The sequence below is a fragment of the Methylobacterium sp. 174MFSha1.1 genome (assembly GCF_900116815.1).
GTDB lineage: Bacteria > Pseudomonadota > Alphaproteobacteria > Rhizobiales > Beijerinckiaceae > Methylobacterium.
Genome location: NZ_FPCB01000045.1, coordinates 1 through 47,748 on the forward strand (window position 1 = coordinate 1; position 47,748 = coordinate 47,748).

The following is a 47,748-nucleotide window of genomic DNA, read 5'->3' on the forward strand; positions in this document are numbered from 1 at the left end:
GTCGCGTCCCGCCGCCGCTTGAGGAGCGGCGGGACGCGACCTTCGGTGAGCAAGGAGCTGTAAGCACGGCCAAGGCCAGAGCAGGATGAGGGACCTGGGACCAGGACACTCCGCCACGTCATCGCGCGTCACAGCGCGTCGGGATGTTGGGAGCCTGGTTCTTCGCAAGGAACGCTTGTGCGCACCCCTTGGTGGCCCGCCGTCGTCCTCGTCGCATCAACCGCGGCGGCACGACGGCATCAGAGGCCGGATACATGACTGCTCCTGAACCGACTGGCTCAAACCGATGCTCACAAACCCTTGCGAAACGGGGGCCGTCCATACATGACGTGGAGGGTATCAACGGCATCGAATCCGGTCGAAGGATCGCGGCCGGGCGATCGGCACGAACCCTTCCCCGATCACCCGCCTCAGAACGGCAGGATCCCGAACTCGGCGACGCGGCGGTTATGCTCGGCCCAGAGACGCATCATCTTGGCGAACAGGCCCGGCTTCGCGGAAGCCCGGGCGGAAGCGACGGAACGGGTCGCGGCGATCGACGGCGAGGAGGCCATGGGTTCGGCTCCGAGTTGGGAGGTCAAGGTGGAACTCTGTGGTTCCTGTCCCCGACCATGCCGCCGATGTTGCGTCGCAACAATCATCGATCTCGCAGCTGCGATATGCATTGATCGCATGCAACAGGCGTCATCATGCCGATTTGCCCGTCAATCATGCATAATATGCCTGGCTGACGGGCGTTAAGCTTCTCCGAGAGGCTCTATCTCAGCCATCGATGGCGGTCAGGTCGACCTCCGTGGTGATCGTGCCGAGGATCCGGGCGCGGGCGTGTTCCAGGGCCTCGCAGGCCTCGGTCAGGGTCCGCAAGGGAGTCCGGCCCCACTCGGTCATCAGGACCACGCCGTCGAGGAGCGGCGCCAGCGCCACGGTGGCGGCCGAGCGGCCGACCGGCGGCAGGTCGACGATCACCACGTCGTAAGCGTCGGACAGGCTGGTGAGCAGCGCCTCCATGGCGGGCGAGCCGAGCCAGTGCGGCGAGGGCAGCAGCTCATGCGCGAGGGGCAGCACGTCGCACCCGTCGGTGAGCGCCGTGACATGCGCGCGCCAGCTCTCCGTCGCCCGGATGCCGAAGCCGCGGAGATCCGCGACGACCCCCTCGCCCGTCCCGGATTCGCGCAGCACCGGGTCGGCGGCGTCGGCGTCGATCACCAGGGCGCGCGCGCCCGCGGCGGTGTAGAGCCGCGCGAGCTCGATCGCCGCGAGCGCCTTGGTGCGCCCGCAGGTGCGTCCCGCCGCGGTGAGGCCGATGGTGCGCAACGGCACGGCGTGGCTGGCCGAGGCGAGGGAGAGCCGGGTCCATTGCAGGCCCTCCGCCAGCCCGGCGCAGAGCCGCGCCTCGTCGGTCAGGCCGCGGCGGCGAAGCCCCGCGCGCCCCGACGGCCGGGCCGGAATCCAGCCGAGGCAGTCCCGCCCGGTCGCGGCCCGGACCTGGCGCCGGGAGCGGGCGCGCCCGTCGAGGAGGAGCCCTGCGACCCCGACCATCACGAATAGCCCGGCCCCCGCCGCCGCGCCCGCCGGCATCGTCATCCGCAGGCCGGGATTGGAGCGGAACAGCGGCCGGGTCGCCGCGGTGATGACGCGGGAATCGGCCACCGGGGCGCTCTGACGCTGCACCGCCTCGGCCAGCACCACCAGCAGGCTCTCATAGACCTTGCGCGAGGTCTCGGCGGCGGATTCGAGCTCCTCCAGCGTGCCGGGCTCGTCGTCCGCCGGCGCCCGGGGCACGATCTGGCTGCCGGCGCTCGCCACCGGCCCGTCGGCCTCGTCGCGCCGGCCGCGCCGGATGCGGTAATTGTGGGTGGCGCGGAATTCCTGCACGGCGCGGATCGCCGTGTTCATCTGGTTGCGGAACCGGTCGACCCGCTCGTTGAGCCAGTCGGTGGCGAAGCGCGAGGCCTCGATGCGGGCCTCCATCTTCTCGCGCAGGAACTGCTCGACCACGGCGTTGACGATGTCGGCCGCCTTCTGCGGGTCGCGGGCCGAGAAGGTGATGTCGAGGGCGTAGGCGAGGCCGGCGCGGCGCACGTCGAGCCGGGCCGCGAAGGTGTCGAGGAGGCGCCGCTCGGCCTCGAGGCCGCTATCGACCTCCGCCTCGGCGCGCCCGGTCGCGCCCTTGAAGGACGCGCGGGCATTCTCGAACAGGGCGACGGCGCGCTCCTGCACGTCTGCGGCCCAGGCCGGGAGCCGGAGGCTCGCGCCGGCGAATTCCGGATCGCCCCGCAGGCCGAGCTTGTCGATCACCATCTTGGCGACCTTCTCGGAGCGCAGGATCGCCACCTGGTTGGCGATCTGGCCGGTATCGATGGCGAAGCGCGCCTCGCCGCCGGGCTCGGCGAAGAGCGGCGGCATCTTCGAATCGATCACCAGCTGCGCCCGGGCGGTGTAGACCGGGGTCGAGGCCATCGCGAAAAGGGCGCCGAGCGCCGCCCCCGCGAGGGCACAGGCGAGGATGCGGGTGCGGCGGCGGCGGAGGAACGCGAGGATGTCGCGGACCTCGAGGCTGCGCGTCTCCGGCGGGTCGTCCCGAAGGCGGGGGGCGAGGGACGGGTCGGTCCAGATCGGGTTGTTCAGCAAGATCGCGCTCTCTTCGGCTCGACCGCGGCGGGGGATCCGGGATCGGCGGCTCCCCCGCGGGCGCTGGTGGCCGCCGCGGACGGCACCCCGTGATCTCTCGATCCCGAGGCGTCGCCCGTGACCCTCCGAGGTGTACGTCCGGCACGGGCGGCGCCGGAACGCCGCGGAACGGCGTAGGCGCGGCCCGGAGGCGCCCGGGCGGCGGAGGCGGGGCTCCGCCGATCGCCCGTCCCCTACCCCTTCGGTCGGGCCGCGCCGCCCCCGCCTCCTCCCGAAGGCGGCGGCGCCTCCCCGGAGGGTGGAGGACCGGCCCAGCCCACCCGATCCGGCCGGTCGAGGCGGCCCGGCCCCGCCGCCCCCAAAGCCTGTGCTGCCGGGCGGCGCGGCCGCGGCCTAGGCTCCGATCCTCGTCGAGGCCGAGCCCGCGCGCTCGGCGAAACCCGCGACCCGACGGACAGGAGCCCGCCCGCATGCCGATCACCGACGTGTCCCTCGAGGAGGGCGCCAGCATCACGCATCCGGAGCTCGTCGACCTCGCCGGCTGCCGCATCGGCGCCGGCGCCCGAATCGGGCCGTTCGTGCAGATCCGGCCGGGGAGCCGCGTCGGCGCGCGCTGCAAGGTCTCCTCGCACAGCGTGCTCGGCCCTGCGGTCGAGCTCGGCGAGGGCGTGTTCGTCGGACACGGGGTGGTGATCGGCGACGGCGGCGGCGCCCGGCCGACCCAGATCGGCCCCGGCGCGTCGCTGGGATCGCGCGCCACGGTGCTGCCCGGACTGGTGATCGGCCGGGGCGCGATGATCGGCGCCGGCGCCGTCGTCGTCGGCGACGTCCCGGATTTCGCCCTGGTGGTCGGCGTGCCCGGCCGGGTCGTGGGCGACGCCCGCGACCGGCGCGGCCTCGAACCGCACGATCCGGCCGGGCGCCTCGACGAGGTCGCGGCCGGGTGAAGCGCGATCACGCGATCGGAAGCCCGGCGGAGTTGCACCGGGCAACCCCGCCGGGCCGGTCATGACCCGTCAGTGCGTCGCCGCGGCGGTCGGGATTCCGGTGACCTGCGCCGCGGGCTCCTCGCTCAGCCAGCGGTACAGGACCCCGCCGAGCGCCCCGCCGATGATCGGCGCGACCCAGAACAGCCAGAGCTGCGCCACCGCCCAGCCGCCGACGACGAGGGCCGGACCGGTGCTGCGGGCCGGGTTGACCGACAGGTTGGTGATCGGGATGCCGACGAGGTGGACGAGGGTGAGGCAGAGCCCGATCGCCAGCGGCGCGAAGCCGACCGGCGCCTTGCCGTGGGTCGCCCCCATGATGACGAACAGGAACATCATAGTCAGCACCACCTCGGCAAGGAAGCACGCGACGAGGGAGTACTGACCGGGCGAGTGCTCGCCGTAGCCGTTGGCCGCGAAGCCCTTGGCGAGGTCGAAGCCCGGCGCGCCGGAGGCGATCACGTAGAGCAGCCCCGCCGCCGCGACGCCGCCCACGAGCTGCGACACGATGTAGGGGACGATGTCCCGGGCCGGGAAGCGCCTCCCCGCGGCGAGCCCGATCGTCACCGCCGGGTTGAGATGGCAGCCGGAGACGTGGCCGATGGCGTAGGCCATGGTGACGACGGTGAGGCCGAAGGCGGCCGAGACCCCGAGCAGGCCGATGCCGACCTGCGGGAAGGCCGCCGCGACGACCGCGCTGCCGCAGCCGGCGAAGGTGAGCCAGAAGGTGCCGATCCCCTCGGCGGCACATTTGCGGATGTCCATGGGACGTCTCCTCGTGCGGGATTGGGCTTCGCGTTGAACGGCTTGCGTGAAGACTTGTTTTTGTACCGACGACTTTGCGGACTTGGCGGCCCCGGGCCGGGCTTCGTGCCGGCTTGATCGAGCACCAGGACATCGTCCGCGAGCAACCGCCGCGGATTCGACGCCGCGCGTCTCCCGGATCAGTCGTGGACGCAACTTGCCCACCAGAACTCCGAGGCATGTTCCGAGCTTTGGTGCCGACCGGATGCTTATAGCGCAGGTTTCGACGGCAAAAAAAGCCCAAACGATCCGGTTTCGTACTTAAAGGTATTGCGACTGGCCGCTTCGTCCGGCGTCAGAGTGGCTTTCGACCGCAACCGAGGGGGCGCTTCGCAACAAGCCGCTGCAACCCGAAGCAGATTGCGAAGCCTCGAACCCCGGCAAATCAACGTCTGCGGGTGGATCATGTCGTCTGATTCAAGGCAGCGTCGAGCCTGTAATGCAGCCTCTTCGGCAGGATCATCCTCCACTGCTCTGTCCCCGCGCAAGCCGCCATCCCGACGAGGACCGCAACCGCCGCCGCGCATTCCTCGGCATCGAGTTTGGCGAGGAGAGCCTCGATGCCAGGGGATACGGCAAGGCCCTTCAGGCCGGCGATGCGCGCGACCTGCGCCGGCGCAAAGACGGCGCTCGGCGGGCGGGGTTCGCTCTCCACGGCAAGCGTCGGGACGACGGCATAGATCTCGTCGAGCCGCAGAGCGACCGCGATCGCGTCGAGGCGCAGGACGGCGTCCGGCGCCTGGAGGAGCTCGTAGCGCCAGCCGGCGCCCTCCCGGTGATACGCCTCGATCCGGCGCTGGTCCTGGGCGACGAGCACGAAGTGGCGGAGATCGGGCAGGCCCTGATAGGCGAGCCATTTCCGGCCGCGATCGTAGCGCTCGGTCGAGGGGGACAGGACTTCCAGGATCACCGTTGCGCCGGCCACGCCCTTCGTGTCCGGATCGGCCACGACGCCGTCGCCGCACGCGACGAAGACATCCGGATAGAACCGCGCCGTGCCGGCCTCGAGCCGCATCGTCTCCCGGAACGAGGCGCAGGGGCCATCAGGGGCAAGGCGCGCCGCGACGAGCCCGTCGAGGCGCCGGGTCAGGGCGTGATGCGCGGTCGAGCCGCCGACCATCATGCGAAAGACTTGGCCGTCGATATACTCGAGCCGTTCCCCGTCCTCGGCCGCCGCGCAGAGACGATCGTAGCCGTCGAGGTCGACGCGCACGTCGTGCCGCAGAGCGGGCATGCCGGTACTCCGAAGATGAAAACCGGCGCGATCGTAGGCGAGGGCCGCGCGGTTCGAAAACCCCTCACCGGGGAGGCGTGCACCTCACCGCCGCCCGAACAACCGCTCCACGTCCGACAGCTTCAGCTCGACATAGGTCGGCCGGCCGTGATTGCACTGGCCGGAGAACGGCGTCGCCTCCATCTCGCGCAGGAGCGCGTTCATCTCCTCGGGCCGCAGGCGGCGGCCGGCGCGGATCGAGCCGTGGCAGCTCATCCGCGACAGGACGGCGTCGAGGCGGCGGGCGAGCGGATCGGCCCCGCCCTCGACGAGCGCATCGACCACGTCGGTGAGGAGCGCGCGCAAGGATCCGCCGGCGAGCGCGGAGGGCACCTCGCGCACCAGCACCGCGCCGTGACCGAAGGCTTCGAGGACGAGGCCGAGATCCTGCAGGGAGTCGGCCGCGTCGGCGAGCCGGTCGGCCTCGACGGGATCGAGCTCGACCACCTCGGGGATCAGCAGGATCTGCCGGGCGATGCCGCCGCCCGCCCGCTCGCGCTTCAGCCGCTCGTAGACCAGCCGCTCGTGGGCGGCGTGCTGGTCGACGATGACGATGCCGTCCCGGGTCTGGGCGACGATGTAGGTCTCGTGCAGCTGCGCCCGCGCCGCGCCCAAGGGGTGCTGCTCGGCGGGATGGGGGGGCGCTTCAACGGCCGGTGCGCGCTGGTCGGCGCTCGGCAGGGCGAGGTCGCCGGAGAAATGCGCCTGGCGCCCCTCGCCGAAGCCCTCGGCGGGCGGTCCCTCGTAGGCGGCCTGGTCCGGCTCGCGGGCCTGCCACGGTGCAAGAGCCGCATCGCGGCCGAAATCGCGCGCGAAGTCCTCCGGCCGCCCCGAACCGGCCGGCCGGGACGGCGCCGTCTCGTCGCGGCGCGAGAACAGGCTCGCTGGCGGGCGCTGGGGCATGGAGGCGGGTGCCTGCGCCGGCACCGGCGTCACCGCCGGCCGCAGGCTCTCCAGGGTGCGGGCCGCGACCGTGGCGGAGCTGCGCCCGCCCTCGCGGCGCAGGGCCTCGTGGATGGCGCTGACGATGAGCCCGCGCACCAGGCCGGGATCGCGGAAGCGCACCTCGGTCTTGGCCGGATGGACGTTGACGTCGACGAGGGCCGGGTCGCAGGTCAGCGCCAGGGCCAGGACCGGATGGCGGTCGGAGGCCATCACGTCGGCATAGGCCCCGCGCACCGCCGAGAGCAGCAGCCGGTCGCGCACCGGCCGGCCGTTGACGACGAAGTGGACATGGGTGGCTGCCGCCCGGTGGAAGGTCGGCAGGCCGACATGGCCGTCGAGGGCGAAGGCCTCGCGCTCCAGGCTCAAGGGGGCGGAGTTCTGGCCGAAATCCGGGCCGAGCACCGCCACCAGCCGGCGCAGCCACGAGCCCGGCCCGGTCTCGGCCGGGAAGACGAGGCCCGCGGACGAGGAGCCCTCGCCCGTCAGCGTGAAGCGGATCTGCGGGTGGGCGACCGCGAGGCGGCGCAGGATCTCGCCCACCGCCGTCGCCTCCGCCCGATCGGACTTGAGGAATTTCAGCCGCGCCGGGGTGGCGGCGAAGAGGTCCGTCACCTCGATCCGGGTCCCGGTTTGGGCAGCGGCCGGGCGCACCGGGCCCTTCTCGCCGGCATCGACGACGATCACGTGGCCGTTGTCGGTGCCGGGCACCCGCGAGGTGATGGCGAGCCGCGCCACCGCGCCGATCGACGGCAGCGCCTCGCCGCGAAAGCCGAGGGTGTCGATGCGCTCCAGGTCGCCGTCGGGCAGCTTCGAGGTCGCGTGGCGCTCGACCGCGAGCGCGAGATCCTCCGCGCTCATGCCGCCGCCGTCGTCGACGACCCGGATCAGCTTGCGCCCGCCGGCCGCGATCGTCACCGCGATGCTGGAGGCCCCGGCATCGACCGCGTTCTCGACCAGCTCCTTGACCGCCGAGGCCGGCCGCTCGACCACCTCGCCGGCGGCGATGCGGTCGACGAGGACCGGGTCGAGGCGGCGGACCGAGGGGCGTCCGGGGGATGGGTTGGCCATGACGAGAATATAGGCTTTCGCGGGCGGCGCCAGAAGGTGCAGGATCCGGCGTTTCCACCGGATGGATCGACGCGGATGGCGCAAGGTGACGGGGCCCTCGATTCAGGGATTCGCCCAGTCGGGACTCTTGCGGCCGACGTGGTCCTGCGTCCCTGCACGGAGGGCGACCTTCCGGCGGTGACGGCGATCTACGCCCACGCGGTCGCCACCGGCCGGGCCTCGTTCGAGCTCGAGCCGCCGGACGAGGCCGAGATGCGACGGCGCCGGGCCGAGCTCGTCGCCGGCGGCCACCCCTATCTCGTCGCCGAGCGGGCGGGCCTCGTGGCCGGTTACGCCTATGCGGGCCCGTACCGAACCCGGCCGGCCTATCGCGGCACGGTCGAGACCTCCGTCTACGTCCGGCCGGACCAGGCCGGGCGCGGCCTCGGCCGGCGCCTGCTGGAGGCGCTGGTCGCGCAGGCGGAAGCGGCGGGGTTCCGCCAGATGGTGGCGGTGATCGGGGACTCGCACAACGCCGCCTCGATCGCCCTGCACGCCGCCCTCGGCTTCCGGCATGTCGGGGTGCTGCGATCCGTCGGCTGGAAGCACGGCACCTGGCTCGACACGGTGCTGATGCAGCGCCCCCTCGGGCCGGGCGACACGAGCCCAGCCGACGGGACCCCGCCGGACCGATGAGGGAAAGGTCTGTCGCGGCGTCAGTTACGGGGACTTAACCCTGCCGGTTGTAACGCTCTTAACCATGATGGCTCGCCGGAGGTGGCGGGGCGGAGCGGAGCGGCAGGCCCGTGGCGGACGAGCGGCGAACATCCGGACAGGCCGGCTCCGGTATCCCGGCCCTGATGCTGGCGGCCTCCCTGCTCGGCGCGGGACCGGTCGCGGCGCAAGGGCTTGGCCCGAATGCGGCGCCGGGCCAGGATCTCGGCCAGAACCTCGGCCAGACTCTCGGCCAGGGACTGAGCCTCGGTCAGGGGCCGGGCGATCCGTCCCTGGCCGGCCCGCTTCCGGGCGGGCAGGATCCCGGCACCTTCGCGCTCCGGGCCACCAACCCGGCGCTCCAGGGCGGCCTCGCCCGGGGCGTCGGCCGGCCGGGCGCGGGCACCCGCTCCGGCGCGAGGCCGCGCACCCCGCCGCCGCGGCGCACGCGCCCGCCCACCACCGCGATCACCCGCCAGGCGACCCAGCAGGGCACGGCAGAGGATGCGCGCCTGCGCCCGACCGTGCAGGTCCCGGTCTCGGGGCTCCCCGACATCGCCGGCGCAGTGCCGCTCCTGCGCCGGCGCACCCTCGATCCCCTCGACCCCTACGGGCCGCTGGGCATCCGGGTCGGCAGCCTCACCCTGTTCCCGGCCCTGCAGCAGAGCGTCGGCTACGATTCGAACCCCGACCGCTCGATCTACCGGCGCGGCTCGATGGCCCTGCGCAGCCAGGGCGAATTGCGCGTCGAGAGCGACTGGTCGTCCCACTCGCTCACCGGCGAGGCGCGCTTCGGCTACTTCAACTATCCGGACAACCGCAACGCCAACCGTCCGGACGGCGACGGGGCGATGCGGCTGCGCCTCGACGTCGCCCGCGACACCAAGGTCGACGTCGAGGGCCGCTACGCGATCTCGACCCAGCGCGCCGGCAGCCCGGACCTGAACGCCCAGGTCCGCGACCGGCCCCTCGTCGCCGCCTATGGCGGCACCGTCGGGGTGACGCAGAACTTCAACCGGCTGCAGGTGACGGTGGCGGGCCTGATCGACCGCCAGACCTTCGAGAACGCCCAGCTCGCCGACGGGACCTTCCTGCGCCAGGACGACCGCAACGCCAACCAGTACGGCCTGCGCCTGCGCACCGGCTACGAGATCCGCCCCGGCTTCACCCCCTTCGTCGACACCCTGGTCGACACCCGGGTCCACGACTTCGCGGTCGACCAGTCCGGCCTGCGGCGCGATTCCGACGGCGTGACGGTGCGCGCCGGATCGAGCTTCGAGTTCAGCCGGCTGCTCGCCGGCGAGGTCTCGGCCGGGTACCTGTCGCGCCACTACGCCGACAGCCGCCTGCGCGACGTCACCGGCCCGGTGATCGACGGCTCGGTGACCTGGGCGGCGACCGCCCTCACCTCGCTGCGGGTCGGCGCCTCCACCGGCGTCCTCGAGACCATCGTGCCGGGGGCGAGCGGCATCCTCACCCGCACCGCCGTCGCCGAGATCACCCACGACCTGCGCCGCAACCTGCGCCTGACGCTGACCGGCACCCTGATCAGCAACGACTACCAGGGCACCAGCATCCGCGAGCAGGGCTACAGCGCCGGTGTCCGGCTCGATTACCGCCTCAATCGCTGGCTCGGCATCCGGGCGAGCTACGCCCGCGAATTGCTGCGCAGCACGGCGATCGGGTCGAGCTATCATTCGGACACGTATCTGGTCGGGGTGCGGGTCAACCCGTAACCGACCTCTCCCTGCGACACCCGCACCGCGCAACCCGGACCACCCTCCCCCGGTTCTACCCGGAGACCTCGATCCGGAGGGAGGGCGTGTCCGCGCGATGACGAGAGCGTTCCGGCCCGAGCGCATCTTCCTGGTCACCAGCCTGGTGCTGACCATCGCGGCGGCGGTGGCGCTCTACGTGCTGCAGGCGACCACGCTCACCATCGCGGTGGCGCCGCGGGACGGGACCGAGCCGGCGCTGATCCGCGCCTACGCGGAGGCCCTGAAGAGCACCCAGAAGGGGGTGCGCCTGCGCATCCTGCCCTTCGACGACGTGCGCGAGAGCGCCAAGGCGCTCGAACAGGGCAAGGCCGACCTCGCGGTGGTGCGGCCGGACGTCGACCTGCCGGCGAACGGCCTGACGCTCGCGATCCTGCGCGACCAGGCGATGCTGATCGCCTCGCCGGCGCCGTCGGGCATCACCACCTTCCCGGAACTCGCCCGCAAGCGCCTCGGCATCGTGGCCCACCGCGACGCCGACCTGTGGCTGTTGAAGAGCCTGATGGGCTATTACGGCCTCACCCTCCAGGAGGGCGGCAACGGCCCGATTCCGGCCGGTCAGGTGCGGCTGGTGCCTCTGGCGGAAGAAGACCTCGCCGGCGCCTTCGCGGAGAAGCGCATCGACGCGGTGGTGGCGGTGATCGCGCCCGCCGCCCCGATGGCGTTGCGCCTCGTCGCCACGGTCCAGGCGGCGAGCCGGACCCGCAAGGTCGCGTTCGTCGGCGTCGAGGACGGGCCGGCGATCATCGAGCGGCTGCCCCGGCTCCAGGCGGTGACGGTGCCGGCCGGCCTGTTCGGCGGCAGCCCGAAGGTGCCGGAGGAGGAGGTGAAGACGGTCGGTGCCTCCTACCGGCTGATGGCCCGAGCCACGATGAGCCGCACCGTGGCGGCGGACGTGACCCAGCACCTGTTCGAATTGCGCTCGCGGCTCTCCGACGCGACGCCGGCGGCCGACTACGTCGCGGCGCCGGCCTACGAGACCACCGCCGAGGCGACGAGCGCGCGGCTGCCGATCCATCCCGGCGCGATCGATTACTACGAGCGCGAGCAGCAGGGCTTCATCGAGCGCTACGGCGACTGGATCTACCTGCTGGCGGTGCTCGGCGGCGGCTTCGGCTCGGCGCTCGCCTGGCTGCGCCAGCGCCTGCGCCGCCTGCGGCGCGAGCGGATCGACGTGGTGATGGACCGCCTGCTCGAAATCCTCGCCGAGGCGCGCCGGGCGAATCCGGCCGGGCTCGACGCCCTGACCGGCGAGGTCGATGCGCTCGCGGCGGACGTCGTCCGCTACACCCGCGAACGCGAGACCGACACCCGCACCATGGCGGCGGTGATGATCGCGATCGAGACCGCCCGCTCCACCATCGCCGATTGCCGGCGCATGGCCGGCGAGGCGGTGCCGCCGCGGCCCGCCTTCCGGCTCAGCGCGGCGGAGTAGTTTGCTTTATCGCACCATCGCGAGGGGAGCGCCGGACTTCGACAGGGCGCCGTCCATGGCGCCGCCGGCCGGGCGCAGGCGCGCCGCGACCGTGCCGCCGGGCTGGTAGAGGTAGACTTCGCCGTCCCGATAGTCCCAGGCCGTGACCTTGGCGAGGTCCTTGTTGGCGCAGCCCGTGGACGAGGCCTTGTAGAGGTCGAGGGCCGGGGTGCTGGCGAGGTTGACCCGGCAGCTCGCGCCGGTGGCGTCCTTGGCGGTCCAGCCGCCGACGACGCCCGAGCGCCCGCCGCTCGACACGACGGGAGGCGGCGGCGGGGGCGCGATGGCGGCCTGCTGCTGCACCGGCGGGGGGCTCGCCTCCGCCACGATCGGGCCGCCGGGATTGGCGACGACCGGGCCGGGAGGCGCGGCCGCGGCGCCGGGCGGCGGGGCCAGGGGCGCCGAGGTCACCGGGCCGGAGGACAGGCCGGGGCCGAGATCCGGCTCCTCCGGCGGCAGCGGCCGGGCTACCCGCGGAACTGGACGCGCCGAGGCGCCGATTCCCCCGGTGTCGAAGCGCGACGAGGAGCAGGCGCCGGCGCTCGCGGCGAGGGCCAGGGCGGCGACGGTGCAGAGAATCTGACGCGGCATCGAGGGGTCCTGCGGCAATCCGGGTCTGGCCGGCGGCGGCCGTTCTTCGGGGATCGGTTGTGCCCGGCAAATACGATCCCGGGAGGGCGCGTGCAGGGGTTTCCCCAACGACAAAGGCGCCCGAAGGCGCCTTTTCGAGGGGGTGTGGCCGACAGGACCCAGTCGGCCGCACCGGATGCGGTCGCGCGGACGGTCAGACCTCGCGCGCCACCATCATCTTCTTGATCTCGGCGATGGCCTTGGCCGGGTTCAGGCCCTTCGGGCAGGTATTGGCGCAGTTCATGATGGTGTGGCAGCGATAGAGCCGGAACGGGTCGTGCAGGCCGTCGAGGCGCTCGCCGGTATTCTCGTCGCGGCTGTCGATCAGCCAGCGATAGGCCTGGAGCAGGGCCGCCGGGCCGAGGAAGCGGTCGCCGTTCCACCAGTAGCTCGGGCACGAGGTGGTGCAGCAGGCGCAGAGAATGCACTCGTAGAGCCCGTCGAGCCGCGCGCGGTCCTCGGGGGTCTGGCGCCACTCCTTCTCGGGCGAGGGCGTCTCGGTCTGCAGCCACGGCTCGATCGCCGCGTGCTGGGCGAAGAACGCGGTCAGGTCGGGCACCAGATCCTTCAGCACCGGCATGTGCGGCAGCGGATAGATCTTGACCTGGTTGGACTTGCAGTCGTCGATGCCGAGCGTGCAGGCCAGCGTGTTCTGCCCCATGATGTTCATGGCGCAGGAGCCGCAGATGCCCTCGCGGCACGAGCGCCGGAAGGTCAGGGTCGCGTCGACCTTGTTCTTGATCCACAGCAGCGCGTCGAGGACCATCGGGCCGCAATCGTCGCGATCGACGTAGTAGGTGTCGATCCGCGGATTGGCGCCATCGTCCTGGTTCCAGCGGTAGATCCGGAACTCCTGGACGTTCTTGGCCCCGGCCGGCTTCGGCCAGGTCTTGCCCTCGGTGTACTGGGAGCCTTTGGGGAGGTTGAACTGGGCCATCTGTCTATGCCTGATCGGTGCGGTCGAGCCCGAGGGGACGCAGCCGCACCCGTCCGGTCTCGATGGTGAGGAGGGCTCCGGAGAGAAGATCGGCCTGCGCCCCGTCGATCGCGCGTGCGACGAGGGGACCGACCCGTCCGGGCAGCGTGGTTCCCGTGCGGAGCTGGATGACGCTCGGCGCGGTCGCGTCCGACCGCGCCAGGGCAATCCCGAAGTCGAGATCGGCCGTCATGACGGCGCGACCGGAGGCCCGCGCCCAATCGATGATGTCGGTGTCGGGCGCGTCCTCCGCTCCGACCTCCGACCAGTGGATCGCGTCGTGTCCCAGGTCCTGGAGGTATGAAACCCAGGCGGGTGCGAGGTTCATGTCGACCACGATCCTCACGCCGCCGGCTCGAGAGCGATCTCGCGCTCCTGCGCCATCCAGGCCGCGTAACGCAGCGCCTCGAGAACGTCCTCGCGCTCGAGATAGGGATAGGCGGCCAGCAGCTCGTCGATGCTGACGCCCGCGCCGAGATTCCCTAGGATCATCGCGACCGTCACCCGCTTGCCGCGGATGCAGGCTTTCCCGGCCATGACGGCCGGGTCGCGGGTGATGCGGGGGAACTCGGTCATCGATCCCTCCAGTTCGGCCTCAGTACACGCGCGCCTTCGGCTCGATATACGCGATGTCGTTCGACATCGTGTAGGTGTGGACCGGCCGGTAATCGATCGCGACCTTGCGGGCGTCGGGGTCGAGCCAGGCGAGCGTGTGCTTCATCCACTGCTTGTCGTCGCGGTCCGGGAAGTCCTCGCGGGCGTGCGCCCCGCGCGACTCGGTCCGGTTGGCGGCGGATTCCATGGTGACGACGGCCTGACCGATCAGGTTGTCGAATTCCAGGGTCTCCAGGAGGTCGGTGTTCCAGACCAGCGAGCGGTCGGTCACCCTCACGTCCTCGGCGCCGGCCCAGACCTTGTGGATCAGGCCCTTGCCTTCCTCCAGCACCTCGCCGGTGCGGAACACGGCGCAGTTGTTCTGCATCGTCTTCTGCATCTCGAGGCGCAGCTCCGCCGTCGGCGTGCCGCCATTGGCGTAGCGGAAGCGGTCGAGGCGGGAGAGCGCCTTGTCGGCGGAATCCTTCGGCAGCTCCGGCAGGCGGCCGCCCTTCTCCACCGTTTCGGCGCAGCGCAGGCCCGCGGCGCGGCCGAACACCACGAGGTCGATGAGCGAGTTCGAGCCCAGCCGGTTGGCGCCGTGGACCGAGACGCAGGCCGCCTCGCCGATCGCCATCAGGCCCGGCACCACGTGGTCGGGGTTGCCGTCCTTCAGGGTCAGCACCTCGCCGTGGAAGTTCGTCGGGATGCCGCCCATGTTGTAGTGCACGGTCGGGATGACCGGGATCGGCTCCTTGGTCACATCGACGCCGGCGAAGATCTTCGCGCTCTCCGAGATGCCGGGCAGGCGCTCGTGCAGGATCTTCGGATCGAGGTGGTCGAGGTGGAGGAAGATGTGGTCCTGGTTCTTGCCGACGCCGCGGCCGGCGCGGATCTCCATGGTCATGGAGCGGGAGACCACGTCGCGCGAGGCGAGGTCCTTGGCCGACGGCGCGTAGCGCTCCATGAAGCGCTCACCCTCGGAATTCGTCAGGTAGCCGCCCTCCCCGCGCGAGCCCTCGGTGATGAGGCAGCCGGCGCCGTAGATGCCGGTCGGGTGGAACTGGACGAACTCCATGTCCTCGAGCGCGAGGCCCGCCCGCAGCACCATCGCGTTGCCGTCGCCGGTGCAGGTATGGGCCGAGGTCGCCGAGAAGTAGGCGCGGCCGTAGCCGCCGGTGGCGAGCACCGTCGTGGCGGCGCGGAAGCGGTGGATCTCGCCGGTCGCCTGGTCGATGGCGATCACGCCGCGGCAGCGCCCCTCCTCGTCCATGATCAGGTCGAGGGCGAAGTACTCGATGAAGAAGTTGGTCTGCGCCTTCACGGCCTGGCCGTAGAGGGTGTGCAGCATGGCGTGGCCGGTGCGGTCGGCCGCCGCACAGGTGCGCTGGGCGGTGCCCTTGCCGTAATCGGTGGTCATGCCGCCGAACGGGCGCTGGTAGATCTTGCCCTCGGCGGTGCGCGAGAACGGCACGCCCCAATGCTCGAGCTCGTAGACCGCGGCCGGCGCGTTGCGGACCAGATACTCGATCGCGTCCTGGTCGCCGAGCCAGTCCGACCCCTTCACGGTATCGTACATGTGCCAGCGCCAGTCGTCCGGGCCCATGTTGCCGAGCGAGGCCGAGATGCCGCCCTGCGCCGCCACGGTGTGCGAGCGGGTCGGGAACACCTTGGTGATGCAGGCGGTGCGCAGGCCCGCCTGCGAGCAGCCGACGGTGGCGCGAAGGCCGGCGCCGCCGGCGCCGACGATCACCACGTCGAAGCTGTGGTCGATGATGGTGTACGCCTTGCCGTTCTGGGCCGGCGCGGCGGAAGCGGTGGAGGCCATGGGCGAGGTTCCTGGTTTCTGGCGTTACGCGAAGGCCCGCAGGCTCACGCGCACGATGGCGTAGAGGCAGGCGACCGCGACGACGACGCAGTAGAAGTTGTTGGCGATCACCGCGGCGATGCGCAGACCCTTGTCATGGACGTAGTCCTCGATGACGATCTGCAAGCCCATCCGCATGTGGTTGGTGACCGAGAGGACGCCAAGGATGAGCAGGATCGCCACCAGCGGGTGCGACACCAGGGCGGCCGCCTCCGGATAGGGCCGGCCGGCCATCAGGGCGACGATCACCACGAAGGCCAGCACGAGGGGCACGTTCGAGACCGCGGTGACGCGGTGCATCCACCACTCGCGGGTGCCGTGGTGGGCGGGCCCTAAGCCGCTGACGCGGGCGCGCGGCGTGCGGATCGAGGGACGGATCTCGGGGCGGTTGTCGGCCATCGTCTATCCTCCTCAGCGCGCCACGAGGGCGACGACCCAGACCAGCACGGTCAGGGCGGTCGAGCCGATCAGGGTGAAGCGGGCCATCGCGATGCGGGTGCCGGGCTCCATGCCGTGGCCGAAATCCCAGACCAGGTGGCGGATGCCGCCGAGCATGTGGTGCAGCAGGATCCAGGTATAGACGAACAGGATCAGCCGCCCGAGGATCGAGCCGAAGAACCACGCCACCGGGCCGTAGGCGCCGGGACCCGCGGCGAGCGCGACCAGCCAGAGGGCGAGCAGCGCGGTGCCGCCGTAGAGCGCGACCCCGGTGATGCGGTGGGCCACCGACATCGCCATGGTCCAGGTCCAGCGGTAGATCTGGAGATGGGGCGAGAGCGGTCGCACGACCGGTCTGCCGGCGGGGTTCGTGGGCCTTGCGGTGTCCGCCATCGTGATCCTCGAGAAGTCCTGGTCTGTACCGGCTCTAAAGTGGGTCACCTACCGGCTCCGCCGCGCGAGCGCAACGTGGCCGCAAGGCGGGCCGGGTGACAGATCCATCCGCCTGTCTCCCTGGAACGCGTCCAATTCGCAATGCGGTTCTCGTTGACCCAGGCTTCGTCGTCCGCGAAGGCTGGACGCGCCCCTGGTCATCGTGGGCCGGCGCGATCTACCTTCGCGGCCGGCGAAACGATCGGCCGGGGACGGGCCGTCGCCCGGGAGGCGCCGCCATGCATTTCGATCTCGTCGACCTCAGCCTGTTCCGCCACGTCGTCGAGGCGGGCTCGATCACCCACGGGGCGAACCGCGCCAACCTGGCGCTCGCCGCGGCGAGCCACCGCATCCGCAGCATGGAGGCCTCGCTCGGCGCCGCCCTCCTCACGCGGGCGCGGCTCGGTGTCACGCCGACCCCGGCCGGGCGCACGCTGCTCGCCCATGCCCGCCAGATCCTCGGCAACGTCGAGCGACTGCAGGGGGATCTCGCCGCCTTCGCGGGCGGCGCGGCGGGGCAGATCCGGGTCCTGTCGAACACCAACGCGCTGACCGAGTTCCTGCCGGAGGTGCTCTCGGCCTACCTCGCCCTGCATCCGGGGGTGAGCGTCGACATCGAGGAGCGCCTGTCGGACGAGATCGTCGGCCTCGTCGCCGAGGGCGCGGCGGATCTCGGCCTCGTCGCCGGCACTGTCGAGACCGGCAGCCTCGAGACCCACCCGTTCCGTCGCGACCGCTTCGTGCTGGTGGTGGCGGAGGGCCACCCCCTCGCCGAGCGGGACTCGGTCCCCTTCGCCGAGGTGCTGGGCCACGACCTCGTCGGCCTCGACCGGGCGAGCGCGCTCACCCGCTTCCTCGCCGGCAAGGCCGGGCGCAGCGGCCAGCCCCTGCGCCTGCGGGTGCAGCTGCGCGGCTTCGACGCGGTCTGCCGCCTCGTCGAGTGCGGGGTCGGCCTCGGCATCGTGCCGGAGACGACCGCGCGCCGGGCCGCCCGCACCATGGGCATCGCCATCGTGGCCCTGGAGGACCCCTGGGCGGTGCGCGACCTGACGATCTGCCTGCGCGACCTCGCCGCCCTGCCCCCCTTCGCCCAGGACTTCGTCGCCCACCTGCGGGCGCCGCCGGCGTGAGGGCGCCTCTGCGGACGCCTTTGGGAACGCGGTCCTCCAGGCCCTGCACACCCGGCCCTTCCTCGAGTAAGACTGCCTCGGGTAAGACTGCGTCATCCGACGGCGACAGACGAGGCGACGACCCCACCCCATGCAGGATTCCGATCACCCGCGCGAGCCCGCCGTCCTGGTCGATGCCGAGGCGCATTCCGCCGGCTTCCGGCAGGTGCGCGAGGCGCGCCGGCTCGAACTGGTGGAGGATTACGTCGAGCTGATCGCCGACCTGATCGGCGACGGCGGCGAGGCGCGCCAGGTCGACATCGCCGCCCGCCTCGGCGTGGCCCAGCCGACGGTGGCCAAGATGCTCAAGCGCCTGGCCGAGGACGGGCTGGTGCAGCAGCGCCCCTATCGCGGCGTCTTCCTCACCGAGGCAGGCCGGGCGCTGGCGGCGGAGGCGCGGGAGCGCCACCGCATCGTCGAGTCGTTCCTGCTCGCGCTCGGCGTCAGCCCGGACGTGGCGCGCTGCGACGCCGAGGGCATCGAGCATCATGTCAGCCGCGAGACGCTGGAGGCGTTCCGCCGCTTCACCGCCGCCCGGACCGACGCGTAAGCAGACTTGCGTCGGCGGGCCAACGCAAGTCTGCTTATATTCTTGTTTTGTCGCAGATTTTCGCCGCAAATACCGGCAACCGTCTTTGCGGCGAAAATCTGCCTGGAGAACGCCGCCGGGCCGAGGCTTCGGTCAGGCCGCCCGGACGTTCCTGAGGAAGGCGTCGGTCTGCGCGCTCAGCTCGCGGGAGCGGTCCGACAGCTCGGACGAGGCGCCGATCACCCGCGCGGCGTTCTGGCCGGTCTCCTCGGCGGAGGCCGAGACGCTCGCCGTGCCGCTCATCACGTCGCCGGCCCCGGTCGCGGCCTGGGAGACGTTGCGGACGATCTCCTGGGTCGCGGCGTTCTGCTCCTCGACCGCGGCGGCGATCGCCGTCGTCACGGAGCTGATCTCGCGGATCCGCGCGCCGAAGCCGCCGATCGCCGAGACCGCCTGCGCGGTCGAATCCTGGATCCGGGCGATCTGCGTCGAGATCTCGTCGGTGGCCTTGGCGGTCTGGTTGGCGAGTTCCTTGACCTCCGCCGCGACGACCGCGAAGCCCCGCCCCGCCTCGCCGGCGCGCGCCGCCTCGATCGTGGCGTTGAGCGCCAGCAGGTTGGTCTGCCCGGCGATCGACGAGATCAGGCTCACGACGTCGCCGATCTTGCTCACCGCGCCGCTCAGTTCCTGGACCAGGCGCTGGGTCGCGTCGGCCTCGACCACCGCCGCTTCCGCGAGGCCGGCCGAGCCCTGGACCTGGCGACCGATCTCGGTGACCGAGCTGCCGAGTTCCTCGGAGGCCGCAGCGACCGTACCGATATTGGCCGAGGTCTGCCGGGCGGAGCCCGCCACCTCGCTCGAGCGGGCGCTGGTCTGGTCGGCGGTGCCGGCCATCGCGGCGGCGGCCGACTGCATCTCCGTGGCGGCGCCGGTCAGGCGCGAGAACAAGGCCGAGGAATCCTGGGCGAAGGCCGCGACCAGCGCCTCGAACCGCCGGGTGCGCGCCTCGTCGGCGGCCCTGGCCTCCATCTCGGCGTGGATGTCGACGAGGGAGCCGCAGATCCGCAGCGGCACGCCGTGCGCGTCGTAGGAGGCGCCGCCGGTGGCGCGGAACCACCGCGGCGTCCCGTCCGGCATCACGATCCGGTACTTGACGTCGTAGGCGCCCTGGTTCGCCACGTCCTTGATCGCCGCCGCGAAGGCCGACATGATCCGGTCGACGTCATCGCGGAAAATCCGGCTCGACCACGATTCCAGCTTGTCCGGATAGGCCTCGGCCGACGGGTAGCCGACGATGCGGCGGAATTCCGGCGTCCAGGTCACCTGGGTCTTCGGATGCGCGAGGTCGCCCCGATACGGCACGACCTCCCACAAGCCCACCCCGGCACGCGTCGCGAGCAGGTCGAGAAAGCCGTCTTTGCGTGCGAAGCGCTTCAGCATCGGGATGTCGGTCCGGTTCGTCCTCCGCCGTGAGTACAAGCGAGCAGTGAATATAATCTTACGCAACGGCTGCCACGAGCCGGAGACGGCCGTCGGCGCAAGGTCTTGCGCCGGCGCGGAGCCCGGAGGCGACCGGCCGGCGCCGGTATTCAGCGCGGCATCAGCGCCCAGTAATCGAGGTCGAGGATCACCGCCGGGTCGGTCGCCTCCCCGGCCTTGTCCGGATGGGCGGTGCAGGGCTGGTTCTTGGTCGCGATCGTGCGCAGGCGCAGGGCCCCGACATCGGTGCGCCCGGGCAGTTCGGCGGTCGCCAGCACCTCGCTCCAGGCATAGACCGTGTCGCCGGCAAACAGCGGCGCGACGTGGCGCCCGGCATTGATGCCGGCGATCGAGAAGGCGTTGCCCAGCCCGTTGAAGCTGAGGGCCCGGGCGAGCGAGATGACGTGACCGCCGTAGATCAGGCGCTTGCCGAAGCGGGTGTCCTTCGCGGCGTAGCCGTCGAAATGGACCTTGGCGGTGTTCTGGAACAGCCGGGTGGCGATCTGGTGCTCGGCCTCCTCGACGGTCATGCCGTCGACGTGGTCGATGCGCTCGCCGACCTCATAGTCGCTGAAGCGGTGCGGGCTGCCGGCGAGGCCGAGATCGTAGGCCTCCGCCCGCAGCGGCGGCAGGGCGGCGGCGAGGTCCTCCGGCGCCACCGCCTTGGCGAGGCTCGGCACCGCCTCTTCGGCAATCTTCGCCTCGGGGTCGCGCTTGCGCACCAGCACCCAGCGGCAATAGCTCAGCACCGCTTCGCCGTTGGCGTCGTATCCCGTCGAGCGGACATAGACCACGCCGGTCTGGCGGTTCGAGCTCTCCTTGAGGCCGATCACCTCCGAGACCGCGTTCAGGGTCTCACCCGGATAGACCGGCCGCAGGAAGCGCCCCTCCGCGTAGCCGAGATTGGCGACCGCGTTGAGCGAGATGTCCGGCACCGTCTTGCCGAACACGACGTGGAACACCAGCAGGTCGTCGAGGGGCGCCCTCGCGTAGCCGAAGGCCGCCGCGAAGGCGTCGGAGGATTGCACCGCGAAGCGCGGGCCGTAGAGCGCGGTGTAGAGCGCCACGTCGCCGGTGGTGACCGTGCGCGGCGTGGCATGGCGGATGGTCTCGCCGACGCGGAAATCCTCGAAGAAACGGCCCGGATTGGTCTTCATCGTCGCCCCTTGGAGAGTCGCTCTCGTGCGAGAGCCTGCCGGGCGCGGGGCCGGGCAGGCTCTGGGTGGTTTCGGGCCGCTCGGGAAGGCGGGCCTGTCCCGGCGATGTGAGGGGCAGCCCCGCCCTAGCGTCAAGTCCCGTCGGCGAGGTCCTGCAATCGCTGCGCCAGGGCCGGCCCGTCACCGGCGATGCGGAACAGCTTGATGCGCGCGGTGGCCCCGGTGGCGAGGGTCACCGCGGAGGCCGGCAGGCCCAGGGCGCGCCGCAGCACGTCCCGGATCGCCGCGTTGGCCGCGCCGTCCTCCGGCGCCGCCAGTACCCGGACCTTCAGCACGGCCGCGCCGTCGTCCCGGGTCTCGACGCCGTCGAGGGCGTCGCGCCCGCCCCGCGGGGTGGCCCGGACCCGGACCTCGATCCCCTCCGGGACGATCCGCCAGGGCGCGGTCCGGGCCGGGGGCACGGTCTCAGACCACGCCGGAGAGGAGCTCGAACATCAGGTTGCGCAGGAAGAACAGGCCGAGGACCAGGATGATCGGCGAGATGTCGATGCCGCCGAGATTCGGCAGGATGCGCCGGATCGGCCGCAGCGCCGGTTCGGTCACCCGGAACAGGAACTCCCCGATCTGCGACACGATCGGGTTGCGCACGTTGACCACGTTGAAGGCCACCAGCCAGCTCAGCACGGCGCTGGCGATGAGCAGGTACACGTAGAGCGTGATAATGTTGTCGAAGAGCCAGAGAATCGAGCGCATGCGCGGTCCGTGCGAGCCCCGGGGCACCCCGCGCGCGATTGCGGCGCGGCGGGCCCACCAAGGGAATTGACAGGCTGAGAAGGGCCGGCCTACAAGGCACCCGCCTCGGACGGGGCTGTAGCTCAGATGGGAGAGCGCCGCAATCGCACTGCGGAGGTCAGGGGTTCGAATCCCCTCAGCTCCACCAGGCCTGCCCTTCGTGGTTAACGCAGGGTTGGCAGGGTGGCAGGCAGGTGGTACGGAGCCACCGGGTAGTGACATCGCTTCGGCGATACGACATATACCCGCTTTCGGCGGGGCTGTAGCTCAGATGGGAGAGCGCCGCAATCGCACTGCGGAGGTCAGGGGTTCGAATCCCCTCAGCTCCACCAAACCTCTGTTTGGCTGGATGTCTTCTGTGAAGGCGTGAGACCGGGATCGGCGTCGGCCGGGGCCCGGTTTTGTCGCGTCTCGTCTGTGCCGCGCGTGTCGTTCGACGGCAGGACCGGATCCGATAGCGGCCGAACGACGATCCGGCGCAGGACAGGCGCCGGACCTGCCCGCGAGCCGAGGGCAGCGTTGCGGCCCGCCCGGAGAGCGGAAGGCGATCGCCTCTCACCGTTCCCGCGAAAAACCCGCCCCCACGCTTGAACCGCCCCACCGGCGAGGCGTTGGTCGGCGATTCCAATACCCATACTGAGTATGATCATCTCAGTTGGCGTCAGCGGCGCACCGCGCCCGGGATCACCCCGACGAACGGTCAGGAGACCCCGATGTACTACCACGACAAGCGCCTTCAGTACCCGGTGAAGGTGGAGAAGCCCGATCCCCTGTTCGCCCGCCAGCTCCAGCAGGCGATCGGCGGTATCGAGGGCGAGATCCGCGTCTGCCTTCAGTACTTCTTCCAGGCCTGGGGCGCCCGCGGGCCGAGCACGAAGTACCGCGACGTGCTGCTCAACACCGCCACCGAGGAGATCAGCCACATCGAGATGCTGTCGACGGCGGTGGCCCTCAACCTCGAGGACGCGCCGGCGACGCTCCAGGAGACCTCCGCCCAGGCCAACCCGATCGTCGGCGCGGTGATGGGGGGTGAGCGCCCGCGCCACGTCGTCGAGGGCATGCTCCAGCGCCACCTGCTCTCCACCGGCCTGGCGGCCCTGCCGGTCGATTGCGACGGCGCGCCATTCGACTGCTCGCACGTCTATGCCAGCGGCAACCTCGTCGGCGACATGTTCTGCAACGTGGCTGCGGAGGCGACCGGCCGGACCCTGGCGGTGCGGCTCTACAACTCCACCCACGACAAGGGCATGCAGGACATGCTCAGCTTCCTGATCGCCCGCGATACGATGCACCAGCAGCAATGGCTGGCGATCATCGAGGACATGGGCGGGCTGAAGGAGGGGCTGCCGGTGCCCAACAGCTTCGACCAGTCGAAGGAGGCGCAGGAATTCAGCTACATGTTCATGGGGACCGAGCGCAACGGGACCCCGGTTCCGCCCGGCCGCTACGCGGAGGGCCCGTCGATCGACGGCAAGGGCCAGTTCCACTTCCGGGCCTTCGAACCCCTCGGCGAGGAACCGGTGCTCGGGCCGGCCCGGCCGGATTCCGGGGCCCAGAAGGAGCAGATGACCTCGGCTCCGGTCACCAACAGCAAGACCTAGGCGCGCAAGAACTAGGCCATCAGGCGCGCGGGCGCGCGGGCCGGGCACCAAGATTGAGCTTGACCTGTGCGCCCATGATGTAAGATCGGTTGCCGTTCCTCAGGGACAGGGCGGCAATCGATCACCAGACCCGACGTCGCCCGGGCCGCCCGCGCCCCCGGACGAGGCGGACCCACGGTCGGGGAAGGCACATCATGGATTATCAGTACGTCGACGGGCGCCTCCAGATCCGCCGCACCGAGGAGGAGAAAAAGCCTATCCTCCAGCGCCTCAAGCGCATCGAGGGCCAGGTGCGCGGCCTCCAGGCCATGGTGCAGGAGGACCGCTACTGCCTCGACGAGGTGCAGCAGATGAACGCCATCACGGCAGCGGTGCGCGAGGCGGTGCTCCAGCTCATCAGCACCCATCTCGACGCCTCGGTCGACTACGCGGTCCGCGCCCAGGACCAGGACGGCGCCATCGAGGAGATGGTACGGGTCCTGCGCGCCGCACTGCGACAGACGTAAGACCCGGCGGAGGCGCCCCGCGCTGTCCGGTCGCCCTGGCGGCCCGGGAGCCCGGGCTTATCTAAGGCTCGAATTCCGGCGCGTGAGACCGTTGCGCGCGTACTCGAAACGAGCCTCATCCCGCATGTCCGCCTCCGACAGCGAAGCCAATCGCTTCTCCGCCCGCGCCGCCCGCTACGCGAAGGTCGGCGCCAATGTGGGCGGCGTCGCCGCCCGGATGGCCGGCGCGCGTCTCCTCGGCCGCAAGGGCGAGGACGTGACGAGCGCCGCCGCCCTCGCCCAGGCGCTGGGCGGCCTGAAAGGGCCGATCATGAAGGTGGCGCAGCTGCTCGCCACCGTGCCGGACCTGCTGCCGCCCGAATACGCCTCCGAGCTGCAGAAGCTGCAATCCGAGGCGCCGCCGATGGGCGCGGCCTTCGTCAAGCGCCGCATGGCGGCCGAGCTCGGGCCCCAGTGGCAGAGCCGCTTCGGCCAGTTCTCGCTGCGCCCGGCAGCCGCCGCCTCCCTCGGCCAGGTCCATCGGGCCGAGAGCCTGGACGGCACGGCGCTCGCCTGCAAGCTGCAGTATCCGGACATGCAATCCGCCGTCGAGGCGGACCTGAAGCAGCTCGAACTCGCCTTCGCGCTGCACCGGCGCATCAGCTCGGTCATCGACACCCGCGAGATCGGCAAGGAGATCGGCGACCGGGTGCGCGAGGAGCTCGACTACACCCGCGAGGCCAAGCACGCCGCCCTCTACGCCGACGTGCTCAAGGGCATCGAGACGGTGCGGGTCCCGGTCGTGTATCCCGAGCTCTCGACCAAGCGCCTGCTCACCCAGGGCTGGCTCGAGGGCGAGAAGATCCTGACCTTCACCGACGGCCCGCTGGAGGTGCGCAACCGTCTGGCGCACGCGATGTTCCAGGCCTGGTGGCACCCCTTCAGCAGCGCCGCGGTGATCCATGGCGATCCCCATCTCGGCAACTACACGGTGTTCTCCGAGGGCGGCGAGCCCAAGGGTCCCGAACCCATGGGAATCAACCTGCTCGATTACGGCTGCATCCGCATCTTCCATCCCCGCTTCGTCGGCGGCGTGGTCGACCTCTACAAGGGGCTGCTGCACGGCGACGAGGCCCGCATCGTCCACGCCTACGAGAGCTGGGGTTTTCGCAACCTCACCCGGGAGCTCGTCGACATCCTCAACATCTGGGCCCGCTTCATCTACGGGCCGCTGCTCGAGGACCGGGTCCGCACGGTGGCGGACGGCGTCAAGCCGGGCGAGTACGGCCGGCGCCAGGCCTTCGAGGTCCACCGCGCCCTCAAGGAGCGCGGTCCGGTGATGGTGCCGCGGGAATTCGTGTTCATGGACCGGGCGGCGGTGGGCCTCGGCGCGGTGTTCCTGCACCTGCGCTCGGAGCTGAACTACCACCGCCTGTTCGAGGCCCAGATCGACCGCTTCTCCCTCGACGACCTCGCCGCCCGCCAGCACGCGGCGCTGGAGAAGGCCGGCCTGCCGCAACCGGCCTGATCGGCACGGCACCGGGCCGGCGTTTCGCGACTTTAGACCTGGAAAAAGGTGCGGAATCGCACCGGGACCTTCGGCGAGGACGAGCCTGCGGGCCCGTCCCGGTGCCGAAGACCCGAATATCCACAAGGATTTGCGGCTTGGCCGGCGGTGCCCGCGAGGTTCCGCCGGTCTTGCTGCGGCTGATTGCCGGAGCCTTGAGCATGCGCTAAAGCCCGGCCAACGAGCACAAGACGGGGTCTACCGCATCATGGCCGACATCACACACGCCACCGACTCCGCCTACAGCCCGGAGATGGACGGCCCCTCCCACGAGGCCACCTATCGCGGCTTCGTCACCTTCGTCGAGATCGCCACCGGCGTCGTGATCTGCTGGGTCCTGTCGCTCGCCGTCGGCGGCGTGCGCGAGGCCTGGATCTCGGCCATCGTCGGCGTGGTTTTGGGCGGCGTCGCCGGGGCCATCGGCGCCCTCTCGCCCTCGATCGGCTGGCGCGCTCCCGCCGTGGTGGCTCTGCTGCTCGCCCTGATGCTGGCGTTCTACTGAGGGCGCGGGCGGCCCGTCCGCCCCCTCCCCTCCCACGCGCGATAAATTGCGCGTGACTTAATCGTTAAAAATTCGTAACGGAAGCCGTTCCCTCGGGTGAGGGAACGGCTTTACAGTTGTGGGGCAGGCGTGGCCTTGTACATGCCGCCCTGGAGGGGGGAACGGCGCGCCCGCGCCGTGTATCGACCAAAGGAAGCCTGAATGCGGATCGCGGTCCTATCCGAGACCGATCCGGCGGAGCCGCGGGTCGCGGCAGTCCCGGAAACGGTGAAGAAGTACAAGGCTCTCGGGGCCGAGGTGACGGTGCAGTCCGGGGCGGGGCTCAAAGCCGGCGTGCCGGACGCCGAGTACGAGGCCGCCGGGGCCTCGATCGCAGCCGACGCCAAGGCCGCCGCCGACGGGGCGGATATCGTCCTCAAGGTGCGCCGCCCCGCCGAGGACGAGTTGCCCGCGCTCAAGCGCGGCGCGATCGTGATCGCGATCATGGACCCCTACGGCCACGAGGCCGAGGTCAAGGCGATGGCCGATGCCGGCGTCTCGGCGATCGCCATGGAGCTGATGCCCCGCATCACCCGCGCCCAGGTGATGGACGTGCTCTCGAGCCAGGCCAACCTCGCGGGCTACCGCGCGGTGGTCGACGGCGCCGCCGTCTACGGCCGGGCGCTCCCGATGATGATGACCGCGGCCGGCACCGTGCCGGCGGCCCGCATCTTCGTGATGGGCGCCGGCGTCGCCGGGCTGCAGGCCATCGCGACCGCCCGCCGCCTCGGCGCGGTGGTGACCGCCACCGACGTGCGGCCCGCCGCCAAGGAGCAGGTCGAGTCGCTCGGCGCCAAGTTCGTCGCCGTCGAGGACGACGAGTTCAAGCAGGCTGAGACCGCCGGCGGCTACGCCAAGGAGATGTCGGCCGAGTACAAGAAGAAGCAGGCGGAGCTGGTGGCGAGCCACATCGCCAAGCAGGACATCGTGGTCACGACCGCGCTGATCCCCGGCCGGCCGGCGCCGAAGCTCGTCACCGCCGACATGGTCTCGGCGATGCGGCCGGGCTCGGTCCTCGTCGATCTCGCGGTCGAGCGCGGCGGCAACGTCGAGGGCGTCAAGGCCGACGAGGTCGTGGAGACTGAGAACGGCGTGAAGATCGTCGGCTACGCCAACGTCCCGGGGCGGCTCGCCGCCACCTCGTCGAGCCTCTACGCCCGCAACCTCTACGCCTTCGTCGAGACGCTCGTCGACAAGGGCTCGAAGGCGTTGGCGGTGAAGTGGGACGACGAGCTCGTCAAGGCGACCTGCCTGACCCGCGACGGCGCCGTCGTCCACCCGAACTTCCAGCCCAAGGCGGCCTAAGGCCGCTCGCCCCGCAATCGGAGGAGACCTCATGGCTACCCTTCCCCCCGACCAGGCGGCCGAGCAGGCACGCGCCGCCGCGGCCGCCGCCCGCAACGCCGCCGACATCGCCGCCCGCGCCGCCGACCAGGCGGCGATCATCGCCGACAGCGTCGGCCACGGCGTCGCCGCCGCGACCCACGGCGCCATCGATCCGACCGTGTTCCGCCTCGCGATCTTCGTGCTGGCGATCTTCGTCGGCTATTACGTGGTCTGGTCGGTGACCCCGGCCCTCCACACCCCGCTGATGTCCGTCACCAACGCGATCTCCTCGGTGATCGTGGTCGGCGCGCTCCTCGCCGTCGGCGTCCCGCTGATCGAGAAGGGCACCGGCTGGGCCCGCTTCTTCGGGTTCATCGGCCTGGTCTTCGCCAGCGTGAACATCTTCGGCGGCTTCCTCGTCACCCAGCGCATGCTCAGCATGTACAAGAAGAAGGCCTGAGGCGATGTCGGAGAACGTCTCCTCGCTCCTCTACCTCGTCTCGGGCGTCCTGTTCATCCTGGCGCTGCGGGGCCTGTCCCACCCGACCACCTCCCGGCAGGGCAACCTGTACGGCATGATCGGCATGGGCATCGCCATCCTGACGACGCTGATCGGCCACGCGCCGTCCGGCGTCGGGGCGTGGTTCCTGGTGCTGCTCGGCCTCGGCATCGGCGGCGGCGCCGGCGCGGTGATCGCCAAGCGCGTGCCGATGACCGCGATGCCGCAGCTCGTGGCGGCCTTCCACTCCCTCGTCGGCCTCGCTGCCGTCGCGGTGGCGGCCGGCGCGCTCTACGCGCCGCAGGCCTTCGGCATCATCGAGAACGGCGCCATCCACAAGCAGTCGCTGTTCGAGATGGGGCTCGGTGTGGCCATCGGCGCCATCACCTTCACCGGCTCGGTGATCGCGTTCCTCAAGCTCGACGGCCGCATGTCGGGCAAGCCGATCATGCTGCCGCAGCGCCACGTCATCAACATCGTGCTGGCCGTGGTGCTGGTCGCGCTGCTGATCGGCTTCATCGGCGGTGGCAGCAAGGTGCTGTTCTGGCTGATCGTGATCCTGTCCTTCGTGCTCGGCGGCCTGCTGATCATCCCGATCGGCGGCGCGGACATGCCGGTCGTGGTCTCGATGCTCAACTCCTACTCGGGCTGGGCGGCCGCGGGCATCGGCTTCACGCTGGGCAACCTCGCGCTGATCATCACCGGCGCGCTGGTCGGCTCCTCGGGCGCGATCCTGTCCTACATCATGTGCCACGCGATGAACCGCTCGTTCATCTCGGTGATCCTCGGCGGCTTCGGCGGCGACGCCGCGGCGGCCGGCGCCGGCGGCGGTCAGGTCGAGACCCGGCCGGTCAAGCAGGGCTCGGCCGACGACGCGGCCTTCATCATGAAGAACGCCGAGAAGGTCATCATCGTGCCGGGCTACGGCATGGCGGTGGCGCAGGCGCAGCACTCGCTCCGCGAGATGGCCGACCAGCTCAAGAAGGCCGGCGTCGACGTCAAGTACGCCATCCACCCGGTGGCGGGCCGCATGCCGGGCCACATGAACGTGCTGCTCGCCGAGGCCAACGTGCCCTACGACGAGGTGCACGAGCTGGAGGACATCAACGGCGAGTTCCCGCAGGCCGACGTGGCCTTCGTGATCGGCGCCAACGACGTCACCAACCCGGCCGCCAAGACCGATCCGCAATCGCCGATCTACGGCATGCCGATCCTCGACGTGGAGCGGGCCAAGACCGTGCTGTTCATCAAGCGCGGCATGGGCTCGGGCTATGCCGGCGTCGAGAACGAGGTGTTCTTCCGCGACAACACCATGATGCTGTTCGGCGACGCCAAGAAGGTCGTCGACGAGATCGTCAAGAACTTCTGACGCGTCGGCCCGCGAGGGCTGTGGCAGAGCCGGGGCACTCGCCTCGAATCGGAAAGCGGGGCCTCGTGCCCCGCTTTTCGCGTTTCGGCGACACCCGCTCGTGAACTCACGACCCACTGTCGCCCGGCTGCGGCAGCGCATCCGCGCGAAACCCGCTACACTCCGCCCCGTGTCCACGCTCCTCGACCTGCCCCGCCCCCTCCTCGACGTCCATCGCTCGGCCCTCGGACGGCCCTGGCACGAGCGCTGCGCCTCCGCGCAGGCGCAAGGGCTGGCGGTCGCCATCGCCCAGGGCCACGGCCTGCCCGAGGTGCTGGCCCGCGTGCTCGCCGGGCGCGGCGTCGACCTCCACGCCGTGCCGGGCTTCCTCGAACCGCGCCTTCGCGACCTGATGCCCGACCCCGCCGTGCTGGTCGACATGGAGGCGGCGGCCGACCGGCTCGCCGCCGCGATCGCGCGGCGCGAGAAGGTCGCGATCTTCGGCGATTACGACGTCGACGGCGCGGCGAGCGCCGCCCTGCTCGCGAGCGCGCTGCGCGACCTCGGCGTGCCCTACCGTCTCCACATCCCCGACCGGATCACCGAGGGCTACGGCCCGAACGTCGCGGCCGTGCGCATGCTGGCGCAGGAGGGCGCGACGCTCCTCGTCACGGTCGATTGCGGCACCGCCGGGCACGAGCCCCTCGCCGAGGCCGGCCGCCTCGGCATGGACGTGGTGGTGCTCGACCATCACGGCGCGCCGGAAGTGCTCCCGCCGGTCCGCGCGCTCGTCAACCCGAACCGCCTCGACGACCTGTCGGGCCTCGGCCATCTCTGCGCGGCGGGCGTGGTCTTCCTCACGCTGGTGGCGCTCAACCGGCGCCTGCGCCGGGACGGGCTCGCCATCCCCGACCTGATGGCCGGGCTCGACCTCGTGGCCCTCGCCACCGTGGCCGACGTGGTGCCGCTGCGGGGCCTCAACCGCGCCTTCGTGCGCCAGGGCCTGGCGGTGATGCGCGGCCGCGGCCGGCGCGGGCTCGCCGCCCTCCTCGACGCCGCCGGCCTGTCGGAGGCGCCGCAGGCCTGGCATCTCGGCTTCCTGCTCGGTCCCCGCATCAATGCCGGCGGCCGCATCGGCGACGCGACGCTGGGCGCGCGCCTGCTCCTGTCCGAGGACCCGATCGAGGCCGCCGGCATCGCCGCGCAGCTCGACGTTCTCAATCGCGAGCGCCAGGCGATCGAGGCCGCCGCCGTCGCCGAGGCCGAGGCCGAGATGGGGATGCGCCTGGAGCGCGATCCCGACCAGCCGGTCCTCGTCGCCGGCAGCCCGGACTGGCATCCGGGCGTGGTCGGGCTGATCGCGGCGCGGCTGAAGGAGCGCTTCGGCCGCCCGGCCTTCGCCTTCGCGCTGCGGGAGGACGGCACCGCCACCGGATCTGGCCGCTCGATCCCCGGCGCCGATCTCGGCCGGGCGGTGCGGGCCTGCGTCGAGGCGGGCCTCGCGGCGAAGGGCGGCGGCCACGCCATGGCGGCGGGCGTGACGCTCGCCGCCCTCGATCTCGACCGGTTCCGCGAGGCGCTCGCCGGCGACCTCGCCGCCTCCGTGGCCGAGGCGCGCCTCGGCGAGGCTCTGCTCGTCGACGGCCTCGTCTCCGCCGGCGGCGTGCAGCCGGACCTCGCGGACGCCGTCGAGCGCGCGGGCCCCTTCGGCCAGGGCGCGCCGGAGCCCGTCTTCGCGCTGGCCCGCCACCGCATCGCCGATGCCCGCGTCGTCGGCACCGGCCACGTCAAGGCGCAGCTGCGCGGCCGGGACGGCGTCGCGGTCGGCGCCATCGCCTTCCGGGCGGCGGAATCGCCGGTCGGGCGCCTGCTCCTGTCCCGCATCGGCCGCGACATCCACGCCGCCGGCACCCTCTCCCGCGACCGCTGGCGCGGCAGCGACCGGGTCGAGCTGCGCCTCAGCGACGTGGCCGAGGCCGATTGAGCCGGCCAAGGATCCGGTCCGGTATCCGGCTTGACACCCCCCGGCCGCCCCACCATAAGGGCCCCGTCGCCGACACGGCGGCCCCTGCCGGTGACGGCAGCGTGGGGGAATGTCCCGAGCGGCAAAGGGGGCGGACTGTAAATCCGCTGGCTATGCCTTCGTAGGTTCGAGTCCTACTTCCCCCACCATTCTCTTCCGATCGATCCAGCATCACGCATCATCCGCCGAGCGTCTCCGCGGCGCGAAGCGCTTTTGGATCGTTCGTGCGGGCAGTCCCGCGCTTCACGACTATCGGTTCGGAGGAGCATCCGTATCCGTCAGTCGCCGCGGGTTCGGCGCCGTTCCGGGTGTGGGCGGTCCTCCGGGCGAGCGGGTCACCCGGACTGCTCCCAAGCGCTTCGTCCGCCAGCGTAATCCGACTGCGGCCGCTTAGCCCGGACGTCGCCGGTACCGGGCCGTCGAAGCCGGGTGCCGTCACCTTGACAGGGGCAGGCCACCCCCTCATAAGGACGCGCCGCCGACAGGGCGGCCCCTGCCGGCGACGGCAGCGTGGGGGAATGTCCCGAGCGGCAAAGGGGGCGGACTGTAAATCCGCTGGCTATGCCTTCGTAGGTTCGAGTCCTACTTCCCCCACCATCTTCCCTTCCGCACGATCCTCCGGACGGGCCGCGCCCGCGACCGGGAGCCGGCCCGATGACGGGCGGATCAGTGATCCACCACCTCGCCCAGCGCCGCCAGCAGCGACGAGCGCGCCCGGCTCACCCGGCTCTTCACCGTGCCGACCTGGCAGCCGAGCCGCAGGGCGGCCTCTTCGTAGGTGTAGCCCTCGGCGCCGATGAGCAGCAGCGCCTGGCGCTGGGCCTCGGGCAGGGCCTCCATCCGCTCCCGGACCACCCGCAGGGTGCTGGCATGGTCCTGGTCGGCCGGCGCGGCCAATTGACCGGCGAGGAGCCCGTCGCCATCCTCGACTTCCCGGCGGCCCTTCCGCAGATCCGTGTAGAACTGGTTGCGCATGATCGTGAACAACCAGGCGGTGAAATTCGTTCCGGCCTGGAACCGATGCTGGTTCGCCCAGGCCCGGGCGCAGGTTTCCTGAACCAGGTCGTCGGCCCGTACCACGTCGTGCGACAACGAGAGACCGAAGGTGCGCAAGGCCGGCAGCGCCGTCATCAGGGCGTTACGGAAGTCGAAGCTGATCGCTTCGCCGCGCGCCGCCAGGGCGGCTTCGAACCGGGCCAGCAGCTCGGCGAGGCGCGACGGCAGCTCGGACTGGGTGACCGGGCTGAAGTATTGTTGCAGAGGTTTTCTGAGATAATCTTGGATAACGTGGGAAGGAAGCGTGTCGGCGGGCGGCGATGGCGCGGACGGGAGCGTGGTCGGATCGATCTTCATTGTCGAGAGAAGGCCCCTGGTCCCGTGAGATAGTCTCTTTTTAACGGTTCAAATTTCGATGGCAATAGAAGCTCGACCGATGCTCGATGAAGCCGGCGCTCCAGCCGGCCAGAGCCCTGCCCGGCGAAACAGGCCTGCCGACACGCCTTCGGGGCTCGCGCCGACCGGCCGGTTTCGCGCCCTCCGCGCAGGGCGGGGATGAGCCGGCGGGCAGGTGTGGCGGGCCCGGCTTTGGGCTACGTCACCGGGAGTGACGACACGGAGCGCGGGACGGATGACGGGCGTGGCGGAGCCGATGGCGGCGGAGGTGGCCGACGGCCTGCCGACCCGGGCGAGGCTGTGGGCGATGCTGGCGATCGGCATCGCCATGTCGATGGCGGTGCTCGACGGCGCCATCGTCAACGTCGCCCTGCCGGTGATGGCCCGGGACCTCCAGGTCAGCCCCGGCGCCGCGATCTTCGTCACCAACGGCTACCAGCTCGCCGTCACCGCGGCCCTGCTGCCGCTGGCCTCGCTGGGCGACATCCTCGGCTACAAGCGGGTCTATTGCACGGGGCTGGCGCTGTTTTCCGCCGCGTCGCTGGCCTGCGCGCTCGCCGGCTCGCTGCCGGTGCTGGTCGCGGCCCGCATCGTCCAGGGCCTCGGCGCGGCGGGGATCATGAGCGTCAACATCGCGCTCGTGCGCTTCGTCTATCCCCATCGGATGATCGGGCGCGGCGTCGGCACCATGGCGCTCATCGTGGCGATCGCTTCGGCGGCGGGCCCGAGCGTCGCGGCGGCAATCCTGTCGGTGGCGACCTGGCCGTGGCTGTTCCTCGTCAACGTACCGCTCGGGATCGCCGCGCTGGTGCTCGCGGCCCGGATGCTGCCGATGACGCCCCGCAGCGGCGCCCGCTTCGACGCCCTGAGCGCGCTCCTCAACGCGCTGTTCTTCTGCCTGCTGATCACCGGCGTCGACGGGCTCGGCGAGCCGGGGCGGAGCGGCACGGCGCTCGGTCTCCTCGCCGGGGCGGCGGTGATCGGCACCGCCTTCGTGTGGATGCAGGCCCGCCTGCCGGCGCCGCTCCTGCCGATCGACCTCCTGCGCATTCCGGTCTTCGCGCTGTCGATGGTGAGCTCGCTCTGCTCGTTCTCGGCCCAGATGATGGCCTACGTCGCCCTGCCGTTCTACTTCCAGGACGTGCTCCACCTCTCGAGCACCCAGACCGGGGTGCTGATGACGCCCTGGCCGATCGCCATCGCGGTGATCGCCCCCTTCGCCGGGCGGCTGGCCGACCGCTACCCGCCGGGGCTGCTCGGCGGCATCGGCCTCGTCGCCCTGTCGGCGGGCCTCGCCCTGATGGCGAGCGTGCCCCCGGACGCCTCGCCGCTCGCCATCGCCCTGCGGCTGACCCTGTGCGGCCTCGGCTTCGGGCTGTTCCAGTCGCCCAACAACAAGGTCATCATCACCAGCGCGCCGCGGGAGCGCAGCGGCGGGGCGAGCGGCATGCAATCGACCGCGCGTCTCCTCGGCCAGTCCCTCGGCGCCGCCATGGTGGCGGTGATCTTCGGCTACCTCCACACCGGCGGCACCGTGACGGTCCTGTGGATCGCGAGCGCGCTGGCGCTGACCGGCGCCGTCGCGAGCGGGCTGCGGGTCAGGCGCTGACGGGCCCCAGTCATTCCCCGTGGCGTGCGGCAGAGTGCCGTCCTTCAAATTAGTGACGTGCACCGACGCGAATCTGCCGCGTCCGTGGCTCCCCTGGATTGAGCCGTAGTCCTAGAACGTGGCCCGCTAACCGGTCGGCAAGGACCGGACTACGAGGGCCAGCATGGACGCGCGCGTCGTCGACTCCTCCACCCGCGGAGCCTCCGCTCCCGGCTTCCTGTCCCGCGAGCGCATCGTGGCGCGTGCGGGCTTCAACCGCTGGCTCGTCCCGCCGGCGGCGCTCGCCATCCATCTCTGCATCGGCATGTCCTACGGGCTGTCGGTGTTCTGGCTGCCGCTGTCGCGGGCGCTGAGCGTCGGCCGGCCGGCCCCGGCCGCCTGCCCCGACATGAGCCTGCTCACCGCCCTGGTCACCACGACCTGCGACTGGCGCGTCAGCGACCTCGTCCTGGTGTTCTCGATCGGCATCGTCATGCTCGGCCTCTCCGCGGCCCTGTTCGGCGGCTGGCTCGAGCGGGCGGGACCCCGCAAGGCCGGCCTCGCGGCGGCCCTGGCCTGGGGCGGTGGGTTCCTGATCGGGGCGCTCGGGGTCTATCTCCACCAGCTCTGGCTGATCTGGCTCGGCATGGGGCTGATCGGCGGCGTGGGCCTCGGCCTCGGCTACATCTCGCCGGTCTCGACCCTGGTGAAGTGGTTTCCCGACCGGCGCGGCATGGCGACCGGCATGGCGATCATGGGCTTCGGCGGCGGCGCGATGATCGGCTCGCCGCTCGCCGACCTGCTCATCACCCATTTCAAGCAGCCGGATTCAGCCGGGGTCTGGCAGACCCTCGCGGTGATGGGCGCCGGCTACCTCGTCGTCATGCTGTGCGGCGCCTTCGGCTACCGCGTGCCGCCGGACGGCTGGCAGCCCCCGGGCTGGACCTCGCCGGCCGCCCGCGACCGGATGATCACCAGCGGCCACGTCCACCTCGCCGACGCGCACCGGACGCCGCAGTTCTGGCTGCTCTGGGCGATGCTGTGCCTCAACGTCTCGGCCGGGATCGGCGTGCTGGCGCTGGCCTCGCCGATGCTCCAGGAGATCTTCGGCGGTGCGCTGATCGGCCGGCCGGAGATCGGGTTCGGCCAGCTCGATGCCGGAGGGAAGGCGCAGGTCGCGGCGATCGCCGCCGGCTTCGTCGGGTTGTTGTCGCTGTTCAACATCCTGGGCCGGTTCTTCTGGGCGACGCTCTCCGACCGCATCGGGCGGAAGGCCACCTACGCCACTTTCTTCGCCCTCGGCGGCGTGCTCTACGCGGCGGCGCCATGGGCCGCCGGCCTCGGCTCGCAGGCGTCGTTCGTGCTCATCCTCTGCGTGATCCTCTCGATGTATGGCGGCGGCTTCGCGACGATCCCGGCCTACCTCGCCGACCTGTTCGGCACCCGGTTCGTCGGCGCGATCCACGGCCGCCTGCTCACCGCCTGGTCGACGGCGGGGGTCGTCGGCCCCCTCGTCGTGACGGCGATCCGGCAGGCGCAGGTCGATGCGGGCCTCCAGGGTGCGGCGCTCTACGGCCGCACGCTCCTGATCCTGGCCGGCTTCCTGGCGGCCGGGTTCGTGGCGAACCTGCTGGTGCGGCCGCTCGCGCGGCGCTGGTTCATGGAAGGGTTCATGGACGGGGCGGACACCGCCGCCGGCGCACCGAAGCCCGCGGGTCCGTCCGGTTCGTTCGGGATCGGCCGGGGCGGCCCGACGCCGGCGGCGGCGCTCGCCTGGGCCGCGGTCGGGCTGCCGATCCTGTGGGGCGTGTGGATCACGCTCGCCAAGGCGCTGATCCTGTTCCGATAGCGGGCGGGAGGCGGGCCTCAGGCCGTCGTCGTGAACTGCGGTGGGAGATGGAGGAGCACCGCCTCGATCTCCGCCGAGGGGTGGCGCGGGTAGCGCTCCATCACCAGCGGGTCGTGGCCGGGCACGATCCGCTCCGGATCGCCGGCGAGCCGCGCGAGCGTCCGCCAGCTCTCCATCATCGCGGCGATGTCGACCACGATCGGAAACGGGTTCTGCTGGGCGAGGTTGGCGTAAAAATGGGCGGCGTCCGAGGCGAGGACGACCGGGCCCCGCGCCGTCTCGACCCGTACGCATTGCAGGCCCCGCGTGTGCCCCGGCACCGGATGGACCGTGACCCCGGGGGCGATCTCCCCCGTGCCGTCGGCGAAGGCGACCCGTCCCTCGTAGACCCGCCGCACCATGGTGCAGACGTCCTCGACCGAGAAGGCGCCGCGCAGCCGCGCGTGGCACATGCAGCGCCCCGTCGCGTAGGCCATCTCGGCGTCCTGGAGGTGGAAGGTCGCGTTCGGGAACGCCGACAGGTTGCCGGCATGATCGTAGTGGAGATGCGTGATGACCACGTCCCGCACCGTCTCCGGATCGACGCCGAGATCCCGCAGGCCGTCGAGCGGATGGCGCACCATCGTCCGGCCGTAGGCCGCGCTGGCCGGCCAGTCGAACCCGGTATCGACGACGATCACCCGCTCGTCGTTGCGGATCACCCAGACGAAGTAGTCGATGGGCATCGGCCCGTCATGCGGATCCCCGTCGGGCGGCGGATAGAGCAGGTTCAGCGACGCCGGGCGCTCGTGCGTCGCGTAGCGCAGCGCGAAGACCTCGTAGACCGGCACGGCCGCCCTCCTGGATGTCGAACTAATCCTTCGCCGAGGCCGGCAGCCCCACCAGGTACGCGTCGATCGCGGTGTGATCCGCCCCCGGCCCGAGTTCTGCCAGGGCGTCCTGCCACAAAGCCGCGATCGTCCCGGACAGCGGCGCCGGCACGCCCTCGTGGCGCGCGAGGTCGTCCGCCGTGCGCAGGTCCTTCGCCATCAGCGCCATGGAGAACCCGGACGTGTAGGATTTCGGGATCACGTAGGGCTTCAGCTTGACGTCGGTGGAGTTGTTGCGGCCCGTCGAGACGTTGAGGATGTCCGTCATCAGCGCAGGGTCGAGGCCGAAGCTCGCGCCGATGCGCAGGGCCTCGCAGGCGGCGGTCAGGCCCGCGGCGGAGACGTAGTTGTTCAGCGCCTTCATGGCGTGGCCGGAGCCGACCGGGCCGGTCTCGAACAGGGAGGTGCCGAGGCTCTCGAGGAGCGGCCGCACCGCGTCGGCGTGATCCCCGCCGACCATGATGGCGAGCGTGCCGTCGACGGCGCGCTTCACCCCACCCGAGACCGGGGCGTCGACGAGGACGATGCCCCGGTCGGCCAGCTCTTTCGCGAGGTCGCGGGTGCCGACCGGCGCCGACGAGCTCATGTCGATCACGATCGCGCCCGGGGCGAGGTGTCCGGCGATGCCCTCCGGGCCGGCGAGGACGGCGCGCACCGCCTTGCCGTCCGGCAGCATCGTCACGACGGCGCCCGCTCCCTCCGCCGCCTCCCGGGCGGAGGCCGCGGCCTGGCCCCCCGCCTGCACGAAGGCCGCCGCGGCGGCCGGAGACGGATCGAACCCGACCACATTCCAGCCCGCCGCGACGAGGCGGCTCGCCATCGGCAGCCCCATCTTGCCGAGGCCCAGGATGGCGACGCGGGCGGAGGACGGGTCGAGGCTCATGATTTTTTCCATCGTCATGCCTTGTCGGAGAGGGCGCCCTCGGCCTTCAGGACCTCGTGCGCGGCCTTGAACGCCTCGAGGCCGGACGGGATGCCGCAATAGACGGTGGCGTGGAGCAGGATCTCCTTGATCTCCTCGACGCTGACGCCGTTGGCGAGCGCGCCCTTGACGTGCAGCTTGAGCTCCGCGGGCTTCGACAGGGCGGTCAGCATCGCGAGGTTGAGCATCGAGCGCGTCCTGCGGTCGAGCCCGTCGCGCGTCCAGGCGTAGCCCCAGCACCACTCGGTCGTGATGCGCTGGAACGCCATCATGAAGTCGTCGGCCTTGGCGAGGCTGCCATCGACGTACTCCGCCCCGAGCACCTCCCGGCGCACCTCGAGCCCCTTCTCGAATTGCTCGCTCTCGGCCATCGTGCCCTCCCCGGCGCGTCCGTTTCCCCGGACGGTAGCAGGCAACCGGACGGAGATCGACGGGGCCGGCGGCGAAATCGGGCGCGCTCAACCGGGGATGGTGCCACCCGCGACGATGCGACAGAACGGTCCCGATCGTCATCGGTGAACCGCCCTGCCCCCGCACCGGGACGCAACGAGGTGCGAGATCATGAACCCGCTCCGCCGCATGCTGCCCTCCAACCACGCCCTGTTCGTGTTCGAGGCGGTGGCGCGCAACACCAGCTTCACCCGGGCGGCGGCCGAGCTGAACGTGACCCAGCCCGCCGTCAGCAAGGCGATGGCACAGCTCGAGCGCCATCTCGGCGTGCGCCTCATCGACCGCTCGGCCGAGGGTCTCGCGCTGACGGAGGACGGGGCGATCCTCTACCGGAGGGTGGCGGACGGTTTCCGGGGCATCGAGGCGGCCCTGCGCGAGATCGACATCCGCCGCACCGGCATCGACACGGTCACGCTCTCCCTGTCCTCGGCCTTCACCACCCACTGGCTGATGCCGCGCATCAACACCCTGCAGGAGGCGTTCCCGTCGGTCGATTTCCGCTTCCAGCTCATCCCCGGCGCGCTCGCCGGCCCGGTCGACGACGTCGATCTCGGCATGCGCTTCGTCGAGGGTCCTGACCTCGACCACGAGGCCCTGTTCCTGATGAACGAGGTGATGCTGCCGGTCTGCAGCCCGGCCTACCGCGCCGGGCGGGGGGCGGATCCCGAGAGCCGCACCACCTTCGTCAACCTCACCGCCACCTCGCCGATGTGGATCGGCGGCGTCGATCCCGGGCCGGACTGGAACGGCTCGCGGGCCTCGCTCAACTTCTCCGACTACGCCGTCGTGCTCCAGGCCGCACTGCTCGGCCAGGGCGTCGCGCTGGGCTGGATGAGCGTGGTCTCGCACTGGCTCTCGACCGGCGACCTCGTGCCGGCCGCCGACCGGGTCACCCGGACGGCGCGGGTGTGCCAGCTCATCCACCTGCGCTCGCGGCCCCTGCGTCGCTCCGTCGCCGCCGTGCGCGACTGGCTCGTCGCCGAGATGCGGGCCGACGTCGCGCGGGTCGATGCGCTCTATCCGGAGCTCGGGCTGATCCGGACCTGCTTCGAGACCTCATAACCCCCGGTTATGGCCCTGCGGATTTTTTCGACATTGATCGAAGCCGCCGCTTTTGTGAGCTTTCCCCGGTCGGCGACACCGGACGCGAAGGCAGCGCCACGATGGCAGCAGGATCGGACACAGGACTGACGCGCGATCCGCTCTCCGGCGGCAGCATCGGGGTGTCGATCCGCAACGCGACCCGGCGCTACGGCGCCTTCACCGCCCTCGACGATGTCTCCCTCGACGTGGCGCCCGGCGAGTTCCTCTCCCTGCTCGGCCCCTCCGGCTCGGGGAAGACCACGCTCCTCGGCATCCTCGGCGGCTTCACGGTGCCGTCCTCCGGCAGCGTGCATTTCGGCGAGACCGACGTCACCTTCGTGCCGCCGCACAAGCGCGGCATCGGGGTGGTGTTCCAGAACTATGCCCTGTTCCCGCACCTGAGCGTGGCCGAGAACGTCGCCTTCCCGCTGCGGGCCCGGCGCGAGCCGAAAGCCACCTGGGGCCGGCGCGTCGCCGAGGCGCTGGCGATGGTGGAACTCACCGGCTACGAGGATCGGGCGATCTCGCAGCTCTCCGGCGGCCAGCGCCAGCGCGTGGCGCTCGCCCGCGCCATCGTGTTCCGGCCGCGTCTGATCCTGATGGACGAGCCGCTCTCGGCCCTCGACAAGCAATTGCGCGAGTCGATGCAGATCGAGCTGCGCCGCCTGCACCGGCAGCTCGAAGCCACCATCATCTACGTCACCCACGACCAGCGCGAGGCGCTGACGATGAGCGACCGCATCGCGATCCTGCGCGGCGGGCGCCTCGCCCAGGTCGACACGCCCGAGCGCCTGCACGACCGGCCGGCGAGCGCCTTCGTGGCGAGCTTCATCGGCGAATCGACCCTGGTGCCGGTGACCCGCTCAGGGTTCGACAGCGTCGCCCTCGGACCCGCGACCTTGAGCAGCGCCCGGCCGCTGCCGGAGGGGGCGGCCCTCCTCCTGGCGCTCCAGACCGAGAAGCTCCTCGTCGCCGGCGACACCGCGCCCGAGGGCTACAACCGCCTCACCGGACGCGTCACCGACATCGTCTACCAGGGCGAGAGCCTGAAGGTCTTCCTCGCCCTCGACGGCGGGCCCGAGATCTCCCTGCGCCAGCCGGCCCACCATGCCGGGCGCAGCGCCATCCCGCCCGTCGGCGCCCCCCTCACCGCCCTCATCCATCCGCAGGACACGATCATCGTGCCGGCGGAACCGGCCTGAGCCCGCCCATCCCCGACCTATCGGAGAGTCCCACCATGACCGCCCCCTCTCTCGACCAGTTCAAGGTCCTCACCTTCGACGTCGTCGGCACCCTGATCGACTTCGAGAAGGGCATCCTCGACCAGATGCGCGCCGTCTCCGGCCGCAGCCACGAGGAACTGAGCGACGCCCGGATCTTCGCCTCCTACCTCAAGGGCCGGGAGCTGAACTACGAGCGGTCGAGCGAGGTGTTCGCGGACGTCTACCGCCACGTCGCCAAGGAATTCGGCTTCCCCAACTCGGATGCCGATGCCGACGCGTTCCAGCTCTCGGTCCTGCGCTGGCCGGCCTTCTCGGATTCGGTGGCGGCGCTCAAGCGCCTGCGCCGGCACTACCGCCTCGTCGCGATGACCAACGCCGACCGCTCGGCCTTCTCGTTCTATTCCCACACCCTCGGCAACCCGTTCCACGACAGCGTCACCTACGACGAGGCGGGCGTCGCCAAGCCCGATCCGCAATTCTTCGCCTTCAACCGCGGCCGCCAATCGGCCTTCGGCTACAAGCAGAGCGACATACTCCACGTCGCCCAGAGCCAGTACCACGACATCGGCGTCGCCCGGGATCTCGGCTATTCGGTGTGCTGGATCGAGCGCCGCCAGGGGCTCGCGGGCTTCGGCGGCACGCCTGAGCCGGCCCGCCTGACCACGCCGGACTACCATTTCCCGACGCTCGAGAAACTCGCCGATGCCGCCGACGCGGCCTTCGCCGCCGGCGCCCGGCAGGCGGCCTGACGATGACGGCCTTCCCGAAGCCTCCGGTCGCCTCGCTCTGGGCCGCCGGCGCGGCGCCGGCCGGACGCTTCGGGCCGCTCGATCGCGACGTCCAGGCGGATGTCGCGATCGTCGGCGGCGGCTATACCGGGCTCACGGCGGCCCTGGCGCTGGCCGAGCGCGGCGAGCGGGCGGTGGTGCTCGAGGCCAGCACGATCGGCTGGGGCGCGAGCGGGCGCAACGGCGGAGTCGTCTCGGCGAAGTTCCGCCCCTCGTTCCAGGCCATCGCAGCGAAGCACGGGATCGCGGTGGCCAAGCGCATGCACGCCATTGCCTATGCCTCCGTCGAGACCCTGGAGCGGCTGATCGCCGAGCACGGCATCGTGCAAGCCAACTACGCCCGGGTCGGTCAGCTCAAATGCGCCCACACGCCTCACACGCTGGCGGCGACGGTCGCCGACATGGAGTGGATGCGCCGCGAGATGGGCGACGCCTCCGTCACCGAACTCTCCCGCGAGGCGGTGGAGGCCGAGACCGGCTCGCGGGATTTCGTCGGCGGCGTGCTCTCGGCCAAGGCCGGCGGCCTGCACCCGCTCAACTACGTGAACGGCCTCGCCCGGGCGGTCGATGCCAAGGGCATCGCGATCCACGAGGCGAGCCCGGCGCTGCGCCTGCACCGCGAGGCGGGCGGCGTCCGGGTCGAGACGCCGGGCGGCTCGGTGCGGGCGCGCCAGGTGATCGTGGCGACGAACGGCTACACCGATCTCACCGGGGCGGCCGCCCCGTTGCGCACCCGCCTGATCCCGTTCCGCAGCGCGATCCTCGCCACCGCGCCGCTCTCCGACAACCTGCGCGCCGCGATCCTGCCGAGCCGGCGGATCTACGTCGAGACCCGGCGGATGATGCGCTGGTTTCGCATGGTCGACGACCGGATGGTGTTCGGCGGCCGCGGCGCCTTCGGGCGCGAAGATTCGGAGGGAGCCTTCGCGACCCTGCACCGGGCGATGGTGCGCACCTTCCCGGCGCTCGCCGACACACCCGTGGCCCATCGCTGGTCGGGCCTCGTCGGCATGACGCTCGACGCGTTCCCGCATGTCGGCCGGCTCGACGACCGGGTGAGCTTCGCCATGGGCTACAACGGCGCCGGGGTCGCGATGTCGAGCCATCTCGGCGGCCTCGCGGCCTCCTTCGCCCTCGGCGAGAGCCCGGACGTCGGGCTGCTCGCCGCCGAGGACTTCCAACCCGTCCCGTTCTACGCGTTGCGCGAGCCGGCGGTCCGGCTCGTCGCCGGCTGGTACCAGTTCCTGGACACGATCGGCCGCTAGGGTGCGGCCTCACAGCAGAGGGGAAGTCGAGATGGCGTCGTTGTTTCGCACCACCGTCCTGGCCTGCCTCGTCGGGACGGCCGCGCCGGCTTTCGCCGCCGAGCAGATCACCTTCGTGTCTCAGGGCGGCGCCTACCAGCAGGCCCAGACGGTGGCGATCCTCGATCCGGCCGCCAAGGCACTCGGCATCACGATCAACCAGGACAGCGCCCCCGATGCCTGGCCGGTGATCCGCACGCAGGGCGCGACCGGCAAACCGACCTGGGACGTGGTCGACACCCCGACCCAGGATTGCGTGCGCGGCGGCAAGACCGGGCTGATCGAGAAGCTCGACTTCGCGAAGATCCCGAACGCCGCCGCCATCCCGGCTGCCTACAAGACTGAGTACTCGGTCCCCTACGAGTTCTATTCGAGCGTTCTGGCCTACAACAAGAGCAAGTACGGCAAGAATCCGCCGCAATCCTGGGCCGATTTCTGGGACGTGAAGAAGTTCCCGGGTGCGCGGGCCCTGCGCAACCACCCCTTCGCGACCCTCGAGGCGGCGCTGATGGCCGACGGCGTCGCGCCCGACAAGCTCTATCCGCTCGACGTCGACCGCGCCTTCCGCAAGCTCGAAGAGATCAAGCCGCATATCAGCGTGTGGTGGACCTCGGGCGGCCAGTCGGCCCTGCTGATCCAGGGCGGCGAGGTCGACATGGAGATGATCTGGAACGGCCGCGTCTCGGCGGTGATCGAGGCCGGGGCGGATGCCGACTACACCTACAACCAGGGCATCCTGCAGAACACTTCGCTCTGCATCCTGAAGAACGCCCCGAACCTCGCCACCGCGGTGAAGTTCGTGAACCAGGCGATCGACCCGAAGCTCCAGGCCAACCTGCCGCTCAACATCCCCTACGGTCCCGGCAACCCGGCGGCCTTCGACACGGGCATCATCCCGGCATCCCTCGCCGCCAAGCTGCCGAGCTCGCCCGACAACGCGAAGAAGCAGGCGGTGCTGTCGGCCGAGTGGTGGACCTCGGAAGCGGGCGACGCCGCGCTCAAGCGCTGGGCCGACTTCGTGCAGAAGCAGTAGGGTGCGTCACCCCTCTGGACCCTCCCCCCTCTGCGGGGGAGGGTGCCCCGCGGAGCGGGGCGGAAGAGGGGAACCACGCTTCCGGAGAGGTCGCGACCGTTGTGAAGGGCGCGATCTGGATCAGGGTCGCGCTGCCCCTCTCCCGCAGAGGGAAGAGGGTCGATCGTTGGCGCCCTCTCGTATCCTCTTCGCCGTCCCGCCGTTTTATCGCCTTCGGACACCCCGCCATGACTCACCCCAGCCCCGCCCTGCGGCGGCACGAGCGGCGCGAAGCCCTCCTGGTCCTCGGGCTGCTCTTCCCCGCCCTCGCGGTGGTCACGGTGCTGCTCCTGGTGCCGCTCGCTTGGCTCGCGGTCCAGTCGGTCACCGCAGACGGCGCGTTCAGCCTGGAGCATTACCGGCGCTTCCTCACCGAGGACATCTACTGGCGCAGCTTCCTGCTCACCTTCCGCATCGCGCTCGTCGTCACGGTCCTGGCTCTGCTGCTGGGCTACCCGGTCGCCTACGCCGCCGCGACCCTGCCGCGGCGCTGGAGCGTCGTGGTGCTCGGCCTGGTGATCCTGCCGTTCTGGACGAGCGTCCTGGTGCGGGCCTATGCCTGGATGGTGCTGCTGCAGCGCCGGGGCCTCGTCAACACCGCCCTCCAGGGCCTCGGGCTCACCGACCAGCCGATCGCGCTGATCAACAACGAGTTCGGCACGGTGCTCGCCACCCTGCACATCCTGGTGCCCTTCATGGTGCTGCCGCTCTACGCCACGATGCAGCGCATCCCCCGGGACCTGATGCTCGCCGGTGCCAGCCTCGGCGGCGGGCCGGCCCACGTCTTCCTGCGGGTGTTCCTGCCGCTCTCGATGCCGGGCGTCGTCGCCGGCACGGTCCTGGTCTTCGTCCTGGCGCTCGGCTTCTACATCACCCCGGAGCTTCTCGGCGGCGGGCGCACCTTTATGGTGTCGATGCTGGTGAGCCGCAACGTCGAGATCTACAACCAGTGGGGCGCGGCGAGCGCCATCGGCGTGGTGCTGCTCGTCTGCGTGGCGGCCCTGTTCTGGCTCGCCTCCCGGGTGGTCCCGGTCGAGCGGATCATGGGAGCGCGCTGAGATGACCGCTTCCCTCCCCGCCCGCCTCGCGCTGGGCACCCTCGTCGCCCTGGTGCTGCTCTTCCTGGTGCTGCCGATCCTGATCGTGGTGCCGATGTCGTTCTCGAACGCGCGGTTCCTCACCTTTCCGCCGCCGGGCTATTCCCTGCGCTGGTACGAGGCGTTCTTCGGCAATCCGGCCTGGATGCAGGCGGCGCGGGTCAGCCTCGGGGTCGCGCTCGCCACCGCCCTCGGGGCGACGGTGATCGGCACGGCCGCGGCCTACGCGCTGACCTTGAGCGGCTCGCGCCTCGCCCGCAGCCTGACCGTGATCCTGCTCCTGCCGCTGATCGTGCCGATCGTGATCACGGCGATCGGCGTGTTCTTCGTCTTCGCCAGGGCCGGGCTGCTCGCCACGATGCCGGGGCTGATCCTCGCCAACGTCATGCTGGGGACGCCCTACGTCGTCACCTCGGTGCTGGCGGGCCTGCGCGGCTTCGATCCGGCGCAGGAGATGGTGGCGCGCAGCCTCGGCATGAACCGCCTGCGCGCCTTCTTCGCCGTCACCCTGCCGCAGATCCGGCCGAGCGTGGTTTCGGGCGCGCTGTTCGCCTTCATCTCGGCCCTCGACGAGACCGTGGTGGCGATCTTCATCGCCGGCGGCCAGAACCAGACCCTGACGAAGCGGATGTTCACGGCGTTGCGCGACGAGATCGATCCCACCATCGCGGCGATCTCCTCGCTCCTGACCGCCGCCTCGCTGATCGTGGTGGTGCTGGCGAGCCTCGCCGCCCGCAAGTCGCGCACCAGCGCATGATCTCCGCGCGCCGGCAGATGACCATAATCCTGATCCTCGGCGGCGGCTCGGCCGGCTGCGTGCTCGCCGCGCGGCTCTCCGAGGAGCCGTCGTTCCACGTCACCCTGGTGGAGGCGGGCGGCGACCTGACCGAGGCCGCGATGCCGCCGGAGATCCGCAGCCGCTACCCGGGCCGGGCCTATCTCGATCCGCGCAACCTCTGGCCGGCGCTGACCGCCCGGATGGGTGCGCCCGCCGGCAACCGACCGGACGCGCCGCCGCCAAGACGCTACGAGCAGGCGCGGCGGCTCGGCGGCGGCTCGGCGATCAACGCCATGATGGCGAATCGCGGCGCACCTGGCGACTACGACGAGTGGGGGGCGCTCGGCGCCGAGGGCTGGTCGTGGGAGGCCTGCCTGCCCTACTTCCGCAAGCTCGAGGCCGACCGGGACTGTGACGGGCCGCTGCACGGCAAGGATGGTCCCCTGCCGATCCGCCGCGCCACCCGGGAGCAGCTCTCGCCCTTCGTCGCCGCCACGATGCGGACGCTCCAGGCGCAAGGGCATCCGGCCGGAACCGACCAGAACGGGCCCTGGCGCGATGGGGTCTATGTCGGCACGACCGCGATCTCGGATGCCGGCGAGCGAGTGCCGGTCTCTGTGGCCTACCTGACGCCGGCGGTAAGGGCACGGGCAAATCTGGTCGTGCGCACCGGCCTCCTCGCCGAGCGAATCCTGTTCGAGGGAGGAAGGGCGATCGGCGCGACGGTGGCGCCCCTCGCCGGCGGCCCGCCCGAGACGATTCCGGCCGACCACGTTGTGGTGGCGGCGGGCGCGATCCATAGCCCGGCGCTCCTCCTGCGCAGCGGCGTCGGGCCCGGACCGGCGCTCCGCCGGCACGGCCTGCCGGTGATCGCCGACCGGCCGGGCGTCGGCCGCAACCTGATGGAGCACCCTTCGATCGCGGTCTCGGCCTATCTCACCCGCGCCGGCCGGGTCCGCGATCCCGGGGAGCATCACGAGCAGGCGATCCTGCGCTACTCCTCGGGCCTGCCCGGCACGCCGGAGGGCGACATGCACGGCGCGATCCTGTCGCGGACGGGCTGGCATAGCCTCGGACTACGCATCGGCGGCATCTTCTTCTGGGTCAACAAGTCCTATTCGCGCGGTGAAGTCGTGCTCGCCTCGCCCGACCCGCGGACCGAGCCGCAGGTCGATTTCCGCATGCTGTCCGATCCCCGCGACCGCGACCGCCTGGCGGACGCCGTCCGCCGTGGCGCGCGGGCCCTGTGCGACCCGGCTCTCGCGGCGTTGCGCGGTCCGGTCTTCCCGGCGAGCTACTCGCCCCGAGTGGCCCGGGCCGCCGCGCCGAAGCCGTGGCCCGCAGCGCAGCGCGGGATCCTGTCGGGATTGCTCGATTCAGCCGGACCGGTCCGGGCGGCGCTGATCCACGGCGTCATCACCCGGGGCGTCACCCTCGACAGCTTGCTGGCCGACGAGAGGGCCCTCACCGACTTCGTCTCCGCCGAGGTCGGCGGCACGTGGCATCCATCCGGCACCTGCCGCATGGGTGCGCCGAACGACCCGATGAGCGTTTGCGACGGCGCCGGCCGGGTGCACGGCGTCGAGGCCCTTCGCGTCTGCGACGCATCCCTGATGCCGACGATCCCGCGGGCCAACACCAACATCCCGACCGTGATGATGGCCGAGCGCATCGCCGATTTGATCCGGCGGGACGGCATCGCGCCATGCGAGCGCCCGCCCATCTAAGTCTGCGGTGCTCGACGGCGTTGGACAGTCCCGAGCGGCGTACGAGTGCAATCGCTCAACGCCTCTGAGGCGAGCAGCTCTGAACGCGACGAAGCCCGCCAAGCGTGAGCTCGGGCGGGCTTCGTCGTGAGGGTCGTGACGAGGGAAGGTGTACGTGCTTGGCAGGTCTGGCGGTGACCGACTCTCCCGTGTCTTGAGACACAGTACCATGGGCGCTGGGGCGGTTAACGGCCGAGTTCGAGATGGGATCGGGTTCTGATCACCCCGCTCTGACCACCAGACCGGCCAAGCACGTCGCGTTCGGGCAAGCATGTGTGGAGGGGCTGTGACGCCCATCCGTCTTCATCGTGTTGTGGTTGGTGTCGATCCGGACACGGATCATGAGAGCGATCAAGCCGATCGAGCGATTAGTACTGGTCAGCTCAGCGCGTTACCGCGCTTGCACATCCAGCCTATCCACGTGGTCGTCTTCCACGGCTCTCGAGGGAGTTCTCGTTTCAAGGG

44 protein-coding genes, 4 tRNA genes and 2 rRNA genes are annotated in these 47,748 nt (G+C 71.2%); 28 read left to right on the forward strand and 22 right to left on the reverse strand.

The window, feature by feature from the left end; all coding sequences use genetic code 11:
* Positions 1–410 precede the first annotated feature (410 nt).
* Together BM430_RS34900 and BM430_RS28855 are read right to left on the reverse strand one after the other, a co-directional pair.
* Positions 411–554, reverse strand: coding sequence for a hypothetical protein (locus tag BM430_RS34900; RefSeq protein WP_162596236.1), 144 nt, complete (start codon positions 552–554; stop codon positions 411–413).
* A 208-nt stretch (positions 555–762) separates the two neighbouring features.
* Positions 763–2,631, reverse strand: a complete 1,869-nt coding sequence (locus BM430_RS28855; protein WP_093570672.1) for a Wzz/FepE/Etk N-terminal domain-containing protein — start codon at positions 2,629–2,631, stop codon at positions 763–765.
* A gap of 470 nt (positions 2,632–3,101) precedes the next feature.
* On the opposite strand from BM430_RS28855, the gene BM430_RS28860 reads away from it, so the two are divergent.
* Positions 3,102–3,578 carry a DapH/DapD/GlmU-related protein gene (locus BM430_RS28860; protein WP_093570673.1) on the forward strand — a complete coding sequence of 159 codons (477 nt, stop codon included), beginning with the start codon at positions 3,102–3,104 and terminating at the stop codon, positions 3,576–3,578.
* Between the two features lie 69 nt (positions 3,579–3,647).
* Here the strand turns inward: BM430_RS28860 and aqpZ are convergent, their stop codons facing one another.
* From aqpZ to mutL, 3 genes are all read right to left on the reverse strand, one after another.
* Entirely contained in the window at positions 3,648–4,382 is a 735-nt protein-coding gene (gene aqpZ / locus BM430_RS28865) for an aquaporin Z (protein WP_093570674.1), read from the reverse strand.
* Positions 4,383–4,824: 442 nt separating this feature from the next.
* Entirely contained in the window at positions 4,825–5,655 is an 831-nt protein-coding gene (locus BM430_RS28870) for a Uma2 family endonuclease (protein WP_093570675.1), read from the reverse strand.
* 84 nt (positions 5,656–5,739) lie between these two features.
* A complete protein-coding gene (gene mutL / locus BM430_RS28875; protein ID WP_093570676.1) occupies positions 5,740–7,707 on the reverse strand; it encodes a DNA mismatch repair endonuclease MutL in 1,968 nt (655 codons plus the stop codon).
* 75 nt (positions 7,708–7,782) lie between these two features.
* On the opposite strand from mutL, the gene BM430_RS28880 reads away from it, so the two are divergent.
* From BM430_RS28880 to BM430_RS28890, 3 genes are all read left to right on the forward strand, one after another.
* A complete protein-coding gene (locus tag BM430_RS28880; RefSeq protein WP_093570677.1) occupies positions 7,783–8,382 on the forward strand; it encodes a GNAT family N-acetyltransferase in 600 nt (199 codons plus the stop codon).
* Positions 8,383–8,492: 110 nt separating this feature from the next.
* Positions 8,493–10,136 carry an outer membrane beta-barrel protein gene (locus tag BM430_RS28885; protein WP_244539704.1) on the forward strand — a complete coding sequence of 548 codons (1,644 nt, stop codon included), beginning with the start codon at positions 8,493–8,495 and terminating at the stop codon, positions 10,134–10,136.
* 97 nt (positions 10,137–10,233) lie between these two features.
* Positions 10,234–11,610, forward strand: coding sequence for a TAXI family TRAP transporter solute-binding subunit (locus BM430_RS28890; RefSeq protein WP_093570679.1), 1,377 nt, complete (start codon positions 10,234–10,236; stop codon positions 11,608–11,610).
* A gap of 6 nt (positions 11,611–11,616) precedes the next feature.
* On the opposite strand, the gene BM430_RS28895 is transcribed toward BM430_RS28890, so the two are convergent.
* The 7 genes from BM430_RS28895 to sdhC form a co-directional block, all read right to left on the reverse strand.
* Positions 11,617–12,240 carry an AprI/Inh family metalloprotease inhibitor gene (locus tag BM430_RS28895; RefSeq protein ID WP_093570680.1) on the reverse strand — a complete coding sequence of 208 codons (624 nt, stop codon included), beginning with the start codon at positions 12,238–12,240 and terminating at the stop codon, positions 11,617–11,619.
* A 193-nt stretch (positions 12,241–12,433) separates the two neighbouring features.
* Positions 12,434–13,216 carry a succinate dehydrogenase iron-sulfur subunit gene (locus BM430_RS28900; protein WP_048451937.1) on the reverse strand — a complete coding sequence of 261 codons (783 nt, stop codon included), beginning with the start codon at positions 13,214–13,216 and terminating at the stop codon, positions 12,434–12,436.
* A gap of 4 nt (positions 13,217–13,220) precedes the next feature.
* Positions 13,221–13,601, reverse strand: a complete 381-nt coding sequence (locus BM430_RS28905) for a DUF5615 family PIN-like protein (protein ID WP_177303200.1) — start codon at positions 13,599–13,601, stop codon at positions 13,221–13,223.
* Positions 13,598–13,831 (reverse strand): DUF433 domain-containing protein, encoded by a 234-nt coding sequence (locus BM430_RS28910; protein ID WP_093570681.1) that lies wholly within the window; start codon positions 13,829–13,831, stop codon positions 13,598–13,600. Before BM430_RS28910 ends, BM430_RS28905 begins: the two co-directional genes overlap by 4 nt.
* 19 nt (positions 13,832–13,850) lie before the next feature.
* Positions 13,851–15,677: a succinate dehydrogenase flavoprotein subunit gene (gene sdhA, locus BM430_RS28915; protein WP_093570682.1), complete on the reverse strand. Its 1,827-nt coding sequence runs from the start codon at positions 15,675–15,677 to the stop codon at positions 13,851–13,853.
* A gap of 24 nt (positions 15,678–15,701) precedes the next feature.
* A complete protein-coding gene (sdhD, locus tag BM430_RS28920; RefSeq protein ID WP_093570683.1) occupies positions 15,702–16,115 on the reverse strand; it encodes a succinate dehydrogenase, hydrophobic membrane anchor protein in 414 nt (137 codons plus the stop codon).
* A 12-nt stretch (positions 16,116–16,127) separates the two neighbouring features.
* Complete coding sequence (gene sdhC / locus BM430_RS28925; protein WP_093570684.1) at positions 16,128–16,547, reverse strand: succinate dehydrogenase, cytochrome b556 subunit; 420 nt, start codon at positions 16,545–16,547, stop codon at positions 16,128–16,130.
* Between the two features lie 278 nt (positions 16,548–16,825).
* Between sdhC and BM430_RS28930 the strand changes: the two genes are divergently transcribed.
* Both BM430_RS28930 and mntR read left to right on the forward strand, forming a co-directional pair.
* A complete protein-coding gene (locus tag BM430_RS28930; RefSeq protein ID WP_093570685.1) occupies positions 16,826–17,716 on the forward strand; it encodes a LysR family transcriptional regulator in 891 nt (296 codons plus the stop codon).
* A gap of 130 nt (positions 17,717–17,846) precedes the next feature.
* Positions 17,847–18,305 (forward strand): manganese-binding transcriptional regulator MntR, encoded by a 459-nt coding sequence (gene mntR / locus BM430_RS28935; RefSeq protein ID WP_093570686.1) that lies wholly within the window; start codon positions 17,847–17,849, stop codon positions 18,303–18,305.
* Between the two features lie 132 nt (positions 18,306–18,437).
* Here mntR and BM430_RS35720 read toward each other — a convergent pair whose 3' ends face one another.
* The 4 genes from BM430_RS35720 to BM430_RS28955 all read right to left on the reverse strand — a co-directional run bounded on the left by BM430_RS35720 (position 18,438) and on the right by BM430_RS28955 (position 21,673).
* Complete coding sequence (locus BM430_RS35720; protein WP_348273096.1) at positions 18,438–19,724, reverse strand: methyl-accepting chemotaxis protein; 1,287 nt, start codon at positions 19,722–19,724, stop codon at positions 18,438–18,440.
* Between the two features lie 149 nt (positions 19,725–19,873).
* A complete protein-coding gene (locus tag BM430_RS28945; protein ID WP_093570687.1) occupies positions 19,874–20,920 on the reverse strand; it encodes a MaoC family dehydratase in 1,047 nt (348 codons plus the stop codon).
* Positions 20,921–21,051: 131 nt separating this feature from the next.
* Complete coding sequence (locus BM430_RS28950; RefSeq protein WP_093570688.1) at positions 21,052–21,381, reverse strand: DUF167 family protein; 330 nt, start codon at positions 21,379–21,381, stop codon at positions 21,052–21,054.
* A 4-nt stretch (positions 21,382–21,385) separates the two neighbouring features.
* Positions 21,386–21,673 (reverse strand): YggT family protein, encoded by a 288-nt coding sequence (locus BM430_RS28955; protein WP_093570689.1) that lies wholly within the window; start codon positions 21,671–21,673, stop codon positions 21,386–21,388.
* A gap of 111 nt (positions 21,674–21,784) precedes the next feature.
* On the opposite strand from BM430_RS28955, the gene BM430_RS28960 reads away from it, so the two are divergent.
* From BM430_RS28960 to BM430_RS29015, 12 genes are all read left to right on the forward strand, one after another.
* Positions 21,785–21,860 (forward strand) — tRNA-Ala (locus BM430_RS28960).
* A 108-nt stretch (positions 21,861–21,968) separates the two neighbouring features.
* A tRNA-Ala gene (locus BM430_RS28965) sits at positions 21,969–22,044 on the forward strand.
* A 381-nt stretch (positions 22,045–22,425) separates the two neighbouring features.
* A complete protein-coding gene (locus BM430_RS28970; protein WP_093570690.1) occupies positions 22,426–23,313 on the forward strand; it encodes a manganese catalase family protein in 888 nt (295 codons plus the stop codon).
* 194 nt (positions 23,314–23,507) lie between these two features.
* Positions 23,508–23,819, forward strand: coding sequence for a metal-sensitive transcriptional regulator (locus tag BM430_RS28975; RefSeq protein ID WP_048452223.1), 312 nt, complete (start codon positions 23,508–23,510; stop codon positions 23,817–23,819).
* Between the two features lie 124 nt (positions 23,820–23,943).
* On the forward strand, positions 23,944–25,326 hold the full coding sequence (locus BM430_RS28980) for an ABC1 kinase family protein (RefSeq protein WP_093570691.1): 1,383 nt from the start codon (positions 23,944–23,946) through the stop codon (positions 25,324–25,326).
* 247 nt (positions 25,327–25,573) lie between these two features.
* Positions 25,574–25,867 (forward strand): aa3-type cytochrome c oxidase subunit IV, encoded by a 294-nt coding sequence (locus tag BM430_RS28985; protein ID WP_093570692.1) that lies wholly within the window; start codon positions 25,574–25,576, stop codon positions 25,865–25,867.
* A 201-nt stretch (positions 25,868–26,068) separates the two neighbouring features.
* Positions 26,069–27,211, forward strand: coding sequence for a Re/Si-specific NAD(P)(+) transhydrogenase subunit alpha (locus BM430_RS28990; protein WP_093570693.1), 1,143 nt, complete (start codon positions 26,069–26,071; stop codon positions 27,209–27,211).
* Positions 27,212–27,242: 31 nt separating this feature from the next.
* Entirely contained in the window at positions 27,243–27,692 is a 450-nt protein-coding gene (locus BM430_RS28995; protein WP_048432898.1) for a proton-translocating transhydrogenase family protein, read from the forward strand.
* Positions 27,693–27,696: 4 nt separating this feature from the next.
* Positions 27,697–29,100: an NAD(P)(+) transhydrogenase (Re/Si-specific) subunit beta gene (locus BM430_RS29000; protein WP_093570694.1), complete on the forward strand. Its 1,404-nt coding sequence runs from the start codon at positions 27,697–27,699 to the stop codon at positions 29,098–29,100.
* A gap of 169 nt (positions 29,101–29,269) precedes the next feature.
* Positions 29,270–31,063, forward strand: coding sequence for a single-stranded-DNA-specific exonuclease RecJ (gene recJ, locus BM430_RS29005; RefSeq protein ID WP_093570695.1), 1,794 nt, complete (start codon positions 29,270–29,272; stop codon positions 31,061–31,063).
* A 103-nt stretch (positions 31,064–31,166) separates the two neighbouring features.
* Positions 31,167–31,251 (forward strand) — tRNA-Tyr (locus BM430_RS29010).
* A gap of 363 nt (positions 31,252–31,614) precedes the next feature.
* A tRNA-Tyr gene (locus tag BM430_RS29015) sits at positions 31,615–31,699 on the forward strand.
* Between the two features lie 69 nt (positions 31,700–31,768).
* Here the strand turns inward: BM430_RS29015 and BM430_RS29020 are convergent.
* Complete coding sequence (locus tag BM430_RS29020; RefSeq protein ID WP_093570696.1) at positions 31,769–32,455, reverse strand: sigma-70 family RNA polymerase sigma factor; 687 nt, start codon at positions 32,453–32,455, stop codon at positions 31,769–31,771.
* Between the two features lie 274 nt (positions 32,456–32,729).
* Here BM430_RS29020 and BM430_RS29025 point away from each other — a divergent pair, with 274 nt between their 5' ends.
* The gene (locus BM430_RS29025; protein WP_093570697.1) at positions 32,730–34,103 is read left to right on the forward strand and encodes an MFS transporter; all 1,374 of its coding nucleotides are present in this window, start codon (positions 32,730–32,732) and stop codon (positions 34,101–34,103) included.
* Between the two features lie 163 nt (positions 34,104–34,266).
* Complete coding sequence (locus BM430_RS29030; protein ID WP_093570698.1) at positions 34,267–35,931, forward strand: OFA family MFS transporter; 1,665 nt, start codon at positions 34,267–34,269, stop codon at positions 35,929–35,931.
* A gap of 17 nt (positions 35,932–35,948) precedes the next feature.
* Here the strand turns inward: BM430_RS29030 and BM430_RS29035 are convergent, their stop codons facing one another.
* From BM430_RS29035 to BM430_RS29045, 3 genes are read right to left on the reverse strand one after another with little or no spacing between them, the layout of a single operon-like run.
* The gene (locus tag BM430_RS29035; protein WP_093570699.1) at positions 35,949–36,761 is read right to left on the reverse strand and encodes an N-acyl homoserine lactonase family protein; all 813 of its coding nucleotides are present in this window, start codon (positions 36,759–36,761) and stop codon (positions 35,949–35,951) included.
* 22 nt (positions 36,762–36,783) lie between these two features.
* Positions 36,784–37,701, reverse strand: coding sequence for an NAD(P)-dependent oxidoreductase (locus BM430_RS29040; RefSeq protein WP_348273097.1), 918 nt, complete (start codon positions 37,699–37,701; stop codon positions 36,784–36,786).
* Positions 37,698–38,093: a carboxymuconolactone decarboxylase family protein gene (locus BM430_RS29045; RefSeq protein WP_093570701.1), complete on the reverse strand. Its 396-nt coding sequence runs from the start codon at positions 38,091–38,093 to the stop codon at positions 37,698–37,700. The genes BM430_RS29040 and BM430_RS29045 overlap by 4 nt, the downstream gene beginning before the upstream one ends.
* A gap of 190 nt (positions 38,094–38,283) precedes the next feature.
* On the opposite strand from BM430_RS29045, the gene BM430_RS29050 reads away from it, so the two are divergent.
* From BM430_RS29050 to BM430_RS29085, 8 genes are all read left to right on the forward strand, one after another.
* Positions 38,284–39,234: a LysR family transcriptional regulator gene (locus tag BM430_RS29050; RefSeq protein WP_093570702.1), complete on the forward strand. Its 951-nt coding sequence runs from the start codon at positions 38,284–38,286 to the stop codon at positions 39,232–39,234.
* A gap of 101 nt (positions 39,235–39,335) precedes the next feature.
* On the forward strand, positions 39,336–40,457 hold the full coding sequence (locus BM430_RS29055; RefSeq protein WP_093570703.1) for an ABC transporter ATP-binding protein: 1,122 nt from the start codon (positions 39,336–39,338) through the stop codon (positions 40,455–40,457).
* Positions 40,458–40,492: 35 nt separating this feature from the next.
* A complete protein-coding gene (locus tag BM430_RS29060; protein ID WP_093570704.1) occupies positions 40,493–41,227 on the forward strand; it encodes an HAD-IA family hydrolase in 735 nt (244 codons plus the stop codon).
* A gap of 2 nt (positions 41,228–41,229) precedes the next feature.
* Entirely contained in the window at positions 41,230–42,531 is a 1,302-nt protein-coding gene (locus tag BM430_RS29065) for an NAD(P)/FAD-dependent oxidoreductase (protein ID WP_093570705.1), read from the forward strand.
* Between the two features lie 31 nt (positions 42,532–42,562).
* Complete coding sequence (locus tag BM430_RS29070; protein WP_093570706.1) at positions 42,563–43,603, forward strand: ABC transporter substrate-binding protein; 1,041 nt, start codon at positions 42,563–42,565, stop codon at positions 43,601–43,603.
* Between the two features lie 227 nt (positions 43,604–43,830).
* Positions 43,831–44,700 carry an ABC transporter permease gene (locus BM430_RS29075; protein WP_093570707.1) on the forward strand — a complete coding sequence of 290 codons (870 nt, stop codon included), beginning with the start codon at positions 43,831–43,833 and terminating at the stop codon, positions 44,698–44,700.
* Position 44,701: 1 nt separating this feature from the next.
* Complete coding sequence (locus tag BM430_RS29080) at positions 44,702–45,496, forward strand: ABC transporter permease (protein ID WP_093570708.1); 795 nt, start codon at positions 44,702–44,704, stop codon at positions 45,494–45,496.
* 17 nt (positions 45,497–45,513) lie between these two features.
* Entirely contained in the window at positions 45,514–47,244 is a 1,731-nt protein-coding gene (locus tag BM430_RS29085; RefSeq protein ID WP_093570711.1) for a GMC family oxidoreductase, read from the forward strand.
* Between the two features lie 165 nt (positions 47,245–47,409).
* On the opposite strand, the gene rrf is transcribed toward BM430_RS29085, so the two are convergent.
* A 5S ribosomal RNA gene (rrf, locus tag BM430_RS29090) occupies positions 47,410–47,525 on the reverse strand.
* Positions 47,526–47,630: 105 nt separating this feature from the next.
* A 23S ribosomal RNA gene (locus BM430_RS29095) occupies positions 47,631–47,748 on the reverse strand; the annotation flags it as partial.

Excerpts from the sequence above, each read along its gene's own strand:
- BM430_RS34900 (WP_162596236.1), bottom strand. The coding sequence starts at position 554 with ATGGCCTCCTCGCCGTCGATCGCCGCGACCCGTTCCGTCGCTTCCGCC.
- BM430_RS28860 (WP_093570673.1), top strand. The coding sequence starts at position 3,102 with ATGCCGATCACCGACGTGTCCCTCGAGGAGGGCGCCAGCATCACGCAT.
- aqpZ (WP_093570674.1), bottom strand. The coding sequence starts at position 4,382 with ATGGACATCCGCAAATGTGCCGCCGAGGGGATCGGCACCTTCTGGCTC.
- BM430_RS28870 (WP_093570675.1), bottom strand. The coding sequence starts at position 5,655 with ATGCCCGCTCTGCGGCACGACGTGCGCGTCGACCTCGACGGCTACGAT.
- mutL (WP_093570676.1), bottom strand. The coding sequence starts at position 7,707 with ATGGCCAACCCATCCCCCGGACGCCCCTCGGTCCGCCGCCTCGACCCG.
- BM430_RS28880 (WP_093570677.1), top strand. The coding sequence starts at position 7,783 with ATGGCGCAAGGTGACGGGGCCCTCGATTCAGGGATTCGCCCAGTCGGG.
- BM430_RS28890 (WP_093570679.1), top strand. The coding sequence starts at position 10,234 with ATGACGAGAGCGTTCCGGCCCGAGCGCATCTTCCTGGTCACCAGCCTG.
- BM430_RS28895 (WP_093570680.1), bottom strand. The coding sequence starts at position 12,240 with ATGCCGCGTCAGATTCTCTGCACCGTCGCCGCCCTGGCCCTCGCCGCG.
- BM430_RS28900 (WP_048451937.1), bottom strand. The coding sequence starts at position 13,216 with ATGGCCCAGTTCAACCTCCCCAAAGGCTCCCAGTACACCGAGGGCAAG.
- BM430_RS28910 (WP_093570681.1), bottom strand. The coding sequence starts at position 13,831 with ATGACCGAGTTCCCCCGCATCACCCGCGACCCGGCCGTCATGGCCGGG.
- sdhA (WP_093570682.1), bottom strand. The coding sequence starts at position 15,677 with ATGGCCTCCACCGCTTCCGCCGCGCCGGCCCAGAACGGCAAGGCGTAC.
- sdhD (WP_093570683.1), bottom strand. The coding sequence starts at position 16,115 with ATGGCCGACAACCGCCCCGAGATCCGTCCCTCGATCCGCACGCCGCGC.
- sdhC (WP_093570684.1), bottom strand. The coding sequence starts at position 16,547 with ATGGCGGACACCGCAAGGCCCACGAACCCCGCCGGCAGACCGGTCGTG.
- BM430_RS28930 (WP_093570685.1), top strand. The coding sequence starts at position 16,826 with ATGCATTTCGATCTCGTCGACCTCAGCCTGTTCCGCCACGTCGTCGAG.
- mntR (WP_093570686.1), top strand. The coding sequence starts at position 17,847 with ATGCAGGATTCCGATCACCCGCGCGAGCCCGCCGTCCTGGTCGATGCC.
- BM430_RS35720 (WP_348273096.1), bottom strand. The coding sequence starts at position 19,724 with ATGCTGAAGCGCTTCGCACGCAAAGACGGCTTTCTCGACCTGCTCGCG.
- BM430_RS28945 (WP_093570687.1), bottom strand. The coding sequence starts at position 20,920 with ATGAAGACCAATCCGGGCCGTTTCTTCGAGGATTTCCGCGTCGGCGAG.
- BM430_RS28955 (WP_093570689.1), bottom strand. The coding sequence starts at position 21,673 with ATGCGCTCGATTCTCTGGCTCTTCGACAACATTATCACGCTCTACGTG.
- BM430_RS28970 (WP_093570690.1), top strand. The coding sequence starts at position 22,426 with ATGTACTACCACGACAAGCGCCTTCAGTACCCGGTGAAGGTGGAGAAG.
- BM430_RS28975 (WP_048452223.1), top strand. The coding sequence starts at position 23,508 with ATGGATTATCAGTACGTCGACGGGCGCCTCCAGATCCGCCGCACCGAG.
- BM430_RS28980 (WP_093570691.1), top strand. The coding sequence starts at position 23,944 with ATGTCCGCCTCCGACAGCGAAGCCAATCGCTTCTCCGCCCGCGCCGCC.
- BM430_RS28985 (WP_093570692.1), top strand. The coding sequence starts at position 25,574 with ATGGCCGACATCACACACGCCACCGACTCCGCCTACAGCCCGGAGATG.
- BM430_RS28990 (WP_093570693.1), top strand. The coding sequence starts at position 26,069 with ATGCGGATCGCGGTCCTATCCGAGACCGATCCGGCGGAGCCGCGGGTC.
- BM430_RS28995 (WP_048432898.1), top strand. The coding sequence starts at position 27,243 with ATGGCTACCCTTCCCCCCGACCAGGCGGCCGAGCAGGCACGCGCCGCC.
- BM430_RS29000 (WP_093570694.1), top strand. The coding sequence starts at position 27,697 with ATGTCGGAGAACGTCTCCTCGCTCCTCTACCTCGTCTCGGGCGTCCTG.
- BM430_RS29020 (WP_093570696.1), bottom strand. The coding sequence starts at position 32,455 with ATGAAGATCGATCCGACCACGCTCCCGTCCGCGCCATCGCCGCCCGCC.
- BM430_RS29025 (WP_093570697.1), top strand. The coding sequence starts at position 32,730 with ATGACGGGCGTGGCGGAGCCGATGGCGGCGGAGGTGGCCGACGGCCTG.
- BM430_RS29030 (WP_093570698.1), top strand. The coding sequence starts at position 34,267 with ATGGACGCGCGCGTCGTCGACTCCTCCACCCGCGGAGCCTCCGCTCCC.
- BM430_RS29040 (WP_348273097.1), bottom strand. The coding sequence starts at position 37,701 with ATGACGATGGAAAAAATCATGAGCCTCGACCCGTCCTCCGCCCGCGTC.
- BM430_RS29045 (WP_093570701.1), bottom strand. The coding sequence starts at position 38,093 with ATGGCCGAGAGCGAGCAATTCGAGAAGGGGCTCGAGGTGCGCCGGGAG.
- BM430_RS29050 (WP_093570702.1), top strand. The coding sequence starts at position 38,284 with ATGAACCCGCTCCGCCGCATGCTGCCCTCCAACCACGCCCTGTTCGTG.
- BM430_RS29055 (WP_093570703.1), top strand. The coding sequence starts at position 39,336 with ATGGCAGCAGGATCGGACACAGGACTGACGCGCGATCCGCTCTCCGGC.
- BM430_RS29060 (WP_093570704.1), top strand. The coding sequence starts at position 40,493 with ATGACCGCCCCCTCTCTCGACCAGTTCAAGGTCCTCACCTTCGACGTC.
- BM430_RS29065 (WP_093570705.1), top strand. The coding sequence starts at position 41,230 with ATGACGGCCTTCCCGAAGCCTCCGGTCGCCTCGCTCTGGGCCGCCGGC.
- BM430_RS29070 (WP_093570706.1), top strand. The coding sequence starts at position 42,563 with ATGGCGTCGTTGTTTCGCACCACCGTCCTGGCCTGCCTCGTCGGGACG.
- BM430_RS29075 (WP_093570707.1), top strand. The coding sequence starts at position 43,831 with ATGACTCACCCCAGCCCCGCCCTGCGGCGGCACGAGCGGCGCGAAGCC.
- BM430_RS29080 (WP_093570708.1), top strand. The coding sequence starts at position 44,702 with ATGACCGCTTCCCTCCCCGCCCGCCTCGCGCTGGGCACCCTCGTCGCC.
- BM430_RS29085 (WP_093570711.1), top strand. The coding sequence starts at position 45,514 with ATGACCATAATCCTGATCCTCGGCGGCGGCTCGGCCGGCTGCGTGCTC.